Annotated in this window: 48 protein-coding genes and 4 tRNA genes (1 of these 52 cut by a window edge); 24 read left to right on the top strand and 28 right to left on the bottom strand. The window is 69.3% G+C overall.

Translation table 11 applies throughout. From position 1 onward, the window contains the following. From IFT89_RS04250 to IFT89_RS04235, 4 genes are all read right to left on the bottom strand, one after another. Positions 1-465 carry the 5' portion of a hypothetical protein gene (locus IFT89_RS04250; protein ID WP_202938327.1) on the bottom strand. The gene continues 75 nt to the left of window position 1, outside the view, so only the first 465 of its 540 coding nucleotides appear in the window; the start codon lies at positions 463-465; its stop codon lies off the left edge, out of view. 139 nt (positions 466-604) lie between these two features. Next, positions 605-679 (bottom strand) — tRNA-Val (locus IFT89_RS04245). Positions 680-737: 58 nt separating this feature from the next. Then, positions 738-808 (bottom strand) — tRNA-Cys (locus IFT89_RS04240). Between the two features lie 60 nt (positions 809-868). After that, positions 869-940 (bottom strand) — tRNA-Gly (locus tag IFT89_RS04235). A gap of 168 nt (positions 941-1,108) precedes the next feature. Here IFT89_RS04235 and IFT89_RS04230 point away from each other — a divergent pair. Beyond that, positions 1,109-1,181, top strand: a tRNA-Val gene (locus tag IFT89_RS04230). 46 nt (positions 1,182-1,227) lie between these two features. Here IFT89_RS04230 and IFT89_RS04225 read toward each other — a convergent pair. Beyond that, positions 1,228-2,880: an MFS transporter gene (locus IFT89_RS04225; RefSeq protein ID WP_202938326.1), complete on the bottom strand. Its 1,653-nt coding sequence runs from the start codon at positions 2,878-2,880 to the stop codon at positions 1,228-1,230. 163 nt (positions 2,881-3,043) lie between these two features. Between IFT89_RS04225 and IFT89_RS04220 the strand changes: the two genes are divergently transcribed. Then, positions 3,044-3,784, top strand: coding sequence for a histidine phosphatase family protein (locus tag IFT89_RS04220; RefSeq protein ID WP_202938325.1), 741 nt, complete (start codon positions 3,044-3,046; stop codon positions 3,782-3,784). 36 nt (positions 3,785-3,820) lie between these two features. Here the strand turns inward: IFT89_RS04220 and IFT89_RS04215 are convergent, their stop codons facing one another. Beyond that, entirely contained in the window at positions 3,821-4,879 is a 1,059-nt protein-coding gene (locus tag IFT89_RS04215; RefSeq protein WP_213014164.1) for a hypothetical protein, read from the bottom strand. A gap of 133 nt (positions 4,880-5,012) precedes the next feature. Here IFT89_RS04215 and IFT89_RS04210 point away from each other — a divergent pair, with 133 nt between their 5' ends. The 4 genes from IFT89_RS04210 to IFT89_RS04195 are packed head-to-tail and all read left to right on the top strand — an operon-like array spanning position 5,013 to position 9,197. Further along, on the top strand, positions 5,013-6,149 hold the full coding sequence (locus IFT89_RS04210; protein ID WP_202938324.1) for a glycosyltransferase: 1,137 nt from the start codon (positions 5,013-5,015) through the stop codon (positions 6,147-6,149). Continuing rightward, a complete protein-coding gene (locus IFT89_RS04205) occupies positions 6,146-7,288 on the top strand; it encodes a glycosyltransferase (protein ID WP_202938323.1) in 1,143 nt (380 codons plus the stop codon). Before IFT89_RS04210 ends, IFT89_RS04205 begins: the two co-directional genes overlap by 4 nt. Before the next feature lie 44 nt (positions 7,289-7,332). After that, the gene (locus IFT89_RS04200; RefSeq protein ID WP_307783426.1) at positions 7,333-8,319 is read left to right on the top strand and encodes a glycosyltransferase; all 987 of its coding nucleotides are present in this window, start codon (positions 7,333-7,335) and stop codon (positions 8,317-8,319) included. After that, entirely contained in the window at positions 8,316-9,197 is an 882-nt protein-coding gene (locus IFT89_RS04195) for a glycosyltransferase family 2 protein (RefSeq protein WP_119863543.1), read from the top strand. Before IFT89_RS04200 ends, IFT89_RS04195 begins: the two co-directional genes overlap by 4 nt. Positions 9,198-9,248: 51 nt before the next feature. On the opposite strand, the gene IFT89_RS04190 is transcribed toward IFT89_RS04195, so the two are convergent. Further along, positions 9,249-10,049: a glycosyltransferase family A protein gene (locus IFT89_RS04190; RefSeq protein WP_202938321.1), complete on the bottom strand. Its 801-nt coding sequence runs from the start codon at positions 10,047-10,049 to the stop codon at positions 9,249-9,251. Then, a complete protein-coding gene (locus IFT89_RS04185; RefSeq protein ID WP_086473784.1) occupies positions 10,046-10,726 on the bottom strand; it encodes an esterase/lipase family protein in 681 nt (226 codons plus the stop codon). The genes IFT89_RS04190 and IFT89_RS04185 overlap by 4 nt, the downstream gene beginning before the upstream one ends. 248 nt (positions 10,727-10,974) lie before the next feature. On the opposite strand from IFT89_RS04185, the gene IFT89_RS04180 reads away from it, so the two are divergent. The 4 genes from IFT89_RS04180 to IFT89_RS04165 all read left to right on the top strand — a co-directional run bounded on the left by IFT89_RS04180 (position 10,975) and on the right by IFT89_RS04165 (position 17,544). Next, positions 10,975-12,522 carry a DUF3375 domain-containing protein gene (locus IFT89_RS04180; protein ID WP_202938320.1) on the top strand — a complete coding sequence of 516 codons (1,548 nt, stop codon included), beginning with the start codon at positions 10,975-10,977 and terminating at the stop codon, positions 12,520-12,522. A 1-nt stretch (position 12,523) separates the two neighbouring features. Further along, complete coding sequence (locus IFT89_RS04175; RefSeq protein ID WP_202938319.1) at positions 12,524-13,369, top strand: DUF4194 domain-containing protein; 846 nt, start codon at positions 12,524-12,526, stop codon at positions 13,367-13,369. Beyond that, positions 13,366-16,746, top strand: a complete 3,381-nt coding sequence (locus IFT89_RS04170) for an ATP-binding protein (protein WP_202938318.1) — start codon at positions 13,366-13,368, stop codon at positions 16,744-16,746. Before IFT89_RS04175 ends, IFT89_RS04170 begins: the two co-directional genes overlap by 4 nt. 75 nt (positions 16,747-16,821) lie before the next feature. Beyond that, positions 16,822-17,544 (top strand): HAD family hydrolase, encoded by a 723-nt coding sequence (locus IFT89_RS04165; RefSeq protein ID WP_202938317.1) that lies wholly within the window; start codon positions 16,822-16,824, stop codon positions 17,542-17,544. Between the two features lie 33 nt (positions 17,545-17,577). On the opposite strand, the gene IFT89_RS04160 is transcribed toward IFT89_RS04165, so the two are convergent. Beyond that, on the bottom strand, positions 17,578-18,789 hold the full coding sequence (locus IFT89_RS04160; RefSeq protein ID WP_202938316.1) for an MFS transporter: 1,212 nt from the start codon (positions 18,787-18,789) through the stop codon (positions 17,578-17,580). A gap of 203 nt (positions 18,790-18,992) precedes the next feature. On the opposite strand from IFT89_RS04160, the gene IFT89_RS04155 reads away from it, so the two are divergent. After that, entirely contained in the window at positions 18,993-19,316 is a 324-nt protein-coding gene (locus tag IFT89_RS04155) for a hypothetical protein (RefSeq protein WP_086473317.1), read from the top strand. A gap of 19 nt (positions 19,317-19,335) precedes the next feature. On the opposite strand, the gene IFT89_RS04150 is transcribed toward IFT89_RS04155, so the two are convergent. The 3 genes from IFT89_RS04150 to zapE form a co-directional block, all read right to left on the bottom strand. Continuing rightward, a complete protein-coding gene (locus IFT89_RS04150; RefSeq protein WP_229938858.1) occupies positions 19,336-19,881 on the bottom strand; it encodes a type II toxin-antitoxin system PemK/MazF family toxin in 546 nt (181 codons plus the stop codon). A 98-nt stretch (positions 19,882-19,979) separates the two neighbouring features. Next, positions 19,980-21,209 carry an ammonium transporter gene (locus tag IFT89_RS04145; RefSeq protein ID WP_085510852.1) on the bottom strand — a complete coding sequence of 410 codons (1,230 nt, stop codon included), beginning with the start codon at positions 21,207-21,209 and terminating at the stop codon, positions 19,980-19,982. A 198-nt stretch (positions 21,210-21,407) separates the two neighbouring features. After that, complete coding sequence (zapE, locus tag IFT89_RS04140; protein WP_138947040.1) at positions 21,408-22,469, bottom strand: cell division protein ZapE; 1,062 nt, start codon at positions 22,467-22,469, stop codon at positions 21,408-21,410. A 136-nt stretch (positions 22,470-22,605) separates the two neighbouring features. Between zapE and IFT89_RS04135 the strand changes: the two genes are divergently transcribed. Then, positions 22,606-23,508 carry a sulfurtransferase gene (locus IFT89_RS04135; RefSeq protein ID WP_202938315.1) on the top strand — a complete coding sequence of 301 codons (903 nt, stop codon included), beginning with the start codon at positions 22,606-22,608 and terminating at the stop codon, positions 23,506-23,508. A gap of 83 nt (positions 23,509-23,591) precedes the next feature. Next, positions 23,592-24,026, top strand: a complete 435-nt coding sequence (locus IFT89_RS04130) for a SufE family protein (protein ID WP_194600744.1) — start codon at positions 23,592-23,594, stop codon at positions 24,024-24,026. 16 nt (positions 24,027-24,042) lie between these two features. Here the strand turns inward: IFT89_RS04130 and IFT89_RS04125 are convergent, their stop codons facing one another. Continuing rightward, on the bottom strand, positions 24,043-25,299 hold the full coding sequence (locus tag IFT89_RS04125; RefSeq protein WP_079705892.1) for an alpha/beta hydrolase family protein: 1,257 nt from the start codon (positions 25,297-25,299) through the stop codon (positions 24,043-24,045). A 25-nt stretch (positions 25,300-25,324) separates the two neighbouring features. Between IFT89_RS04125 and IFT89_RS04120 the strand changes: the two genes are divergently transcribed. The 4 genes from IFT89_RS04120 (at position 25,325) to IFT89_RS04105 (ending at position 30,583) form a co-directional block, all read left to right on the top strand. Next, entirely contained in the window at positions 25,325-25,921 is a 597-nt protein-coding gene (locus tag IFT89_RS04120; protein WP_079002473.1) for a DUF3000 domain-containing protein, read from the top strand. Beyond that, on the top strand, positions 25,914-27,161 hold the full coding sequence (locus tag IFT89_RS04115; protein ID WP_192017970.1) for an HRDC domain-containing protein: 1,248 nt from the start codon (positions 25,914-25,916) through the stop codon (positions 27,159-27,161). The genes IFT89_RS04120 and IFT89_RS04115 overlap by 8 nt, the downstream gene beginning before the upstream one ends. A 74-nt stretch (positions 27,162-27,235) precedes the next feature. Further along, positions 27,236-28,441, top strand: coding sequence for a thiolase family protein (locus tag IFT89_RS04110; RefSeq protein ID WP_202938314.1), 1,206 nt, complete (start codon positions 27,236-27,238; stop codon positions 28,439-28,441). After that, a complete protein-coding gene (locus tag IFT89_RS04105; protein WP_202938313.1) occupies positions 28,442-30,583 on the top strand; it encodes a 3-hydroxyacyl-CoA dehydrogenase NAD-binding domain-containing protein in 2,142 nt (713 codons plus the stop codon). A 105-nt stretch (positions 30,584-30,688) separates the two neighbouring features. Here the strand turns inward: IFT89_RS04105 and IFT89_RS04100 are convergent, their stop codons facing one another. The 7 genes from IFT89_RS04100 to dut form a co-directional block, all read right to left on the bottom strand. Next, the gene (locus IFT89_RS04100; protein ID WP_124769310.1) at positions 30,689-31,666 is read right to left on the bottom strand and encodes an aldo/keto reductase; all 978 of its coding nucleotides are present in this window, start codon (positions 31,664-31,666) and stop codon (positions 30,689-30,691) included. Continuing rightward, positions 31,663-32,046, bottom strand: coding sequence for a MerR family transcriptional regulator (locus tag IFT89_RS04095; protein WP_191941081.1), 384 nt, complete (start codon positions 32,044-32,046; stop codon positions 31,663-31,665). The genes IFT89_RS04100 and IFT89_RS04095 overlap by 4 nt, the downstream gene beginning before the upstream one ends. A gap of 55 nt (positions 32,047-32,101) precedes the next feature. After that, positions 32,102-34,066 carry a 1-deoxy-D-xylulose-5-phosphate synthase gene (gene dxs, locus IFT89_RS04090; RefSeq protein ID WP_202938312.1) on the bottom strand — a complete coding sequence of 655 codons (1,965 nt, stop codon included), beginning with the start codon at positions 34,064-34,066 and terminating at the stop codon, positions 32,102-32,104. A gap of 143 nt (positions 34,067-34,209) precedes the next feature. Beyond that, a complete protein-coding gene (locus IFT89_RS04085; RefSeq protein ID WP_202938311.1) occupies positions 34,210-37,029 on the bottom strand; it encodes an aconitate hydratase in 2,820 nt (939 codons plus the stop codon). 246 nt (positions 37,030-37,275) lie between these two features. Next, a complete protein-coding gene (locus tag IFT89_RS04080; RefSeq protein ID WP_244650587.1) occupies positions 37,276-38,067 on the bottom strand; it encodes a DUF3159 domain-containing protein in 792 nt (263 codons plus the stop codon). A gap of 3 nt (positions 38,068-38,070) precedes the next feature. After that, complete coding sequence (locus IFT89_RS04075; RefSeq protein WP_086473327.1) at positions 38,071-38,691, bottom strand: DUF3710 domain-containing protein; 621 nt, start codon at positions 38,689-38,691, stop codon at positions 38,071-38,073. Then, entirely contained in the window at positions 38,688-39,197 is a 510-nt protein-coding gene (gene dut / locus IFT89_RS04070; protein WP_137241710.1) for a dUTP diphosphatase, read from the bottom strand. Before dut ends, IFT89_RS04075 begins: the two co-directional genes overlap by 4 nt. 38 nt (positions 39,198-39,235) lie before the next feature. On the opposite strand from dut, the gene IFT89_RS04065 reads away from it, so the two are divergent. Further along, positions 39,236-39,682, top strand: coding sequence for a DUF3093 domain-containing protein (locus tag IFT89_RS04065; RefSeq protein WP_079705884.1), 447 nt, complete (start codon positions 39,236-39,238; stop codon positions 39,680-39,682). A gap of 87 nt (positions 39,683-39,769) precedes the next feature. Here the strand turns inward: IFT89_RS04065 and IFT89_RS04060 are convergent, their stop codons facing one another. Beyond that, entirely contained in the window at positions 39,770-40,063 is a 294-nt protein-coding gene (locus IFT89_RS04060) for a DUF4193 domain-containing protein (RefSeq protein ID WP_056005937.1), read from the bottom strand. A gap of 199 nt (positions 40,064-40,262) precedes the next feature. Between IFT89_RS04060 and sepH the strand changes: the two genes are divergently transcribed. Beyond that, entirely contained in the window at positions 40,263-41,378 is a 1,116-nt protein-coding gene (gene sepH, locus IFT89_RS04055) for a septation protein SepH (protein WP_137241711.1), read from the top strand. Positions 41,379-41,398: 20 nt separating this feature from the next. Here sepH and IFT89_RS04050 read toward each other — a convergent pair whose 3' ends face one another. Continuing rightward, positions 41,399-42,541: an alkaline phosphatase family protein gene (locus tag IFT89_RS04050; protein ID WP_244650586.1), complete on the bottom strand. Its 1,143-nt coding sequence runs from the start codon at positions 42,539-42,541 to the stop codon at positions 41,399-41,401. A gap of 87 nt (positions 42,542-42,628) precedes the next feature. Between IFT89_RS04050 and IFT89_RS04045 the strand changes: the two genes are divergently transcribed. Continuing rightward, complete coding sequence (locus IFT89_RS04045; protein ID WP_137241712.1) at positions 42,629-45,136, top strand: DNA gyrase/topoisomerase IV subunit A; 2,508 nt, start codon at positions 42,629-42,631, stop codon at positions 45,134-45,136. Positions 45,137-45,228: 92 nt separating this feature from the next. On the opposite strand, the gene IFT89_RS04040 is transcribed toward IFT89_RS04045, so the two are convergent. Continuing rightward, on the bottom strand, positions 45,229-47,307 hold the full coding sequence (locus tag IFT89_RS04040) for a DNA gyrase/topoisomerase IV subunit B (RefSeq protein WP_229938850.1): 2,079 nt from the start codon (positions 47,305-47,307) through the stop codon (positions 45,229-45,231). A gap of 231 nt (positions 47,308-47,538) precedes the next feature. Here IFT89_RS04040 and IFT89_RS04035 point away from each other — a divergent pair, with 231 nt between their 5' ends. After that, positions 47,539-47,769 (top strand): DUF7455 domain-containing protein, encoded by a 231-nt coding sequence (locus IFT89_RS04035; RefSeq protein ID WP_056011197.1) that lies wholly within the window; start codon positions 47,539-47,541, stop codon positions 47,767-47,769. Positions 47,770-47,860: 91 nt separating this feature from the next. On the opposite strand, the gene IFT89_RS04030 is transcribed toward IFT89_RS04035, so the two are convergent. The 5 genes from IFT89_RS04030 to IFT89_RS04010 form a co-directional block, all read right to left on the bottom strand. Then, a complete protein-coding gene (locus IFT89_RS04030) occupies positions 47,861-48,610 on the bottom strand; it encodes a hypothetical protein (protein ID WP_202938310.1) in 750 nt (249 codons plus the stop codon). Continuing rightward, on the bottom strand, positions 48,607-49,869 hold the full coding sequence (locus IFT89_RS04025) for a MurT ligase domain-containing protein (protein WP_194644579.1): 1,263 nt from the start codon (positions 49,867-49,869) through the stop codon (positions 48,607-48,609). Before IFT89_RS04025 ends, IFT89_RS04030 begins: the two co-directional genes overlap by 4 nt. A gap of 4 nt (positions 49,870-49,873) precedes the next feature. Further along, a complete protein-coding gene (locus tag IFT89_RS04020; protein ID WP_202938309.1) occupies positions 49,874-51,196 on the bottom strand; it encodes an RNA polymerase sigma factor in 1,323 nt (440 codons plus the stop codon). 185 nt (positions 51,197-51,381) lie between these two features. Further along, positions 51,382-52,689, bottom strand: a complete 1,308-nt coding sequence (locus IFT89_RS04015; RefSeq protein ID WP_192017978.1) for an MFS transporter — start codon at positions 52,687-52,689, stop codon at positions 51,382-51,384. A gap of 9 nt (positions 52,690-52,698) precedes the next feature. Next, entirely contained in the window at positions 52,699-53,622 is a 924-nt protein-coding gene (locus IFT89_RS04010) for a proteasome assembly chaperone family protein (protein ID WP_079705876.1), read from the bottom strand. 120 nt (positions 53,623-53,742) lie between these two features. Here IFT89_RS04010 and IFT89_RS04005 point away from each other — a divergent pair, with 120 nt between their 5' ends. The 3 genes from IFT89_RS04005 to IFT89_RS03995 all read left to right on the top strand — a co-directional run. Further along, entirely contained in the window at positions 53,743-55,245 is a 1,503-nt protein-coding gene (locus IFT89_RS04005; protein WP_202938308.1) for a leucyl aminopeptidase, read from the top strand. 95 nt (positions 55,246-55,340) lie between these two features. Continuing rightward, complete coding sequence (gene lpdA, locus IFT89_RS04000; RefSeq protein WP_064293772.1) at positions 55,341-56,714, top strand: dihydrolipoyl dehydrogenase; 1,374 nt, start codon at positions 55,341-55,343, stop codon at positions 56,712-56,714. A 61-nt stretch (positions 56,715-56,775) separates the two neighbouring features. Beyond that, a partial coding sequence (locus IFT89_RS03995) for a biotin/lipoyl-containing protein (RefSeq protein WP_307783421.1) occupies positions 56,776-57,100 on the top strand: 325 nt, incomplete at its 3' end.

The following is a 57,100-nucleotide window of genomic DNA, read 5'->3' as shown; positions in this document are numbered from 1 at the left end:
CTCCACCTCCCAGACGTCGTCGTCCCAGGTGCGCTGGCCGTCGCCGTCAGGGTGGTACTCCGGGTAATCGCGGAGCCGTTCCTCTGCGTTCGAGACCGCGATGGCCTGCCGCGTGTGTTCCGAGAGTGGGCGGATCGCCCCGGCGTCCGCGAGCCACTGCACTACGGAGTCCATCACCGCCGGCATCGCCCCCATGCCCCTCGAGTCGTCCATCAGGGAGGAGTGCGTCCGACCGGGCATGATGAGCCAACCGTTGGTGTCGGGCGTGTCACCGCGGCTGGCGACCTGCCGTCCCCACGCTCTGGCCTCGACGATCTCACGGAGGAGGTACTGCTCGCACTGGGCGAACGCCACCCGGTCCGACCGGCTGAGCGCCGGGTACGGGACGGCGGCGTGGCCCGGGTCCGTGGGATGCCGTCGCGGTTTCGCGTTGCTCGACCGCCACCAATCGCCGATGCGGCTCATGCCACACGTCCGTCGCGCGATGGCGACGAGCGCCGCTGCGGCCCGGTGGTCTCCGCCATGACTCGCTGAAGCATGGTCCCCCTGCGTTGCCTGCATGTGCTCGAACGACGAAAGCCCCCGGGGGTCCGGGGGCTTTCTGTGGTGGGCGATACTGGGATCGAACCAGTGACCTCTTCCGTGTCAGGGAAGCGCGCTACCGCTGCGCCAATCGCCCGGGTGGCGTGTGAGACACGACGCCGGGATGTTGCTGGTGGAACTGTGTTGCTGAGGTGAGGTGGCGACGGGATTCGAACCCGTGTGGACGGCTTTGCAGGCCGCTGCCTAGCCTCTCGGCCACGCCACCATGTGTGACCGAACACACTGCCGAGTAGGGTTCCTGCCGGAACAACACTACTGACACTCGAGCGGATGACGAGATTCGAACTCGCGACCCTCACCTTGGCAAGGTGATGCGCTACCACTGCGCCACATCCGCATTGCCCGCATCACTGCGTGCTCGAACGACTCTAGCCGAAACCGGGACCGATGTTCAAACCGGCGCGCGTACTGGGTCGACAGCGTTGCGGATGTGCGTTCGTCCCCCGGCATCGGCTAGTATCGTGACTCGCGGCTGTTCGGCACCTCTCCGGTGCGGACGACCTGCGGGCGATTGGCGCAGTTGGTAGCGCGCTTCCTTCACACGGAAGAGGTCATCGGTTCGAGTCCGGTATCGCCCACATCACTTGCTCGTCGCCCGATGAGCTCCCTCTCCACGGTGGCGACTCACTCCGCGCGATCAGGCCGTTCCGGCCTGGCGGACCCGGTCCGGTGCGACGACTCCGGGGCATCGCTCGGGAAGAAGTGGCGTTCGACGGGTGCACCGTCCGCGTGGGCCAGCGCTGCAGCGCGGATATCGCGGTCGCGACCGGTCAGACGCTGCGTCTCCTGTCGTCGGAACTCGCCCCATGACGGCACCATGAAGGTCTCCAACTGCACGTCGGACTCTTCGCCACTCCGGTAGAGGGCCCATCTCGAGGCACCGGTCCGGCGACGAGAGGACTCGACACGACCCATGGCTGTCTGGAACGCGGCGAGCGAGTCGGGATGGACCGTGTAGGAGATCTGCACGAGGACCGGCCCGTCGGTCGGCTGCGGCTCGAACACCAGCGTGGGTGTGGGCCAGGACATGGAGATGCTGCGGTCGACGGTTCCGGTTCCGGGGAGCAGGGGCAGCACCCGAACACTGGCCGCCACCAGCAGGAGCAGGACGGCCGAAGCGCTGTACGCGAGCGGCGTGCCGAGTCCCTGCGCCGCCACGCCCCAGCCGATCGAGCCGATGGCCATCGCGCCCATGAAGACGAGGATGTAGATCGAGGCTCCGCGGGACCGCACCCACTGCGGCAGGGTGAGCTGCAGCGCGGCGTTCAGCACCGTGAGGGTGCCGATCCAGGCCAGCCCCGCGAACACGAGCAGCAGCAGGGTCGGCGCGAAGGGCAGAAACGCCGCTGCGAGCGACCCGGCGGCGAAGAGCACCGCACTCCCGGCGATGACGGTGTTGTCGGAGAACCGACGCCGAGCGAGCGGCAGGGCGAAGATGCCCAGCACGGCACCGACACCGAGAGCACCGAGTAGGAGACCGTATCCGCTCGAGTCGAGGTGGAGGCGCTTCGCCGTGAGGGGCAGCAGCGCCCAGAGGGCACTGGCAGGCAGCGCGAAGAGTGCGGAACGCAGCAGGATCCGGCGGACGAGGTGCGCGGAGACGACGTACCGGACCCCCGCTCGCAACGCTGCCCCGAACGGCTCGCGGTCGTCGAGACCGGTCTGCGAGGGTCGCTTCCACCAGACGAGGGCGATCACGGCCACGACGAAGCTCAGCGCGTTGACACCGAACACGACGGGAGCACCGAAGGCCGACAGGACGACACCGGCCAGGGCCGGACCGACCGCACGGGCTCCGTTCACGGTGACACCGCCGAGCGCCGATGACGCCGCGATCAGGTTGCGGGGCACGAGCTCCGGCTGGATCGCCTGCCATGCGGGTGAGGTCAGGGTCGAGGTGATGCCCAGCAGGAAGGTGAAGGCCAGGATCGTCCACGGCGTCAGCGCGCCGACCGCCGCCACGACGGTGAGCGCGGCTGCGAGGACCGCACTCGCCGCCGATCCCCAGATGAGCAGCCGTCGCCGGTCGAGTGAGTCCGCGAGGACGCCTGCTGGCAGGGCGACCAGGATGGCGGGCGCGAGGCTCGCGGTCTGCACGAGGGCGATGAGCGCCGCACCGGCCGCGGCCTCGACCAGGACCCACTGGGCTCCCACGGTCTGCATCCAGGTGCCGATGTTGCTCCCCAGCTGGGCGAACCACAGCACCCTGAAGGCGGTGATCGCCATGGGCGCCCATGCTGACGGTTGCGGCGATCGAACTGCGGTGGGTGACGACATGGTCGAACGATAGGACTCCGTCACGGCCCGGGCATCGTCGGTTTGTCGCAATCATCGAGCTGTGCCACCACCGGCGAGCGGTCGGCGGCCGGCGTCGCTTCATGGAGGATCATCGACTCGTCAAGGTCTGCGGCCGCCGAATCGTGCTGGCTACCGTGGATCCATGGCCATCACGGAACTGATCCTCGTCCGCCACGGTGAGAGCGCCGGGAACGTCGCCGCACTCGAAGCCGATCGCTCGGAATCCCACCGCATCGCCGTTCCGAGCCGTGACGCCGACGTCCCGCTCTCAGCACTCGGGCTCGAGCAGGCGGCTGCGGTGGGGAGACGTCTCGCGGCCCTCACGCCCGCCGACCGGCCGGACATCGTGTTCAGTTCGCCCTATCGGCGAGCGCACGAGACGGCCGTGGTCGCCCTTCGAGCCACAGCGCTCGACGCCGATGAGCTTCGTCCTGTCGTCGACGAGCGGCTGCGTGATCGCGAACTCGGTATCCTCGACACCTTCACCTCGATCGGCGTCGACGCCGAGTTCCCGGAAGAGGCCGCTCGACGACGGTTCCTCGGCAAGTTCTACTATCGACCGCCAGGAGGTGAGGCCTGGACGGACGTGGCCCTCCGCCTCCGCTCGTTCATCGGCGACCTGGACCGGCACACCGACCGCACGCGGGCCCTGGTGGTCTGTCACGACGCCGTCATATCGCTCTTCCGCTACATCTGCGAGGGGTGGGACGAGCGTCGCGTCCTGGAGGAGGCCGCTCTCCGTCCGACGCCGAACGCGTCCTTCACCCACCTCGTCCACGACGGACGGGCGTGGAAGGCGCGAGCGGCGAATGCGACCGCACACCTGCAGCAGGCGCAGGTCCCGGTCACCGAGCACTCGGGGGCGACCGATGTCCGAAGCTGACCCCACCACCGCGGTGCCCGATCGGCACGGCGAGCGTCATTGTCCGGACCACCAGTCGAGGTACGCGCTCGCGGTGTCCGGCAGCGCCGGGCGGAGGCTGCGACCGGCGGGCAGGCGCGTCCGCGAGGGGTCCAGCCAGGCCGCGGCCAACTCGGCGTGCAGCGTCGACGGGTCGTACCGGACCATCGTCTCCGGGCGCAGTTGCTCCATCTCCGCTGCATAGCGCGAGTCGACGACGAGCGGCCGGCGGCCTGCCTCGACCCAGTCGAGCATCGAGCGTGACGCGGAGACATGACCGTGAGCGGCGAGCGGGATGCCAGGAAGCGAGATCTGCGCGGCGAACGCCGCATCGTCGAGATACCCGGTGACTTCGAACGAGACACCGACGGCGCGCGCTTCCGTTTCGAGGGCGAGCACGTCCGCTTCATGCCCGGCCGAGGGGCCACCGATGGCTCGGACGACGACGTCGGCGACCTGGTGACCGGCGGCACGGAGATCCTCCGCCGCACGCGAAGCCGCCTGGATAGCCGACGAATGACCTTTACCTGGGTAGATGAATCCGGCGATGAGGACGGTGAGTGGGCGGGCCGTTCCCGTCAGCGATGCATCGTCGGCCGTGACCGCCGCCGTCCCGATCCGGGAGCCGAGCGGAATGGCGTGCAGAACGGTCGCGGCACTGACGCCGAGGAACTCTTCAGCGAGCGCCTGCTCGTGCCGGCTGTTGACGGCCGTCGCGTGGGCGGCTGCGATGAACCGGGCGTAGGCGGCGATGCGGCGGTCCAGCATCCTGCCGTCCGAGGTCTGCGGGATGTCGTGGAGGGTGACCGTCAACTCGGTGACGTCTGCGAGGCGCTCGACGGCGTCCGCCGCCTCCTCGGGCGACCGGCCGAAGAGGCGGTCGGTGACGTGGACGTGTGCACGGTCCACGCCGTCGAGCAGGTGCACGGCGTCGGACGGGGTCGGGGCGTACACCCGTTCCGCGCGAGGGTCCGTGGCGACCACGGCGTCGGCGACGTCGATCGCGTACTGGACGACGCCGTGGTGCTGTGGGCCGACCATGAGGAGACGGGGTGGGGCTGCGATCACCTGCGTCATGGTGGTGCAGCGGAGGGCCCGCGTCAAGGGTCGCGGGCACTCTCGTCATCGGACCTATGTTCGGAGGACGGCGCCCGTATCGTGCCGACCCGTCCGCGCCTCTCGCGCCCGCATCCGTACAGGGGATCCCGCCATGCAGTCGACCGTGATGTCGCACGCCACCGATCGAGCTGCCGACCCGGCATCTCGTCCGATCCGCGTCGTCTCGATCCCGGCCGCGCACCCCTACGTCGGCCGCATCACCGCCTCGCCCGACATCGACGTGCTGAGCGATCCGCCGGTCGACGGAGCGCCGTCGGGCGTCTGGTGGCCGCCCGCCGCCCTCGATCCGGACTGGATCCACGTCCACGCCGTCGATGCCGACGTGCTGCACATCCACTTCGGGACGGAGTCGTTCCCACCCGGACACGTGACCGCGTGCATCGAGGCAGCGCACCAGGTCGGCTGGTCGGTCGTGTACACGGTGCACGACCTCGAACACCCGCAGCTCGACAACCAGGCCGCCTACGACCGGCAGCTCGACGAGCTCGTCCGTGGAGCAGACGCCCTGATCACCCTGACCCCCGGCGCCGCCGCCGGCATCCGGGAACGTTGGGGCCGCGACGCCGTCGTCATCCCGCACCCGTCGCTCCTGTCGGATGACGTCACGGTTCCGCTCGTCTTGCCGTCGGCGGAGACGCGGGTCGGCGTCCACCTGAAGGACCTGCGCCCCAATGTCGACGCGGTCGGTGCCGTCACCACCCTCATCGACGCGGTCGAACGCCTCCGCCGCCGTGGAGCGGACGTCGTCGCGGAGGTGCGGATGCACCACGTGGTCCGCGATCCGGAGGCCCGCGACGCCGTCCGACGGCTTGTCGGCAGATCGGAAGCGGCGCTCCTCATCGAGCACGAGCGTCTCGACGACCTCGGACTCTCCATCGCACTCAGCCGCCTGGACGTCTGCTTGCTCCCCTACCGGCACGGCACCCACTCGGGTTGGCTCGAACTCTGCTGGGATCTCGGCGTGTCCGTCGCCGTCCCGTCCGGGATCGGTGCGTACCTCGAGCAGCATCCCGACGACACGGTCTCCGCGTACGACCTCGGGGACGGAGCCTCACTCGAGCGTGCCGTCGGCGAGCTCCTCGCAGCGGATGGCGCGACCCGAGCCGGTTCCGCCGATCGGAGCGCTACCGTCGCCGAGCGCCGCGCCCGTCGCGTCGTCGACGACGCCGTCGGTGCAGTAGCCCACGCCGAGCTGTACCGCCGAGTCATCGCCGAGCGCGCCTCGTGACGGCCGGTCCACGACTGCGCGTCGTCGTCATCGCCCCGCTGCGCTTCCCCATCCGTCGTCCACACGCCGGCGGGCTCGAATCCGCCGTGTGGTCGGAGGTCACCGCGCTTCGCGCACGAGGCCACGAGGTGACGTTCATCGGCGTCCGCGGGTCCGACTTCGTCGAGCGCGGCAGCGTCTTCGAACTGCCGGAGTTGCGGTGGCCACGCTGGTCCTCCCCTGATGACGAGCGGTATCCCCCGGACCACGCGACCCGGTCCGTCCCGGCATTGCGTCGCGCTCTCGAAGCGATCGCCGCTCGTCCTGGGCGGTATGACGTCGTGTCGAACCACTGCCTGGACGCGCTCCCGGTGGAACTGGCACCTGAGCTGGGCGTCCCCATGATCACCACCCTGCACACACCGGTCGACGAGGCCGTCGCCGCAGCAGCGAACCGGGCCGGTTCCGACGGCAGCCGGTTCCTGGCGGTGAGCGAGTTCACGAAGCGCACGTGGGCGACGGCCGGTGTCGAGTCCGAGGTGCTCCTGAACGGCATCGATCCGGATGCCTGGCGGGCAGGCCGAGGCGGTGACGACCTCGTGTGGTTCGGACGGGTCGTCGCGGAGAAGGCCCCGCATCTCGCGGTCGACGTCGCCCGCCGACTGGGGCGCCGACTCGTCATCGCCGGTCGCGTGGGCGATCCGGTGTACGCCGAGCGCGTGCTGTCGCCGCTGCTGGGACGTGACGTCCGACATGTCGGGCCGCTCGACCCGACGCGGCTCGCCACGCTCGTGGGGCGGAGCGCGGCAGCGGTCTCGACGCCGGCATGGGCCGAGCCGTTCGGTCTCGTCGCGCCGGAAGCGCTGATGACCGGGACCCCGGTGGTCAGCTTCGCCGTCGGCGGCGTGCCCGAGATCGCCCAGGCGAGCGTCGGGATGCAGGTCGTCGCACCAGGAGACCTGGCGGCCATGGCGGACCGCGTGGACGGGTTGATCCGGCAGTCGGAGCTGGACCGAGGGTTCCGCGCCTCGATCCGGGCATCCGCTCTAGCCCGCTTCTCGCTCGACGCCAGGGTGGGTCGGCTCGAGGAGCACTTCGCCGCGCTCCTCGGCGACTCGCCCGTGCTCGGCTCCGGTCGCGTCGACGAGTTCAGCTCGTGAGGCCCCGCATCGGTTGGTACGTGCATCACCACGGACGGGGACACGTGACGCGTCTGCTCGCCGTCGCACCCCACCTCGACGCCGACATCGTCTGCTTCAGCTCGTTCCCGGCGCCGATGGGACTCCCCTCGAACTGTTCCTGGGTGGTGCTCGACCGGGATGACGACGTGCCGGACGGTGCGTCTCCCCCGGACGACTGCGATCCGACCGCGGAGGGGCTGCTGCACTGGGCGCCGCTCGGTCACGCCGGTCACCGTGCTCGTCTTGCGACCATCGCCGCCGCCCTCGCGCAGCAGCGGATGGACGCGATGGTGGTGGACGTCTCCGTTGAGGTGGTGCTCCTTGCACGCCTGCTCGGCGTTCCCACCGTCGTCATGGCACAGCCTGGCCGTCGCGACGACGAACCGCACGCCCTCGCCTTCCGTGCGGCGTCGACGATCATCGCTCCGTGGCCGCACGGGGTCCTGGACCTCGAGCACCTCCGTCCCGTGCGGGACAAGGTGGTGCACACCGGCGGCATCAGTCGCTTCGAGGGACGCGAGCGGACGGCCGCGGAAGCCGGGCGCAGCGGAGTGCTCCTCCTCGCCGGTGCCGGGGGTTCCGCGGTGTCGCAGGAAGCCGTGGAGGAGGCCGCCTACGCCAGCGGTCGCGACTGGACCTCGCTCGGCACCGGTGCCGGGTCCGTCTGGACCGACGACCCGTGGGACGCCCTCTGCCGGGCGGAGGTGGTGGTGTCGTGGGCCGGTCAGAACGCGGTCGCCGATCTCGCCGCGGCCGGCGTCACGGCCGTCGTGGTCCCACAGGAGCGCCCGTTCGACGAGCAGGTGTCCACCGCCCGTGCCCTCGAAGCGGGCGAGCTGGCGGTCGTGCGGTCGTCCTGGCCCGACGCCGCGGACTGGACGGGCATCCTCGACCGGGCCTCGGAGTTCCACCCCGACTGGTCTCGTTGGCAGGTGGCGGGCGCCGCCCGACGAGCTGCGGAGGCGATCGAGGCGGTCGCGGCCGGCGATCCTGCAGGGGGTGGGCGATGAGGACCTCGATCGTGACCCTGTGCTCGCGCCCACGACTCGGGCACCTCGAACGGCAGCTCGAGGCCGTCGGGGCGTTCATGCCGACGTCGGGCGACGTGGTGGAGCGACTCGTCGTGTGGATCGGTGACGACGCACCACCGGCTCTCGATGCGGAACTGACGGTCCACCTTCCACCGGGGTCCGACGGACTCCGTCTCGCGGCAGGCCGGAACGCCGGTGCAGCGCTCGCCATCGACCGCGGTGCCGACCTCATCGTGTTCCTCGACGCGGACTGCGTCCCCGGGCCGGCCCTGCTCGACCGATACCGTGAGGCGTCCGATCGCCACCCGCGCGCCGTCCTCTGCGGCCCGGTGACCTACCTGCCGCCCGGCGTGGACGTCACCGACCGCCGCGCATTGGCGGCGGCGACGGCACCGCATGCGGCGAGACCGAACCCGGACGACGGCTCGGAGCGCGTCGCCACCGAGGACGAGTACCCGCTGTTCTGGTCGTTGTCGTTCGCGACGAGTGCGTCGACGTGGTCCCGGACCGGAGGCTTCGACGAGGGCTACGAGGGCTACGGCGGCGAGGACACCGACTTCGCGTTCGCCCTGAACGCGGCGGGGACGCCACTCGTGTGGGTCGGAGGCGCCCACGCCTACCACCAGCACCACGAGACGCAGCGCCCGCCCTGGCAGCACTTCGACGACATCCTCCGCAACGGCGCGCGGTTCGCCGACCGGTGGGGAACCTGGCCGATGACCGGTTGGCTGGAGGCGTTCGCTGAGGCCGGCGCCGTGCGGCGGGCGGGTGACGACTGGGTCCGCGTTCAGTCGACCACCCCGAGCCGTCTGTCGATCGCGACCACCAGCGTGGTGGCGACGGGGTCCGGCGCGTAACGGTCGACCGGGCAGTGCCGTCTCGTCGGCCGCCGCCCGGGGCATCACTCGTCAGCGACGAAGCGAGCCCGGTGAACCGGTGCGCAGTCGTGTGCCGCGCTGGAGCCACCGGACGGCGGGCAGCTCCTCCGGCCAGTGCACACGCAGGGTGGTCCAGCCCCGACGCATCCGGAGTGCGAGTGAACCGGCATCGGTGAACGGGCGCATCGAGATCCCCATCCCGAGCGACCGGTCGTAGCGCACGCGTCGGTGGAGACCCAGATGGGCCGAGACGTCCAGATCGTCGTGCAGTTCCGCATCCTCGCGGTGCACCGCCTCGGCGATCTGGTCCCACGTCGTGCGCCGGATCGCACAGTTGGATCCGAAGATCGGGACCTGGGCGAGGGCGGCTCCGACGAAGAGCCGGTACGCCCCGAGGTAGAGGCCGGCGAGCGGTGCACGGAGCAGGCGCGGACCGTCGATGAAGACGGCGGGGCCGGTGAGTGCCGCAAGCTCCGGATCCGTCGCGAACGCCTCGGCGATCCTGGTCACCCAGTCCGGTGGCGGCACGCAGTCCGCGTCGAGTCTCGCCACGACCGTCGCGGTCGCGTGGTCGAAGCCCGCTGCGTTCGCCGCGGGGATGCCGGGCATCGGCTCATCGATGAGGACCGCGTCGTACCGCTCGGCGATGGCCGCGACCTCGGCGCGATCGCGGCTGCCGTTGTCGACGACGATGATGGATGCGGGTCCGGTGTGCTGCGCGCGCAGCGAGCGCAGACAGCGTCGGAGGAGTGCGGCGTCGTCCTTCACCGGAACGACCACGTCCACGGTCGTGAGCGGGTGGGCCGCGGTCTCGAGCGTCTCGACCGTCATGCGTCCCGTCCGTCCGCCAGCAGCTGCGCCTCCGCGAACACCCGCGGGTGGGCGAGGATCCGGAAGTGTCCGCCGGTGTCGAGTTCCACGTTCTTGGCGCCGTCGAGTCGGCTGCCGCCCGGGATGTGCGGATCGAAGCGCCCGTAGACGGAGACGATCCTCGGATTGACGGTCGCCTCTCGGGAGAGCGCGAGGATCGTCGGGTCGTCGGGGGTGAAGATGCGCAGGCTCGGGAGGAGCATGAGCCTCGCGTACCGCGATCCGGCGAACGGCGCCGCGACGGCGAGCATCCCGGAGATCCGGGCTCCGCCGCCGCCGAGCGACATGACGTACTTGCCGACGAGCCCGCCCTTGCTGTGCGCGAGGAGGACGACGTCGCCGAGCCCATTCGCCTCGAGGTAGTCGGCGACGAGTCGTGCCGCCACCGGGACCGAGCGGTCGTTGCGTCCGAGCGGGTCGATCACGTGTACCGGGTGTCCGTCGTCGTGGAGTCGGCGGATGAGCGGCTCGAGGAACCGCCAGGTCTCGTAGACGCCCGGGAGGACGACGATCGGTGACCGGTCGCCGGACAGGAAGTCGTGCGGGTCGGTCCGGCTGACGAAGGCCCGGACCTGCCAGACGAGTGCGTAGGCGTAGTCGCGCGCCCACCAACCGAGCGTCCGCAGCGCCGAACGGATCACCGGCGATCACCGTTCGCGCGGCTCAACCGTCTCCCCGCAGGACCTCGGGGCATCGCTCTGTTCCCATGTCCTCACCGTAACCGGACCACCCGGCCTGACCCTGGACCTTGACAGCGGCCGGACCGGGCCCGGGCGGATCGGGACCGTCGACGCCCGGCGTGGCTCACCACGGGTGCGGTGCGCTGATAATCTGGCAGCTGCGGTGGCCTCGGGGTGTTCGTGTGCCCGGACGATCGAGGAGTGCAGTGGGAGAGATCGACGGAGAGTTCGGCCGCGTCCGGGACGCGCTGGAGCGTCCTGCGATCCGGCTGCTGAGCCGGCCGACGGCACCCGCGGTGGTCGCGATCTTCCGCACCACGTTCGGCCGCGACGTCCAGTTCGTCGCAGCGGACCGCTTCCATCTGCAGGTCGAGGAGTACCTCGGCGAACTCGCGGCACGCGGTGCGCGGATCCCGGCCGGCGGTGATGAACGCGGCGGCGGACGGACGCTCTGCCGGGAGTGGGTCCACGACCAGTGGCTCGTCCGGACCAGCACCGACGACGGCGAGGAGCAGTACTCGCTCACCTCGCACGCGCTTGAAGCGGTCTCGCTAGTCGACGGCCTCGCACACGACCGTGCCCTCATCAGTGAGTCACGCCTGACCATGATCCTCGACTCGGTGCGCCGATGGGCGCTGCAGGCCGACCCGGACCGTGACGAGCATCTGCGTCGCATCGACGCGCAGCTCGCCGATCTCCAGGCGGAACGCGAACGGGTCGCGGCCGGCGGCATCGTCGTGGCGGCGAGCGACGACCGGATGCAGGACGGCTACGCGAACATCGCCGACCTCATCCGTCAGCTCCCGAGCGACTTCCGCCGGGTCGAGGAGTCGGTCATCGCGATGCACCGGCGGATCGTCGAGGACTTCCGGAACGACACCCGTCCGATCGGCGAGATCCTCGACGACTACCTCCGGCGCACCGACGAGCTGATGACGGCGACGGCCGAGGGTCGGGCCTTCGAGGGCGCTTTCGAACTCCTCCGCAACGACGATCTGCTGCAGGACCTCAAGCGCGACCTCTCCACGATCCTCGACCACCCCTTCTCGGCCAGGCTCGGGCCCGCGGAGCTCCGTGGCTTCCGGGGTGCCGTCGGCATCATCCGACAGGGGATCGACGACGTCCTCGCGCAGCGTCGGCGGCTCACCGCGACGCTCCGCGACCACATCGTGCATCACGACGTCGTGCAGGACCGCGAACTCGACACGACCCTGCGAGCACTGAACCAGCGCCTCGGCATCTGGATGCGGACCGCCGGACCACGCGCGACCGTCGACCTGCCGCTCCTCCCCGAGACCATCGACATCGAGCACCTGCGCGAGCGGTTCTACGATCCGGACGTCGAGGTCGCTCCGCCGCCGATCGCGACGTCCGTCGAACGGACCGACGGCGCGGCGATGTCGCTCGACACCCTCCGGTCGCAGGGCGGTCCGCTGCTCGACGAGCTCCGGGTCGGACTCCTCGATGCGGTGACCTCCGGTGCCGAGGACGCCCATGCGGCGTTCTCCGGGCTCGATCCGGAACTCCGACGTCCGGTGGAGCTCTTCGGCCTCGTCCACCTCATGACCCAGCTGGGCACGTATGACGAGCAGGCACCACGCCGTCGCTACGAGACGGTCCGTCCGGACGGGACGACCACCGCGTTCGAACTCCCGGCCTTCCCGCTCGGTGAGGCCGGTGTCGCGGCGCTGATGCGGGCCACGACGACCACGACCACTGCTCCGGCCGACCAGGCCCGGCGCGGAACGGAATGACATGACCTCCGAGACGGATCCCACCGTGACGGCGACGACCGACCCGATGTCGGACGACCTGACGACGGACGGCCTCGACGCCGTCGCACCCGCCGAGGCGCCGGTCGCCGGCCCGGATGACGACTCCTTCGCCCTCTTCGAAGGGGACGAGGGACGTCTCGATGCCGCTCAACGTCGTGCGCTGGTCGCTCTGCTGAAGCACCGCTACGTCAGCCCCGCGCTCCAGCCTGCCGAGTGGCGGACGGTCCTCGAGTCCGAGTCGCTGCTCCGGTCCCGCCTCAACGAGCTGTTCCTGGAGCTCGAGGTGGACCGCTCGGCCGAGGTCGCCTTCAAGCGCCAGGCGGGCTCGGAGAGCGGGCGGCGTCCCTTCCCTACCCTGCTGCACGACACCAGCTACAGCCGCGAGGAGACGATCCTGCTCGTCTACCTGCGGACGCGTCTCCGGACCGAACTGGCCAACGGTGCACGGGCCGCGATCGTCGAACACGACGAGCTCCTCGGCTTCGTCGCGAGCTTCCGGCCCGAGCACGCCACCGACCGCGCCCGCGACGACGGACGCGTCGAGCGCGCGATCGACAAGCTGCTGACCGCGCGCGTCCTGCTGCGGACCAAGGACGCCCGCCGCCACCGGATCGCGTCGGTGGTGGAGACGCTGCTCCCCCTCGAGCGCCTCCAGGAACTCCTGGAGTGGCTCGAAACGCAGACCGCAGCGGTCGATCCGGCGTCCGAACAGCCGCGAACCGATGCCGACGCGGACTCGGACGACGAGCCCGACGGCACCGCAGTCGAGTCGCAGGACTCCCCCGACGACCAGACCCAGCCACCAGCAGCAGAGGACGACCGATGAGCCGCTCCACGGACACCGACACCCTGCTGGACCTCGTCGAGCAGTGGCGCATCGAACGGATGCAGGTCATCAACTGGGGTGGGTTCGACGGGTACCGATCGGTCGACTTCGCCTCCCGCGCGACGCTCATCTCCGGCGCCTCCGGAACCGGGAAGAGCTCGCTCATGGACGCGTATCTCGCGGTCATGATGCCGTCGGACGTGCCGTTCAACGGAGCCTCCAACGACGCGGCGGTCGGACGGGCGCGGAATCCCGACCAGCGCAACCTGCTCACGTATCTCCGCGGCAAGGTCGACTCGGCACGGGACCCGCAGACCGGGGCGATGCGCGACATCAACCTGCGCGGCACGGATCAGCTCACCTGGGGTGCCGTGGCGGTGACGTTCCTCAACGACGACGACCGTCGCTTCACCGTCGTGCGCGCCTACCTCGTCCCCCGACGTGCGCTGCGCACCGGTGACCTGTCGATGACCATGGCGACCGTCGACGGGCCGTTCGAGCTCACGGATCTCGAGGCGTTCGTGCCGAAGCGGTTCGACGCCGGTGAGCTCCAGGGTCGCATCCCCGGATTCGTCGTCCGCGACACCTACGCGGAGCTGTCCTACACGCTGCACACCCGTCTCGGCATCGGTGCCGGTGGCGACGGTGGTCGGGCGATGCGTCTGCTGGCCCGGATCCAGGCGGGCCAGCACCTGCCGACGGTCGACGGCCTGTACAAGTCGATGGTGCTGGAGCGTCCGAGCACGTACGACGCGGCCGACCGGGCGCTGTCGCACTTCGAAGCGCTCGACGAGGCGTACCTCGCGATGGAGACCGAGAGCCGCAAGGCTCGAGTGCTCGAGCGGCTCGGTGAGCTGCGTCGCGAGTACGAGGACGGGCACCGGGCGGCGGCCGACCTCGAGCGCCTCGGCTTCACCGAGGACGGCACGACCCCGTTCACCGTCTGGCGCAGTCGCGCACACGAGGCTCTGCTCGATGAAGCGGTCTCCCGGAATCGGCGGGAGAAGCTCGAGGCCGGGGCCACGTTGGAGGCGGCGCGGGCACGAGCCGCTGCGGCGGGTGTCCGCGTCCGTGAACTCGAGCGGCAGGTGTCGGAGCAGGGCGGGAGCGCGCTGCGGCGTGCCGAGGAACGCCGTGAGGCCGCGGAGGCGACGCACGCCGAGGTGGCACGAGCCAGGTCGCTGTTCGACGAGCGCACCGAGGTCCTCGACGATCCGATCGAGGACGAAGACTCGTTCCGGCGTGCGCTCGGCCGCAGCGAGGACTTCCTCGCCGACGACGACACCGCGCTCGACGCCATCGAGACCGATCGCGCCCAGCTGCATCGCGAAGCGTTCCCTCTCGAGGAGCGCAACACCGAGCTCCGCCGTGAGCTGCAATCGCTTCGCGGCCGTGACGGCGCGGTCCCCGATCGACTCCACCGGGCGAGGCTCGCCCTCGCCGAGGCGGCCGGACTCGACCCGGAACAGCTGCCGTTCGTGGCCGAGCTCATCGACGTCGCTCCCGCGTATGCCGCCTGGCGTCCCGCGATCGAGGTCACCCTGCACGGTCTCGCGAGGACCGTCCTCGTCGACGAGGAACACCTCGACGCGTTCGGCCGCGCGATCGACGCCGTCCGGATCCCGGTCCGCCTGCAGTTCGAAGGTGTTCCGCTGCATGAGCCGTCCTCCCCGGAAGCGGGTGACCCCGCGTTCATCTCCGGCCGCGTCACATACCGCACCTCCCCGTTCAGCACGTGGATCGAGCAGCGCGTCACCTCGGACCGGATCGACGCGCGGTGTGTGGAGACACCGTCGGAACTCTCGGGTGGCGGGCGCCGCGTGACCGTGAACGGCCAGCTGCGTGACGGCCGCCGCGGCTCCCACGGCGACACGGGCGGCGCACCGATCCTCGGCTTCACCAATGAGGCACGCATCGCGTCGATCGAGGCGGAGACGGCCGAGATCCGTGGGCGCCTCGAGCTCATCGCCGGTCGACAGGCCGGCATCCAGCAGCGGCTGTCGCGTCGTGAGGCCGAGCGGGCCGCCCACCGGTACCGACTCGACACCGAGTGGGCCAGGATCGACGTCGCCGGAGCTGCGGCGCATCGTGACGCCGCCGCGGCCGAGCTGGAGCGTCTGCTCGACGCCAGTGACGTCCTGCAGGAGCTCCAGGGCTCGGTGGCGGCCGCCCAACGTGAACTCGACGCCGCCAACGCCGAGCGGTTCCCGGCCGAGGATCGTGTCAGACGCCTCGACGAAGAGCACGGGGTGCTCGTCGATCAGCAGGACGCGGCGACGACGGTCATCGACCGCTTCGAGCGCTCCGAGGTGGAGGAGGTCTCCCCCGCCGACGTCGACCGGATCGAAGCCGCCCTCGCAGCGGTGGGCGGCGTGCCGTCACTCGGCGGGTTCGGCGATGCGATGAAGCGGCTCCGCACCCGGCTCGGTGACGAGTTGTCCTCGGCCGTCCGCCAAGCGGAGCAGGCCGCGCTCGCACAGGTGCACGTGTTCGAGCAGTACCAGTCGATCTGGCACGACCCCAACCTCGGCACGACGCTCGATTCCTACGGCGACTACCGGGCGATCCTTGACGGCATCCTCGGTACCGGTCTCCCCGAGCGCCGTCAGGAGTGGCGCCGTCGGTTGTCCCAGTGGAGCGGCGAGGACCTGGTCCCCCTCAGCAGCGCGTTCGACAGCGCCGTCGAGGAGATCGAGGACCGCCTGGTCCCGGTCAACGACATCCTGCGCGACCTGCCGTTCGGACCAGCGCACGATCGTCTGAAGATCGTCCTCCGCCGGGTGCATCGCGAGGAGGCCTCCGCCTTCCGGCGCGAGCTTCGGGCGCTGTCGAGCGAAGTCACCGCGAACCTCGACGACGACGAGTTGGAGGCCCGCTTCCAGCGGCTCCGCCGGTTCATGGAGTCGATGCGCGACACGGGTGCCGGGTCCCAGTCGACCCGCGACCAGGTGCTCGACGTGCGCCGTCACGTCGAGATCACCGCCGTGCGCTACGACACGTCTGGGCAGGACGTCAGCGTCTACTCCTCGCTCGGCGACAAGAGCGGTGGCGAGACCCAGGAGCTCGTCGCGTTCATCGTCGGCGCTGCCCTGCGCTACCAGCTCGGCGACGAGGACCGCCCGCGTCCGAGGTTCGCACCGGTGCTGCTCGACGAGGGCTTCATCAAGGCGGACTCGGAGTTCGCCGGCCGTGCGGTGGTCGCCTGGCTGCGGCTCGGCTTCCAGCTCGTGATCGGGGCCCCACTCGACAAGGTGACGGCGCTCGAGCCCTACATGGACCGTCTCCTGTCGATCCGGAAGGATCCGGAGACCCGACACGCCTGGGTCGCCGAGATCGAGCGGTCGGCTCCGGTCGAGCCGCTCGAACGCGTCGGATAGGCAGGAGACCCGCCGACCCGCCACCATGCGCGGTGACCGATCCCTCCGGGTGCGGCGCTGAGCTAGGTTGCTGGGATGAGCGACGACAACGGTGGTGGAGCTTCCGGTCAGCCTGTGCGCGCGACGGGGCAGGCTGAGGCGCGACCGTCGCACCAGTCGGGTGTGCGCCCGAGCGCGGTGCTCCTCGACTTCCACAACACGTTGGCGGTCGTCCGGTCGGTGGACGAGTGGATCGACGAAGCGAGCGACCTGCTCGCGAGTGGGCCTGCACCGGGGGCGATCCCACGTGAGCGGATCCGAAACGTGTGGGTTGAAGCCAGGCGGCTGTTCCCGGCTCTGGACTGGGACCTCGACCCCACCGCGCATCGGCACGCCTTCGTCTCGACCCTGAGCCATGACGACGCGATACCGATCGACGTCGCCGAAGCGCTGTACGCGGTGATGCCGAACCAATGGGTGTTGAACGCAGGCGCATCCGACTTCATCGCCCGAGCATCAGCAGCGGGGACGCGTCTCGGGATCGTCTCGAACATCGCGCTGGACATCCGCCCCGCGCTCGAACGATGGGGTATCGCCACTGCATTCGACGCGGTGATCCTGTCCTACGAGGTCGGCTATGTGAAACCCGATCCGCGGATCTTCCGACTGGCCGCGGACGCCCTCGGCGTCGATCCGACGGACTGCCTCATGATCGGCGACTCAGCGCACGACGATGTCGGCGTTGCCGCCTTGGGGATGCCGTGCCTGATCGTGCCCCCGGACGGGACGTGGCGAGCGTTCGCCCTGGCGAGCCCGTAGCGAACGGCCCAGGCGAGCGCTGACACGGACGCGCTACGACGGCTCTTTCGACTTCGGTAGCGCGCACACCGCCGCGAGAACGCAGAGCAGTGCGATGACCGGCATGCCGAACGTCAGCGCCGTGGCGAGCCCTGCGCTGGTCGCGACAACGCCGATTGCGACGGCACCGACAGCTTGAGCGATGTAGACCGTCAGGTACATCGTCGACAGAGCACCTGCCCGCTGTTTCTCCGGAGCTGCTGCCGAGACGAGTGAGAATCCTGCGGAGACGAGTGAGAATCCTGCGGAGAACATCAGCCCGTATCCGAATCCGCTCACCACGCTGGCCAGTAGGAAGATCGGGAACGAGTGGTGCGCAGCCGCCGGGAGCAGGAGGACGGACCCGACAGCGGCCGCCGCGCCACCGATCAGACTCGCCGTTCGAACCCGTATCCGGTTCGCGACGAACGCGGCCGGAACCCCTGCAAGTGGCCAACTCGCGAGCGCCAGACTCGTGACGAACGCGTTCTGTGAGCCGACGAGTTCCTTCGCGATCTGGGCCCCGAGCGCCAAGAAGACACCGCCCATCACGAACGCGCTCAGCACTGTTCCAGTGCCGATGACGAAGGAGCGTCTACCCGCCACGGGGACATGGGGCCGCGTGGGCCGCCACGGTGCACGGACCGTCTCGCGTTCGGGCAGGAACCAGAGCAGCACCAGCGTCACGATGACGACGACGAGCAGTAGCGCGAAGGGCGCCCGCGCCGGGGCTGCACTGAATTGCACGAGTGCGCCACCCGCCATGATCGCCACCGTGGCACCGATCGATGTCGCGGCGGTGTTGACCGCACTCGCTCTGGCGGGACGCGCGGACACGTTGAAGTCGGTCAGGGCCGCGGCGGCCGCGCTCAGTCCGATACCCACACCGATGCCCTGTGCAGCACGGCCGACGAACAGCCACGGCAGCTCTCCCGCGATGAGGAACACGAGCGTGCCGAGGGCTACGACGCTCATACCGCCCAGGAGGACGCTTCGTCGTCCAAGCGCATCGGAGAGGGTGCCGCCGACCGTGAGAGCCAAGACGAGCGCAAGCGGGTACGTGGCGAAGAGGGCGGTCGTCAGCGCGGGGGTAGCGCCCCACTCGTCGACGTAGATCGGATAGACCATCGCGGGCGACCCACTCCCCCACAAGGACAGGCCGAGGACCGCCGCGACCACGATGAACGCTGTCCGGCTCGACAGACGGGCCGGTTCTCGTGACGACATGCAGCCAGCTTGCTGGGTGACAGGGGTATCGGCCTAGGAATTCTGCCGAACAGCGATAATGCACGAGCTCGGATCTCGTCCCTGAGCCGAGTACCGGTCCATTTCCACCCGCCTGGTGAGACAGCACTGCGGCGATTGTCCTGTCACATCGTCATCATCGGTGTCGCCTTGACATCCCCCAGAATCGAACATATGTTCGAATCATGTCCGATCGCCCCGCTGCCCCGCCGATCCGCATCGGCGAGGCCGAGTGGATCGTGATGCGGGAGGTGCCCGACCGGCCGGCCGGTCTCGTGAAGTACTTCGCTCCGAGCGGCGCACCGGCCTACTTCCGCTGCGTCACCTGGGCTCCGCGTTCAGAGGACCGCCGATTGATCGGTCGGTTCGCGACGCTCGCCGAGGCGGAGCGTGCCGTGCCGGGTGGACGCCGGTCCGCTGCACCGGCCACCCCGAGCTCCGCGGACGCCTGGGAGCACGGGCAGGTGCCGTGGGACGCCGCGCCGCGACGGAGCGACCGGTACGCCTGAGCGACCGGTCGCAGGTCGGTCAGCGCCACCCGTACCGCGAACGGAGCCCAGTGGCGACCCGGGCGAAGCGATCACGCGGGACCTGAGCCGCCTCCCGCCGCATCCCGTCGGGGTGCACGCGGAAGACGCGGTCGAGGTTCGCCCAACTCGGACGGCCGGCACTGTCCCATCCGCCGGTGCCGAGCGGCACGAACTCACCGTCCTGCGAATGATCCTTGCTCGTCAGCTGCACCGCCAGCACCCAGCCTCCGGTCGAGCGCGCCACGATGAGCACCGGACGGTCCTTGCCACGTCCGTCGCGCTCCTCGTACGGCACCCAGGTCCAGACGATCTCGCCGGGATCGGGATCGCCGTCGACGGCCGGGGCGTAGTCGATGGACACGGCGCCGACCGCCCGCGGATCGACCTCGACCGTCGCCGTCCGGCCTGAGCGTCCGGGTGAAGCGGCGGTGGTGGTCGGTGGCGTCGCGAGGCCGGCGGTGCGCACCGCACTGGAGGCGGCGCGAGTGGAGGGGCCCAGGAGTGCGTTCGCGACGCGGCGGATGATCGAGGTGAAGGTTGACACGCCGTCACCCTATCGTCCGCGGCGCCCACCGCAGGGAACGCCGAACGGGCGCCGTCCTGGTGGACGACGCCCGTTCGGCGAAGCAGAGGCGATCGAGGTCAGTCGACGAGGGCGTACCCCTCTTCGCCGTGCACGGAGGTGTCGACGCCGGCGATCTCGTCCTCGTTCTTGACGCGGAAGCCGATCGTCTTCTCGATCGCGAAGCCGATGACGAAGGCCACGATGAAGGAGTAGATGAGGACGGCGAAGGCGGCGATGGCCTGGACCGCGAGCTGCTCGATGCCGCCGCCGACGAAGAGGCCGGTCTCGGTCGCGAAGAAGCCGAGGTACAGGGTGCCGATGAGGCCACCGACGAGGTGGATGCCCACGACGTCGAGGGAGTCGTCGAAGCCGAGCTTGAACTTCAGCTCGACGGCGATGGCGCAGACGGCGCCGGCCACGATGCCGAGGAGCAGCGCCCAACCCGGGGTCAGGTTCGCGCACGCCGGGGTGATGGCGACGAGACCAGCGACGGCACCGGAGGCGGCGCCCACCGAGGTCGCCTTGCCGTCCTTGAACTTCTCGACGACGATCCAGCCGATGATGGCGGCCGCGGTGGCCCCGACGGTGTTGACGACGATGAGTCCGACGTTCGCGAGCTCGTTCAGCCACTCGGCGCCGGCGTTGAAGCCGAACCAGCCGAACCACAGGATGGCGGCTCCGAGGAGGGTGAGCGGCACGTTGTGCGGCTTCGTGATGCCCTTCTGGAAACCGATGCGCTTTCCGAGGACCAGGGCGAGGGCGAGGGCTGCGGCTCCGGCGTTGATGTGCACCGCGGTTCCACCCGCGTAGTCGATGACGCCGATGCCTGCATCCTCACCGAAGAGCGTGGTGCCGAGGTTCATGATCCAGCCGCCGCCCCAGACCCATGCGGCGATCGGGAAGTACGCGATGGTCGCGAAAAGGCCGGCGAAGATCATCCAGGAGCCGAACTTCGCGCGGTCGGCGATGGCGCCGGAGATCAGCGCGATCGTGATGATCGCGAAGGTGGCGCCATAGGTCGCTCCCACGAGGTCGGTGTTCGCGGTCTCGCCGCTCGCGAGTGCGGTCATCCCGAAGTCGGAGAACGGGTTGCCCGCGAACTCCAGCGGGCTGCCGACGGCCGACATGTTGAAGCCGTAGAGGATCCACAGCACGCTGATGAGGCCCAGTGCGCCGAAGCTCATCATCATCATGCTGACGACGCTCTTCGCCTTCACGAGGCCGCCGTAGAAGAATGCGACGCCGGGGGTCATGAACAGCACCAGAGCGGTTGCCGTGACTCCCCAAGCGATACTGCCTGTATCCATTGGATCTTCCTCACACATCGTGGTCTTGCAACGGGTGCCCGAGATGGTGAGGACTGGCTGAGCTCGGCCTCGCCGTCCGACTCGGTACAGCGACCAGTCTGGGGAACGGAGGTTTCCGCACGACTGTCAGCGTGTTTCCGACGTGTTACGCGAGTGCCGCTCAGGTAAACAGCGTGTTTCGTGACCAGGTGGGGCCGATCAGTCCATCGAGGTGAGGGCGATCATGCGCGACATCGCGCGCAGGTACTTCTTGCGGTATCCACCGTTGAGCATGTCGCCACCGAACACCTCGTCGAGGGCCGTGCCGGTCGTGACCACGGGGATCTGTGCGTCGTACACCCGGTCGATGAACGCGACGAGCCGGAGCGCCTGGCCCTGGTCGGTCAACTCGTGGACGTCGCGGAGCGCGATCAGGTCGACGCCGTCGAGCAGTCCGATGAATCGTGAGGGGTGGACGGCGGCGAGGTGGGTGATGAGACCGTCGAAGGTGTCGACCGTGACGTCACGGTCGGCGGCCGCCGCCTCCGCGGTGCGGGCGTCGAACCGCTCCTCGGAGCTCACCACGGCGTGTCCCTCGATGCTGCGGCGGCGGTAGTCGGTGCCGTCGATGCGGAGGGTCTCGAAGTTGGCGCTCATGGCCTGGATCTCGCGGAGGAAGTCGGCTGCGGCGAAGCGGCCCTCCCCCAGGGCGTTCGGCGGCGTGTTGGAGGTCGCCGCGATCCTCGTCCCAGTCGCGACGAGTTCCCCGAGCAGTCGGGTCATGACCATCGTGTCGCCCGGGTCGTCGAGCTCGAACTCGTCGATGCAGATGAGCGTCGCGCCCGTCAGCTGCGCGACCGCCGCCGCGTAGCCGAGCGCACCGACGAGGGCCGTGTACTCGATGAAGGTGCCGAAGTACTTCTTCCGACCGGGAGCGTCGTGCCAGAGCGCGGCCAGGAGGTGGGTCTTGCCGACGCCGAAGCCACCGTCCAGGTAGATGCCCGGCTTGGCCGCCGGCGCCTTGGACTTCCGCCGGCCGAAGAAGCCGCCGCCGCCGCCGGCCTGAGGCGCGAAGAAGCCGCGGAGCTTCTCGACCGCGGCCGCCTGGCCCGGGAAGTCGGGATCCGGACGGTACGAGTCGAAGCTCGCCTGCTCGAACTGCCGGGGCGGCGTCAGGCTCGCGACGATCTCGGCGCCACTGACCGTGGGGACACGGTCGGTGAGGCTGCGGAATCCGGTCGGGACGGAAGGCGTGGTCACGGCAAACCTCTGGCTCTGCATGGGTGCTGGGTTACGGCGTCTGACGCATCGGTGCGGTTCGGTGGTGCGGACGGCGTACTGTCGAAGGGACAGGCTTCCAGCCTAGATGCACGACACCCGAGCCCCACCGCAGCCAGCTGCACGACCGGAGGTACCCATGACCGTCGACGCCGATTCGACCTCGACCAAGTTCACCGCCTACGCCCACCCCGAGCGCCTCGTCACGGCGGAGTGGCTTGAAGCGCACCTGGGTGAACCCGGTCTCGTCGTCGTCGAGTCCGATGAGGACGTCCTCCTCTACGAGACCGGCCACATCCCCGGCTCGGTGAAGGTCGACTGGCACACCGACCTCAACGACCCGGTCGAGCGCGACTACATCGACGGAGCCGCGTTCGCCGCGCTGCTCGGGTCCAAGGGGATCTCGCGAGACGACACCGTCGTCATCTACGGCGACAAGAACAACTGGTGGGCCGCCTACGCCCTGTGGGTCTTCAGCCTCTTCGGACACGAGGACGTCCGGCTGCTCGACGGTGGACGCGACAAGTGGATCGCGGACGGCCGGGCGATCACCCGCGAAGCCACGGAGCGCGACGCCGTCGAGTACCCCGTGGTGGAGCGCGACGACACGGCCCTCCGCGCCTACAAGGACGACGTGCTCGCCCACCTCGGCAAGCCGCTCATCGACGTCCGCTCCCCCGAGGAGTACAGCGGTGAACGCACCACGGCGCCCGCCTACCCCGAAGAGGGTGCGCTCCGCGCCGGTCACATCCCGAGTGCACAGAGCGTCCCGTGGGGTAAGGCGGTCGCCGAGGACGGCACCTTCCGGCCGGCCGAGGAGCTGGACGCGATCTACCGCGACGGCGCGGGCCTCGCCGAGGGAGACGAGGTGATCGCCTACTGCCGCATCGGCGAGCGGTCGAGTCACACGTGGTTCGTCCTGCAGCACCTGCTCGGGTTCGACAACGTCCGCAACTACGACGGGTCCTGGACGGAATGGGGCAGCGCCGTGCGCGTGCCGATCGTCCAGGGCGCCGAGCCGGGCGAAGCACCGACGCGCTGAGCTCATCCACCCACCGCCCTTCCGCACGGCTGCACTGTGCGGGAGGGCGGTCCGCTGTTCCCGGCTGCGATACTGGAGTGACCATGACCGATTCCCTCCTCGCCCCGAACCTCGCCGAGATCCGAGATGAGTTCCTCGCCGTCGAGGAACGCTCACGGCTGCAGCTGCTCCTCGAATTCAGCGACGAGCTGCCGGACCTCCCGGAGCGCTACCGCGACCACCCCGATCTCATGGAGCGGGTGCTCGAGTGCCAGGCGCCCGTGTTCTTCTTCGTCGAGATCGACGAGGACGGCATCGTGCACCTGTTCGCCACGGCTCCCGAGGAAGCGCCGACCACTCGTGGGTTCGCGAGCATCCTCGTCCAGGGGCTCGCCGGACTCACCGTCGACGAGGTGCTCGCCGTCCCCGACGACTTCCCGCAGATGATCGGACTCTCCCGGGCGGTGTCGCCACTGCGGCTGCGTGGGATGTCGGCGCTGCTCGGCCGGACGAAGCGCCGCCTCCGCGAACTCGCCTGAGTCGTCGGCCCGTCGGTCAGTGCCCGGGCGGTAGCGGCACGAGCTCGTCGAGCCAGTCCGAGACCGCGGCGGTCCAACGCTCCGGGTCGTAGTTCCAGAGCTTCGTGTGACGGGCGACGGTGAACGGGACGAACGTCACGATGTCCGGTCGTGCGAGGGCGAGCGCCCGCGACGGCCCCGCCGGGACGTAACCGTCGTCGTCACTGTGCATCAGCAGGATCGGCAAGGCGAGGTCGGCGGCGTTGGCGACGTAGTCGAGCCGACCGAGATCGATGCTCGTCGCCTGCCCGGTCAGGAGGCGTCCCCACCGGCGGCTGATGGCGAGCAGGGCGACCCGACCGACCACGCTGGGGATCCGGTTCTCGCGGGCCTGGTGCTGCAGGACGTCCACCCAGTCGATGACCGGCGAATCGAGCGCGACGGCGCGGAGGAGTTCGGGGTGCGTCGTCCGCCGTGAGGCCTGGAGCACGATCGCTCCGCCCATGGACCAGCCCATGAGCACGACGTCGGCGGCGCCCTGTTCACGCACCCAGCCGATCGCGGCGTCCACGTCGCGCCACTCCTCGTCGCCGAGCGCGTAGCGGAAGTCCAGCGCGGGCGGAGCGTCGCCGTCGTTGCGGTAGGAGACGAGCAGGCACGAGTACCCGGCGTTGCGGAAGCTCGGCACCGCTCGGAGCGCTTCGGATCGCGTGGTCCCCCGGCCGTGCACCAGGACGGCCCAGCGGGTGGACGGTCCGTCCTCCGGGTGGATCGCCCACGCCGGCGCCGGCCCGAGCGGGGTCGGTACGAGCACGTCCTCGTGCGCGAGGCCCAGCTCCTCCGGGCGGCGGAAGAACCACCCGCTGAACTCGGCCTCCTGGCCGACGCGGAGTGCGTCGACGTCGCCGCCGAGGAGCGTCCGGACCACGGTGTGCTGCCGCACCTCGAGGATGTCGCCCAGCTGCACGTAGGCGGCCCGTCTCGTCACCCAGCTGCCGTAGCGGCCGGGGACGATTGTGTCCGGGGACGCGACGAGTTCGACCGTCCCGCCGGCACGGTCCAACCCGACGATGCGAGCCTCACTCGGGCGGTCCCGAGCCGGGACCACCACCTTGCGGGCGATGGTCGCGACGACGGCGAGCCCGAGGGCGCCGACGGCGGCAGCGGCTCCGCCGGCGATGACGATCGCATCCGTCGCCGAACCCCGCCGTCGGATGCCGGTGCTCGCCGCTCCTCGACCGCCTGCCTGCGACCCGGGTCCGCGTCTCCGCCCGGCGTGCCTCTGCCCATTCATCGGGATGTAACTCTAGTCTTCAGTCGTGGTAGAGAGTCCGACGACGGCAAAGGTTCCCGAAGAGTTCGCCCGAGCGGTGGACGCTGTTCGCGCTGCAGCCGTCCGGCCCGATCTGAGAGTCACGGAGATCCCCGCGCCGAGCAATCTCGCGCCGTTCGCCATCGCCCTCGCGGCCGACGTCTCACCGAGTCGCCACGATGCCGACTCCGACCTCGGTACGGGGCGGTTCGTCCTCCTCTACGACCCGGACGGCTCTGACGCCTGGGGTGGACGCTTCCGCGTCGTCTGCTTCGCCCAGGCGCCCCTGGAGACCGAGATCGGACTCGACCCGTTCCTGGCCGAGGTCGCCTGGTCCTGGCTCGTGGACGCCCTCGACACCCGTGGCGCCTCCTACCAGGCGGCGTCCGGCACCGCGACGAAGATCATCTCGAGTGGTTTCGGGGAGCTCGCCCGGCAGGGCGACGGCGCACAGATCGAGCTCCGAGCGTCCTGGACACCGCTGGAGAGCGACGTCGCGGCGCACGTGGAAGGATGGGGAGAGCTGCTGTGCATGCTCGCCGGCTTGCCTCCGACCACCGAAGGGGTCTCCCTGTTGTCCGTCAAACGAGCTCACCGTGAGTGACGCGGCGCCCGAATCAGCACCGCTCCTCCCCCCGCCCGCGCCCACCGCACCACGGGTCGTCACCGACACCCGCGAGGCCTACCTCGCCTCACTCGAGGTGCTCGCCGCGGGTCACGGACCGTTCGCGCTCGACGCCGAACGCGCGTCGGGCTACCGGTACTCCCAGCGGGCCTACCTCATCCAGGTCTACCGTCGCGGTGCCGGGGTCTTCCTCTACGACCCGCCCGCCATCGGCTCCATGGCCGAACTCGGTGCCCTGATCCAGGGTGAGCGGTCGATCCTGCACGCGGCCAGCCAGGACCTCGCCTGTCTCCGCGAAGTGGGCATCGATCCGAGCGAGCTCTTCGACACCGAGCTGGGGGCCCGTCTGCTCGGGCTGCCGCGTGTCGGGCTCGGCGCCGTGGTCGAGGAACTGTTGGGCATCCATCTGGCGAAGGAGCACTCCGCCGCCGACTGGTCGACCCGGCCGCTCCCCGCCTCCTGGCTCGAATACGCGGCGCTCGACGTCGAACTGCTCGTCGACGCCGCGGAGGAGCTGGCAGCCCGCATCGAGGATGCCGGGAAGAGCGACATCGCGCGCCAGGAGTTCCAGGCGACGCTGGCCCGGGAGGCGAAGGCACCCCGCGCCGAGCCCTGGCGCCGCCTCTCCGGACTCCACGCCGTGCGCGGACAACGCAACCTCGCCGTCGCTCGCGAGCTCTGGGTCGCGCGTGACGAACTCGCGCAGCGCCGCGACACCGCCCCCGGGCGGCTCATCCCCGACGCCTCGATCACCGCGGCCGCGAAGGCCAACCCCAGCTCGAAGCGCGACCTCGCAGCGCTCTCGGACTTCCGTGGGCGCGCGAGCCGCACCGAACTCGACCTCTGGTGGAACGCGATCCACACCGGCCAGACCACCGAGGACCTCCCCGGTGCCCGACCAGCGAGCGACACGCTGCCACCCCCGCGCAGCTGGTCCGACAAGAATCCGGACGCGCACGCCAGGTACACCGCGGCACGGACGAAGATCCTCGCGACGGCGGAGTTCCTGACGATGCCGGTCGAGAACCTGCTCACGCCGGAGACGCTGCGCCGACTGGCCTGGACGCCGCCCGAACCACTCACCGTCGAGACGGTCGCCGCGGCACTCGCCGAGCACGAGGCACGCCCCTGGCAGATCGACGCGACCGCCCGGGCGATCACCGACGCCTTTGTCGAGTCGGCCCAATCCCCGGTGGAGCCTGACCCGGACGCTTCGTAGGAAGCGCTGCACCCGGGTGTCCACCCGTGTCTGCCGCCTAGGATCGGGGCGTACCCCGAGAATGAGGAGGCAACGTGGCCGAACAAGCCGACGTCGTATTCGTTGATGGAGTCCGGACACCGTTCGGACGAGCCGGCGAAAAGGGCATGTATTGGAACACCCGGGCTGACGACCTGATCGTCAAGGCGATCATCGGACTGCTCGAACGTCATCCCGGGCTGCCGCTCGACCGCATCGACGAGGTCGCCATCGCGGCGACGACCCAGCAGGGCGACCAGGGGCTCACGCTCGGCCGCACCGCCGCGCTGCTCGCCGGCCTCCCGAAGTCCGTCCCCGGATTCGCGATCGACCGCATGTGCGCCGGAGCGATGACCTCGGTCACGACGCTCGGCAGCGGCATCGCATTCGGTGCCTACGACCTCGTCCTCGCCGGTGGCGTCGAGCACATGGGGCGTCACCCCATGGGGCTGGACGCCGACCCGAACCCGCGGTTCCTCGCCGAGCGCCTCGTCAGTGAGGACGCGCTGAACATGGGCAAGACGGCCGAGCGCATCCACGACCGGTTCCCGCAGCTCACGAAGGAACGCTCCGACCGCTTCGGCATGCGTAGTCAGCAGAAGGTCGCGGCCGCCTACGAAGCCGGACGGATCCAGCCCGACCTCGTCCCGGTCGCGCTCCGGAGCGACAGCGGATGGGGACTCGCCACCGGCGACGAAGGGCTCCGTCCCGAGACCACGATGGAGGGGCTCGCCGGACTGAAGACGCCGTTCCGGCCCCACGGCCGTGTCACCGCAGGCAACGCCTCGCCGCTGACCGACGGCGCCACGGTGAGTCTGCTCGCCAGTGCCTCGACGGCGAAGGAACTCGGCCTCACGCCGAAGATGCGCCTCGTCAGCTTCGCGTTCGCGGGCGTCGAGCCCGAGATCATGGGCATCGGTCCCGTGCCGTCCACGGAGAAGGCGCTGCGGAAGGCCGGTCTGTCGATCGAGGACATCGGTCTGTTCGAACTGAACGAGGCGTTCGCCGTCCAGGTGCTCTCCTTCCTCGACCACTTCGGCATCGACGACGACGACCCGCGGGTGAACCCGTGGGGTGGCGCGATCGCGGTCGGGCACCCGCTCGCGGCATCCGGCGTCCGCCTCATTATCCAGCTCGCGGCGCAGTTCGCCGAGCACCCCGAAGTGCGCTACGGCCTCACGGCGATGTGTGTCGGCCTCGGCCAGGGCGGCACCGTGATCTGGGAGAACCCGTACTTCACCGGCAAGAAGGGACGCAAGTAGATGACCGACTACACGACCATCGACTTCTCGGAGCTCGTCGCGATCAGCGGCGACGACGAGGTCGTGACGCGCTCCTTCGTGAAGGACGTCACCGTGGCGAGCGGACGCACGATCGCGCTCATCACCCTCGATAACGGACGCGACCACACGAGGCCGAACACGCTCGGCCCGGTCACGCTGCTCGAGCTCGACGGCGTCCTCGAGGCGCAACGGACCCGTGCCGCATCCGGCGAGATCGACGGCGTCGCCATCACGGGCAAGCCGTTCATCCTGGCGGCCGGCGCCGATCTGAGCAAGGTCGGCGACATCCCGTCCCGTGAGGTCGCGACCAAGCTCGCGCAGCTCGGCCACCACGTCTTCGGCAAGCTCGAGGACCTCGGCGTACCGACCTTCGTCTTCATCAACGGACTCGCGCTCGGTGGCGGACTCGAGATCGGCCTCAATGCGAACTACCGGACCGTCGACGCCTCGGCGCCCGCGATCGCGCTCCCCGAGGTGTTCCTCGGACTCATCCCGGGCTGGGGCGGCGCCTACCTGCTCCCGAACCTGATCGGCATCGAGAACGCACTCAACGTCGTCATCTCGAACCCGCTCAAGAACAACCGGATGCTCAAGGCGCAGGACGCGCTCGCCTACGGCATCGCGGACGTCATGTTCCCGTCCGCCAACTTCCTCGAGGACTCCTTGCGGTGGGCCGACGGGGTGCTCGGTGGCACGGTGACCGTGCAGCGCAAGAACGTGCCGGGCAAGGTGGAGCGGACGATCAAGTGGCCGCTCGCCATCAGCACCGCCCGCAAGATGCTCGAGAGTAAGATCGGCACGGTCGCGAAGTCGCCCTACGCGGCCCTCGACCTGCTCGAGGCCGCCCGCAGCGGCACGAAGGCACAGGGGTTCGAGCGAGAGGACCGGGCGCTGTCCGAGCTCATCGTCGGCGACCAGTTCCAGGCGAGCATGTACGCGTTCGACCTCGTGCAGAAGCGCGCCAAGCGCCCGGCAGGAGCGCCCGACAAGCAGCTCGCCCGGCGTGTCACGAAGGTCGGCATCATCGGTGCCGGGCTCATGGCGAGCCAGTTCGCGCTGCTCTTCCTCCGGCGACTCCAGGTGCCGGTGGTCCTCACCGACCTCGACCAGGGCCACGTCGACGCCGGCGTCGCCCGGATCCACGGCGAGATCGACACCCTCCGTGGGAAGGGGCGCATCTCCCCCGACGAGTCGAACCGCCTGAAGGCGCTCCTGTCCGGCACCACGGACAAGGCCGACTTCGCGGCCTGCGACTGGGTCATCGAGGCCGTCTTCGAAGAGGTCGGCGTCAAGCAGAGCGTGTTCGCCGAGGTCGAGCAGTACGTCTCGGAGCAGGCGGTCCTCGCAACGAACACCTCCTCGCTCTCCGTCGAGGAGATCGGGGCGAAGCTCGCGCACCCCGAGCGGCTCGTCGGCTTCCACTTCTTCAACCCGGTCGCCGTCATGCCGTTGCTCGAGGTCGTCCGCACACCCCAGACGGACGACGAGACGCTCGCGACGGCCTTCGCCACCGCGGCGAAGCTGAAGAAGAGCGCCATCCTCACCGCCGACGCTCCCGGCTTCATCGTCAACCGACTCCTGGCGAAGGTCATGGGTGAGGCGGCGCACGCCCTGGACGCCGGCACCCCGCTGCTGACGGTCGAACGTGCCTTCGCGCCCATCGGCCTGCCGATGACGCCCTTCCAGCTCATCGACCTCGTCGGTTGGAAGGTCGCCGCGCACGTGCAGGACACGATGGTCGGGAAGTTCCCCGACCGGTTCTTCGCGTCGGAGAACCTCCACCGGCTCGCCGGCCTGGACTCGGTCGTCGAGAAGGACAAGGGCGGCAAGGTGACCGGCTTCACGAAGCAGGCCCAGAAGGTGCTCGTCACGGGCGACAGCCCGCTCAGCGAGGACGAGATCCTGCGACGGGTCGAGGACGGCCTCGCGTCGGAGATCAAGCTCATGTTGGACGAGGGCGTCGTCTCAGCCGCCCAGGACATCGACCTCGGGCTCATCCTCGGTGCGGGTTGGCCGTTCCAGGACGGCGGAGCGACGCCGTACCTGGACCGCGTAGGTGCGAGCGAGCGTGCCTTCGGCGACACCTTCCACCACCCGCCCATCCGGGGCGTCCAGGCGTAGTCCGCGCGGTGTCGCGAGAGCGGGGTGTCCTCCACCATCGGTGGACGGCACCCCGCTCTCATGATTGAGCCTCGAGCGACGCCGGCCCTCAGCGCCTGCCGGAGCTCAGCGGTTGACGGTGCTCATGTCCGGATACCGGTCGCCGGCAGGGAGACGGAGTGCGTCGAGTCGAGCGAGCGCGTCGGCCGACAGGGAGAGCTCGTCGGCGCCGAGGTTCTCCTCGAGGTACGGGATCCGCTTCGTGCCGGGGATCGGCGCGATGTCGTCACCCTGGGCCAGCAACCAGGCGAGCGCCACCTGGGCCGGTGTCGCATCGAGCGACGCGGCGATCCGGTCGACCTCTTCGACAATCGCGATGTTCGCAGCGAGGTTGTCCCCCGTGAAGCGCGGGTTGGCGCGACGGAAGTCGGTCTCGTCGAGCACGTCGAGCGATCGGATCGTACCGGTGAGGAACCCGCGACCGAGCGGCGAGTACGGGACGAAGCCGATGCCCAACTCACGGACGGTCGGCAGGATCTCCGCCTCGGGGTCGCGGCTCCAGAGCGAGTACTCCGTCTGCAGAGCCGTGATCGGGTGCACGGCGTGTGCACGCCGGATCGTGTCCGGAGCCGCCTCCGACAGACCGATGTACCGGATCTTGCCCTCGGTGACGAGCTCCGAGAGTGCGCCCACCGTCTCCTCGATGGGAACACCCGGATCCACGCGGTGGAGGTAGTAGAGGTCCACGACGTCGGTCCCGAGCCGGCGCAGCGATCCCTCGATCGATAGGCGCACGTTCGCGGCGCTGCCATCTGCGCCGAACTGTCCGTCACTGGAATTGCGGATCGTCCCGAACTTGGTCGCGAGGGTAACCTCGTCCCTGCGTGACCCGAGTGCAGCGCCGAGCAGTTCCTCGTTGAGGTAGGGACCGTACATCTCAGCGGTGTCGAAGAAGGTGACGCCGAGGTCCAGGGCGCGGTGGATCGTCGCGGTGGATGCCGCATCGTCGAGGGCGGCACCGGTGTAGAACGCCGACATCCCCATGCAGCCGAGGCCGATCCGGGCGATGTCTGGTCCGGCTGTGCCGAGTGTGATGTGCTTCATCGTGTTGCCACCTGTTCTGTGTAGAGTTCGATCTTGCGATCGATGACCTCCAGCGACTGCTGCATCTCCTCGAGGCGGGCCAGGAACGAGATCCGATGCCGCAGCAGCAGCTCGAGCCTCGCCTCGGCGGTGTCGTCACCGCGCTGAGCCAACACCGTGTACTCGCGGAGCGTCGCGATCGGCATGCCCGTCGATCGGAGCCTCGTCAGGAACACGACCCAGGACACGTCGCCCTCGCTGTAGCGGCGGTGCGTCGATGAGCTGCGGCCGATCGGACGTGGCATGAGCCCTGCGCGCTCGTAGTACCGGAGCGTGTGGACGCTCAGTCCGGTCTGTTCGGCGACGTCGGAGATGGCGTAGCCCTCGTGGAGAGTGGTCATGTCCACACGATACGACTTCGAGTGCACTCGAAGTCAAGCGCGCCACAGCCCGCGGTCAGGCGCCGTGCGGCCTCGTCGTGCTCCGCTCCGAAGACGTGTCCTGCTCGACGCGGTCGTCAGGCAGTGGGCGGGCCACGGGGATCCGGCTGCCGAGGACCTGTGCCACGACGTCGCGGGCGATCTGCTGCGCCGTGAGGCCCGCATCCTCGAGGATCTGCTCGCGGGACGCGTGGTCGATGAACTCGTCCGGCACGCCGAGCTCGTCCACGGCCGTGTCGACGCCGGCCTCGCGGAGGGTCTGCCTGATGCGGGTGCCGATACCTCCGACGCGGATGCCGTCCTCGATGGTGATCACGAGCCGGTGCGCCGCGGCGAGCTCGACGAGCGATTCGGCGACGGGGACCACCCAGCGGGGGTCGACGACGGTCGCGCCGATGCCCTGCTGGGCGAGTCGGTCCGCCACGTCGATCGCGATGGGCGCCATCGGGCCGACGGCGACGATGAGGACGTCCGGCTGCTCGGTCGTCCGGAGGACGTCGACACCGTCGTGGAGACGCTCGACGGCCGGGAGCTCGGCGGGGGCGCTGCCCTTCGGGAACCGGATGACGGTCGGGGCGTCGTCGATCGACACGGCTTCGCGCAGTTCCTCGCGCAGCCGCTCGCCATCACGCGGTGCCGCGATCCGGATACCCGGGACGACCTGCAGGATCGCGAGGTCCCAGATGCCGTGGTGGCTCGGTCCGTCGGGGCCGGTCACTCCGGCGCGGTCGAGGACGACCGTGACCCCCGCACGGTGCAGCGCGACGTCCATGAGCAGTTGGTCGAAGGCACGGTTCACGAACGTCGCGTACACGGCCACCACCGGGTGCAGTCCACCGAAGGCGAGCCCGGCCGCCGAGGTGAAGGCGTGCTGCTCGGCGATACCGACGTCGTGCACGCGCTCGGGGAAGCGTTCGGCGAAGGCGTGGAGCCCGACCGGTCGCAGCATGGCGGCCGTGATGGCCACGACGCGGTCGTCGGCCTCGGCCACCGCGAGCATCTCCTCGCTGAACACGGCCGTCCAGGACGGGCGGGCGGCCGCCCCGACGGGCTCCCCGGTCTCGGGGTCGATCACCCCGACGGCATGGAACTGATCGGCGTCGTCGTCCCGTGCCGGCTGGAACCCACGACCCTTCTCGGTGATCGCGTGGACGATCACCGGTGCGCCGTAGTGCTTCGCCTGGGTCAGGGCCTCCTCCATCGCGTGGATGTCGTGTCCGTCGACCGGCCCGATGTACTCGATGTCGAGGTTGGAGTAGAGCGCCTCGTTGTTCGTGAGGCGGGACAGGAACCCGTGGGCACCTCCGCGGACGCCCCGATAGAGCGCGCGTCCCGGACCGCCGAGGAGGTTGAAGGCCCGCTGGCTGCGCTCGCGCAGATCGCGATAGCTCCGGCGGGTCCGCACACCGCTCAGGAACCGCGCCATACCGCCGATGGTCGGCGCGTAGGACCGGCCGTTGTCGTTGACGATGATGACGAGCCGGCGGGTGTTGTCGTCGCTGATGTTGTTGAGCGCCTCCCAGGTCATGCCGCCCGTCAGCGCGCCGTCGCCGACGACCGCCACCACATGGCGCTCGTCCTGCCCGGTCATCTGGAAGGCGCGGGAGATACCGTCCGCCCAGCTGAGCGAGCTCGAGGCGTGCGAGCTCTCGACGATGTCGTGCTCGGATTCGGAACGCTGCGGGTAGCCGGCGAGACCGCCGCGGGTCCGGAGTCCGGAGAACTCCTGACGGCCGGTCAGGAGTTTGTGGACGTAGGACTGGTGACCGGTGTCGAACACCATCGGGTCCGTCGGGGAGTCGAACACCCGGTGCATCGCGATCGTGAGCTCGACGACGCCGAGGTTCGGACCGAGGTGTCCGCCGGTCTTCGAGACGTTCGCGATGAGGAAGGCGCGGATGTCACCGGCGAGTTCGACGAGTTCCGCCTCGGAGAGGCCGTCGAGGTCCCGGGGTCCGTTCACCTGATCGAGCACTGTCACGCTGTCGTCCCTCCACCGTGGGCCGACCGATCGCTCGGAGCCCGTCTTTCGAGTGTACGCGTCGTGGGCGGGGTGGGCGGCGAACGCCGCAGGCCGGCCCTGACGGTTGCTGTCGGGACCGGCCTGGTGGTAGAGCCTCGTCGTCAGACGAGACTGCGGAGCACGTACTGCAGGATGCCGCCGTTGCGGTAGTAGTCGGCTTCACCTGGCGTGTCGATGCGGACGACCGCGTCGAACTCGACCGGCTCCTTGCCGGGGGCCGAGTGCTCGCTCGGGACGGCGCTCACGCGGACCGTCTTCGGCGTGGTGCCGTTGTTGAGCTCCTCGAGACCGGCGATCGACACGATCTCCGTGCCGTCGAGTCCGAGGGAGGCCCAGCTCTCGCCTTCCGGGAACTGCAGCGGGACGACGCCCATGCCGATGAGGTTCGAGCGGTGGATGCGCTCGAAGCTCTCGGTGATGACCGCCTTGACACCGAGGAGGCTCGTGCCCTTGGCCGCCCAGTCTCGAGAGGAACCGGAGCCGTACTCCTTGCCACCGAAGATGACGAGGGGCGTGCCCTCGGCCTGGTAGTTCTGCGACGCGTCGTAGATGAAGGACTGCGGTGCATCGGGCTGCGTGAAGTCGCGGGTGTAGCCGCCCTCCACGCCGTCGAGCAGCTGGTTCTTCAGGCGGATGTTCGCGAACGTGCCGCGGATCATGACCTCGTGGTTGCCGCGGCGCGAGCCGTAGGAGTTGTAGTCCTTACGACCGACGCCGTGCTCCTCGAGGTACCGGCCTGCGGGCGAGTCGGCCTTGATGTTGCCGGCCGGGCTGATGTGGTCGGTCGTGACCGAGTCGCCGAGCTTCGCGAGGACGCGGGCACCGACGATGTCGGAGACGGGGGTCGTCTCCATGGTCATGCCGTCGAAGTACGGGGGCTTCCGCACGTACGTCGACTCCTCGTCCCACTCGAAGGTCGAGCCCTCGGGGGTCTGGAGCGAACGCCAGCGCTCGTCGCCGTCGAAGACGCCGCTGTACTCGTGGTCGAACATCTCCTTGTTGATGGAGGTGTCGATCGTGTCCTGGACCTCTGCCGCGTCGGGCCAGATGTCCTTCAGGAAGATGTCGTTGCCGTCGGCGTCGACACCCAGGGCGTCGACCTCGAAGTCGAAGTTCATCGACCCCGCGAGGGCGTAGGCGATGACGAGCGGCGGGCTCGCCAGGTAGTTCATCTTGACGTCCGGGTTGATCCGGCCCTCGAAGTTGCGGTTGCCCGAGAGGACGGCGGTGACGGCGAGGTCGTTGTCCTGGACGGCGGTCGAGATCTCGTCGAGCAGCGGACCGGAGTTGCCGATGCAGGTCGTGCAGCCGTAGCCGACCGTGTAGAAGCCGAGGTCCTCGAGGTACTCGGTGAGACCGGCCTTCGCGTAGTAGTCGGTGACGACCTTGGAACCCGGAGCGAGCGTGGTCTTGACCCACGGCTTCGCCTTCAGGCCCTTCTTGCTGGCGTTCCGGGCCAGGAGGCCTGCGGCCAGCATGACCGACGGGTTCGAGGTGTTGGTGCACGAGGTGATCGCGGCGATCGCGACGGCACCGTGGTCGAGGGTGAAGTCGACCCCGTTCTCCTCGAGGGTGACCTGGGTCGGCTTCGAGAGGGACGCCGGAGCGTGGCTGCGGTGCGTGTGGTGGTGGTGGTTGTTCTCGTCCTCGTCCTGCGGCGTGGTGCCGGCCGGGTCGGAGGCGGGGAAGGAACCGGCGCCGACGAGGTCGACGATGTCGTGCTCGACCGTGGCGTAGTCGACGAGGTCGCGCTCGAACTGAGCCTTCGCGTCCGTCAGCTCGATGCGGTCCTGCGGACGCTTCGGGCCGGCGATCGACGGGACGACGGTGGCGAGGTCGAGTTCGAGGTACTCGCTGAAGACCGGCTCCTGGTCGGCGTCGTGCCACAGCTTCTGGGTCTTGGCGTAGGCCTCGACCAGCGCGATCTGCTCGTCGCTGCGACCGGTGAGGCGCAGGTAGTCGAGCGTGACGTCGTCGATCGGGAACATGGCGGCCGTCGAGCCGAACTCGGGGCTCATGTTGCCGATGGTGGCGCGGTTCGCGAGCGGCACCTCGGCGACGCCTGCTCCGTAGAACTCGACGAACTTGCCGACGACGCCGTGCTTGCGGAGCATCTGGGTGATGGTGAGGACGACGTCCGTCGCGGTGACGCCCGTCGGGATGGAGCCGTTCAGCTTGAAGCCGACGACCTTCGGGATGAGCATCGACACGGGCTGGCCGAGCATGGCAGCCTCAGCCTCGATACCGCCGACGCCCCAGCCGAGCACGCCCAGGCCGTTGACCATGGTCGTGTGCGAGTCGGTGCCGACACAGGTGTCGGGGTAGGCGCGCAGGACGCCGCCGACCTCGCGCGTCATGGTGACGCGGGCGAGGTACTCGATGTTGACCTGGTGCACGATGCCGGTTCCCGGCGGGACGACCTTGAAGTCGTCGAACGCCGTCTGGCCCCAGCGGAGGAACTGGTACCGCTCGCCGTTCCGCTCGTACTCGAGCTCGACGTTGCGCTCGAGCGCGTTCTCACTGCCGAAGAGATCGGCGATGACCGAGTGGTCGATGACCATCTCGGCCGGGGCGAGCGGGTTGATCTTGTCGGCGGAGCCGCCGAGTGCCTCGACCGCTTCGCGCATGGTGGCGAGGTCGACGATGCACGGCACGCCGGTGAAGTCCTGCATGACGACGCGAGCCGGGGTGAACTGGATCTCGGTGTCGGGGTCCGCGGTCGGAACCCAGTCGCCGATCGCGCGGATGTGCGCCTCGGTGATGTTGGCACCGTCCTCGGTGCGCAGCAGGTTCTCGAGGAGCACCTTGAGGCTGAACGGCAGCTTCTCGTGACCCTCCACCGTGTCGATGCGATAGATCTCGTAGTCGGTCGTCCCGACAGTCAGGGTGTCTTTCGCCCCGAAGCTGTTCACGGTGGACATATCGTCTTCTCCTTCGTTGGCGGCGGCGAGTGCTCACTCACGTGCGTTCCGACCAATCTTGCTGCTGGCGGGTGCTCCGCGGCTAGCAAGGCTTGCCTAACTACAGGCTGGGGCGCGTCGTGTCATCTCGGCATCGCTCATCTATCTTGATGTCGAGACAATTCTAGCATCGAGGATCGGGTCCTCCCGACATGACGAGAGCCCGGCCCGAGACACGCTGACGCGTCGGGCCGGGCTCTCGGCGGATCACTCGGTGGATGCCTGCGGCGCCTTCGGGAACACGGCGCGGACGACGAGCCAGCTGAGGACGAGCAGTGGCGCGTAGAGCGGGATGCCCATGAGGAGCCGGAGTGTGCCGAGGAGTTCGACGTTCCCACTGAAGTAGAGGGGCAGCTGCACGAGGAGTCGTGCGGCGAACATGGCAACCCACACCAGCGTCAGCCACCGCATGGCGCGTCGTTGTCCGGGGTGGGAGCGCCAGCTCGTGCCGCTGCCCATGAGGTAGCCGGCCACGAGTCCGACGACGGGCCATCCGACGAGCACCGAGACGAGGAGGGCCACGGCATAGGCGCCGTTGGTCCAGAACCCGACGACGTAGAAGTCCTCAGCGCGCCCGGACAGCAGAGCCAGAGCCGCTGAGAGTGCGATGCCGAGGAGGCCGCCGACGGCCTGCGTGACCGGCTGCCGTTGCACGAGGCGTGCCACGGAGAAGAGGACCCCGAGGGCGACCGGAGCGATGATCGACGGGAGCAGGTCGAGGGTCAGCGTGTAGACGACGAGGAACAGGAGTCCGGGCAGGATCGCCTCGACGATGCCGCGCACGCCGCCCATGGCGAGCAGCAGTGCCTTGCCGGTGGGGGCGTCGCCCTCGGCTATCGCGCCCAGACCGGACTTGCGTGCGGCGGCACCGAACGCCGCGGACATCGATTCACCGAGCCGCTGCCGATCCGCATCACCCGTGGCATCAGGGGAACCCGACGCGTCACGGCGCTCGACCGGGTCGACTCCGCGGGGCTCCGGTTCTCGTGCGTCCGTCATCGACTACGCGCTCGTGGCCGTCGGCATACGCAGCGGGATGAGGTCGCGTGGCGGCATGGGCGAGTTGCCCCGGACGACGACGAGGCTGCGGAAGAGGTCGTCCACGAGCGCGGCGGCGTCCGGCTTCGACGCACCCTCCCCCGCGACGACGCCACGGAGGAACCAGCGCGGACCGTCGACGCCGATGAAGCGTGCCAGGTGGGTCGCATCGGTGCCTGCGGCGCCACCGGTCGGCACCTCGGCGACGAGCTCCGGGCCGAACTCGCCCTCGCGCTCGGTCACGGTGCCACCCTGCTGGGCGATCTGCTCGGCGATCTGCGAGCGGGTCTCGTTCCACAGACCGGTCGACCGCGGGGCGGCGAACGGCTGGACCTGCAGGGTGGAACCGGCGTAGTCGAGGCCGACCGCGACGACGCGCTTCGTCGCCTCCTCCACCTCGAGGCGGAGGTTCAGCCCTTCCCGAGGCAGCACCTTGACGCCACCGAGGTCGATGTAGGGACGGACGGGGTTCGCCTCGCTCTCGTCGAACGGGCCGGCGGTCTCACGGTCCTCAGGTGCGGACTTCGCGTCGTCGGGCAGCTCCGCGTCGAGGTCGAGGTCTGGGAGGTCTTCGAGTTCGCTCATGCGAGGGTTCCTGTCTGCGCGGCACCGTCGGTGCTGATGGTTGGGTCGGTGGCGGCCGGTGTCGTGGAGAGCGAGCCGACGCCGGTCGAACCGAAGCCTCCGGCTCCTCGTGCACTGCCTGGCAATCGCTCCACCGGGATGAAGTTGGCGCGGGACACCGGCATCACGATGAGCTGGGCGATGCGGTCGCCCGGCTCGACGGTGAAGGAGGCGTGACGGTCGGTGTTGAGGAGCGTGACCTTGATCTCGCCGCGATACCCGGCGTCGACCGTGCCCGGCGAGTTGACGACGGTGATGCCGTGTTTCGCCGCGAGACCGCTTCGTGGGACGACGAACGCGGCATGGCCGTCGGGCAGGGCGATCGAGACGCCGGTGCCGACGAGGGCGCGCTCACCCGGTTCGAGCACGACGTGCTCGGCGGACACGAGATCCGCACCCGCATCGCCGGGGTGTGCATAGCCGGGCAGATCCGGCGCGATAATGAGTACGTCAACGCTTTCGGTCACGAATCGAGGGTAGTGCAGTTCTCTGAGACAAGGCAGACATGCAGCCGTACCGTGAAACCCTCTGGCCCAGCCCCTGGGTCATCATCGCCCTCGCCCTCGTGGTGCCGGCGACCATGCTCGTCCTCGCGCCCGTTTCGCTCGCGGCGGGGATCGTCGGGGCGGTGGTGCTGTACGGCGGGTGCCTTGCGCTGGCGTTCGGGACGGCGCCGAGGATCCAGGTCTCCGAGTCGAGCCTGTCGGTCGGGAAGGCGTCGATCCCGCTCGGGTTCATCGGTGAGGTCGTGGTGTACACCGGGACCGACGCGACCGCTCAGCTCCGCACCAAGCTCGATGCACGCGCCTGGCTCATGATCCGCGGGTGGGTGCACAGCCTCGTGAAGGTGGAGATCGTCGACCCCGCCGACCCGACGCCGTACTGGCTGCTGTCGTCCCGTCGGCCGCAGGCCCTGGCGGATGCGATCGCCGCGGCACGCACGCACGCCTGAGGCGGCCACCGCTCGAAGCCGCAACGACAGAACCCCTCCGGATCGTGATCCGGAGGGGTTCTGTGTGCCGCTCGCGCGGCGGTGCTGTCAGGCTGCGCACTCCGCGCAGATCGGGCCGAACTTACCCTCGTGGTCGAGCTGCGAGCGGTGCTTCACGAGGAAGCACTCCATGCAGGTGAACTCGTCCGCCTGGGGCGGGAGCACGACGACGTCGAGGTCGAGGTCGGAGAGGTCGGATCCACCCAGGTTGTAGTCACCCGGGTTGTCAGCGTCTTCGGAGTCGACGACTCCGGACAGCTTGTCTGGAACGCGCTCCTTCAGGGCCTCGATCGACTCGGAATCGTCGTCGGTCTTGCGGGGAGCGTCGTAATCAGTTGCCATGCCTATCCACTTCTCGATGCCGTCGGAACAAAATCGGCGGGCACAGTTTGCATCAGTTCCGCATGAATTGCAAACCGTGTTCGGGAGGGTGTGCGGAACCTTCCCGTGCAACTGACGGCACGCCCGGCGTATTCCCCGAATACGCCCGTGATCCGTGAGAACGTGGGTCAATCACGTGGCACGCTGAGAGGCATTCATCATGCAGGAATTGAAGGTAGTCGGAGCGGAGCTCGGCGCTCTGATCGTTGCAGATCGGAACGAGGAGGAATACCGCCTCATCGTCGACGATTCGTTCCACGTCCACCTGCGGCGGGCGAAGCCGGCCGGTGCGCCGATCGGTGGGAACACCAAGATCTCTCCGAGGGAAGTGCAGGCGCACATCCGCAGCGGGCTTTCCGCCGAGGACGTCGCAGCGGTCACCGGTGCCTCACTGGAGTACGTGCAGCGGTTCGAGGGTCCGGTGATGGCGGAGCGCGAGCACATCGTCGGCACCGCCCTCGGCGTCGCCGTCCTGCCGACGACCGACACGTCGGCCGACGACATCGAGGCCACCTTCGGGAACGTCATCCGGGCTCGACTCGAGAAGCTCGGCGCGACCGACGAACGGTGGACGAGCTGGAAGGAACCCGAGGGCGGCTGGATCGTCAAGCTGTCCTTCACGGCCGACCAGGTCGACCACGACGCCCGCTGGGCGTTCGAGCCGAAGAAGCTCGCCCTCACGCCCATCGGCAGTGAGGCCACGACCCTCTCGCGTCAGGGCGACCTGCCGGCCGCGCTGATCCCCCGCTTGCGTGCGGTCGACACCGACGACTCCCCCGACACCTCACGCTTCGACAGCGGCGCGTTCTCCCTGGACCGCGTGTCGACGCCGCAGACCGAGACCGACCGTCCCGCCGAGACGCGTCCGATCGAGCCGTTGCCGTTCGCGGCCGACACGGGCTTCGGCCGTGCACCGTCCTCGAAGGCTGCGACGCAGGCCGCGATCAACCGTGAGGCGTCGAGCCCCGAGCAGCACAACCAGACCGCGGACCTGTTGGAGGCGCTCCGCAAGCGCCGTGGCGAGCGGGAGGCCGCTCCCAGCGAACCCGAACCTGCCGAGCGCCCCAGTGCGCCGCACGCCGTCCCGGATCAGCAGACGCCGCTGGCGGTGTTCGACACCGGTGAGTTCGAGGCGGCGCAGCAACGACGCGCGGGCGATTCCGAGTCCTCCGATGGCGGCACGCCGTCCGGGGCCAAGGCGCGCCGCGGCCGGGCGTCGATGCCGTCCTGGGACGAGATCGTGTTCGGTGCGAAGTCCGACGACGACCCGGTCTGATCGGTCAGGGCTTCAGGGCTTCAGGGCTCGTAACGACCGAGGCCGAGGAGCGGTATCCGGCGTTCGTCGTCGGTGAGCGATCCGTGCTGTCCGATCATGCCCCTCGCGCTCTGATCGGCGGGACGTGAATCGTAGTAGGCGATGCGCTTCCGGGCGGCGACGATGACGTCGCCGATCCGTGGCAGCACCTCAGGGTCGACCTCGCCGTACCAGCCGTGGTCGATTGCCTGCTCGCGTGTCGCGATCCAGGCGCGGCCTCCCTCTTCGGCTCGCCAGGCCTCAGCCAGGCGCTCCCGATCCGCTGGGCCTGCATCGGTGTCGAGATAGAGGTGAAGGCATCGCGGCTCGCCGCCGATGTGGCGGACACCGGCGACCAGCTCGGGGACCTGGTCGAAGAGCACGTGCTGGTGCTGTGCAACGTCGATCACCCCGTGGTCGGCGGTGATGAGCGCGCCGGTCGACGCGGGCAAACGTGACGACCACCGCTTGAGATCGCCGTCGAGCTCCTCGAGGAGCGCCGTCCAGCGGCCCGACTCCCACCCGTACTCGTGCGCCGCCTGATCGAGCTCGGGGACGTACACGTAGCTGAGTGTGGGGCCGGCGGTCGTGGACGCGATCTCTCGGGCCGCGTCGAGGCGGTCCGCCATCGAGCGTCCGGCCCGGTAGTCCGCCCCTCGGAGCACGGCTCGGGTGAAGCCCGAATTGCGGTATCGCTCCTGACCGATCACCGTCGTGGTGACGCCCTCGGCTCTCGCTCGCTCGAACACGGTCGGGAGGCGCTGCCAGGTCTCGGGCACCATGCCGGCGTCCCAGCCGCTGAGTTGGTTCACGACCCGGTCCCCCGTCACGTCCCGTGCTCGGTAGCTGACGAGGCCGTGCCGGCCCGGCAACGAGCCGGTGGTCAGCGTCGCGATCCCGGCCGCGGTCGTCGACGGGAACGCCGACGTCGTGGTGGAGCGCGGACCGAGGCGCGGCGCGAGGAACCGAGCGTGGGCGGCTGCTCCACGGAGGTTCGCGGCGCCGAGGCCGTCGACGAGGACGACGACGGCATGGTCGGCCCGGGGCAGCGATCCACCGCCCACCGTCAGGGATGCGAGGCAATCCGGGAGGACACCGGCAAGGCTGCGTGACTCCGGATCGACCGTCGGTAGCATGGTGGTCATCGGGCTCAGTCTCGCACACCGCGCTGACGACCACGCCCCGCCATCCTCGCCGAGCACCGGCTCGACTCCCCTCAGCAGAGACACGGAATGACCCGCCAACAGCAGACCCCGCCGACGGAGACCAGTGGCGAGCGCATCGAGGACATCGATGTCTCGTCGGAGATGCAGACCTCCTTCCTGGAGTACGCCTATTCGGTCATCTACGCCCGCGCCCTCCCCGACGCGCGCGACGGCCTGAAGCCGGTCCAGCGCCGCATCCTCTACCAGATGACCGAGATGGGCCTGCGCCCGGATCGTGGCCACGTGAAGTCGGCCCGCGTCGTCGGCGAAGTGATGGGGAAGCTGCACCCGCACGGCGACACGGCGATCTACGACGCACTCGTCCGCCTCGCACAGCCCTTCACGCTCCGCGTCCCGCTCATCGACGGGCATGGGAACTTCGGTTCCCTCGACGACGGGCCCGCCGCGCCGCGGTACACGGAGGCCCGGCTCGACGCCGCTGCACTCGCCCTGACGGCCGACCTCGACGAGGACGTCGTCGACTTCGTCCCGAACTACGACAACCAGTTCATGCAGCCCGAGGTCCTCCCGGCCGCGTTCCCGAACCTCCTCGTGAACGGTGCCAGCGGCATCGCGGTCGGCATGGCCACCAACATGGCGCCGCACAACCTCGTCGAGGTGATCGGTGCGGCACGGCACCTCATCGCGCACCCCCAGGCCACCCTCGAGGACCTGATGGAGTTCGTGCCGGGTCCCGACCTCCCCTCGGGCGGCACGATCGTCGGTCTGGACGGCATCAAGGACGCCTACGCCACCGGGCGCGGCTCATTCAAGACCCGCGCGAAGGTCTCCGTCGAGCCGGTCACCGCGCGGAAGACCGGTCTGGTCATCACCGAACTGCCCTACCTGGTCGGTCCGGAGAAGATCATCGAGAAGATCAAGGACGGTGTCAGCTCCAAGAAGCTCAACGGCATCTCCGACGTCACCGACCTGACGGACCGCATCCACGGGCTCCGCCTCGTGATCGGGATCAAGACCGGCTTCTCCCCCGAGGCCGTTCTGGAGCAGCTCTACCGCTACACGCCGCTCGAGGACTCCTTCAGCATCAACAACGTCGCGCTCGTCGACGGCGGCCCGCAGACGCTCGGCCTCCGGGAACTGCTGCAGGTGTACGTCGACCACCGCATCAGCGTGGTCACCCGCCGGAGCCGGTTCCGGTTGGCGAGACGCAAGGAACGCCTCCACCTCGTGGAGGGGCTCCTCATCGCCATCCTTGACATCGACGAGGTCATCCAGGTCATCCGCGCGAGCGACGACTCCGAACAGGCCCGCGCGAGGCTCATCGAGGTCTTCGACCTCTCGCAGCTGCAGGCCGAGTACATCCTCGAACTCCGTCTCCGACGACTCACCAAGTTCTCGCGGATCGAGCTCGAGGCCGAGCGCGACAAGCTGCTGGCCGAGATCGCCGAACTCGAGCGGTTGCTCGGGAGCCAACGACTCATCCGGGCCGCGGTCTCCGCAGAGCTCGCCGCTGCGGCCGAGCAGTTCGGCACGCCGCGCCGGACCATGCTGACGAATGCCAAGCCGAGCGTCGCGACGACCGGCCGAGGGAAGAGCGCCCCGGTGCTCGAGCTCGCCGACACCCCGTGCCGCGTCTACCTCAGCGCGACCGGACGGGCGCTCCGCGTCGACCTCGAGCAGGACGCACCCGCACCACGACCCGGTCGGCGGAGCAAGCACGATGCGATCCTGAGCGTCGTCGAGACCACGAGCCGCACCGAACTCGGTGCGGTCACGAGCCTCGGTCGTGTCATCCGGTTCACCCCGCTCGACCTTCCCGCGGTGCCGGCGGCCTCCATCCAGCTCGCGGCCGGCGTCCGGATGGGCGAATACCTGTCGCTCCCGAACCGTGACGAGCGCGTGCTGGCGATCGTCTCGCTGACCTCGGAGCAGCCGATCGTGCTGGGAACCGAGACCGGCGTCGTCAAGCGGGTCATCCCCGGCGACCTGCCGAACAAGCCGGACTTCGAGGTCATCACGCTCAAGCCGCGCGACCACGTCGTCGGGGCCACCCAGGTCGGCGACGACGCGGAACTCGTCTTCGTCGCCTCCGATGCACAACTGCTCCGTTTCGCCGCGACGTCCGTCCGTCCGCAGGGGCGGGCAGCGGGTGGCATGGCCGGCATCAACCTGGCGGCCGGTGCGAAGGTCATCTCGTTCACTGCTGTCCTGCCCACCGACGACGTCGTCGTCGTGACCGTCGCGACCAATTCGCTGACGCTCGCCGGAACGGACACCGGGAGCGCGAAGGTCTCGGAGTTCTCCGAGTTCCCCGCCAAGGGTCGTGCGACCGGCGGTGTCCGGTCGCAGCGCTTCCTGAAGGGCGAGGACCAGCTGGCCGTCGCGTGGGTCGGCGCCGCTCCGGCGCACGCCGTCGGGACGGACGGGACACCGCGGACGCTCCCGGAGGTCGGCGCGAAGCGGGATGCCTCAGGGGTGCCGCTCGACGCCCCCGTCGGGTTCATCGGCGGCGCGATCACCGCACCGGCAGCACCGGTGACGGACGAGGCGGCAGCGAGCGACGAATCGTCCTGATCGGAGCTGCACACTGACGAAGGCCCGGATCGAGCGCACTGCTCGATCCGGGCCTTCGTCGTCGGTCCTGCTTCTCGGTGGACGACCGACGATCAGACGTCGATGCTCTCCCGTGACAGCCGGTCGGAGCTGTCGACGATGAACTCCTTGCGGGGGGCGACGTCGTTGCCCATGAGGAGTTCGAAGATCCGTCCGGCCGACTCCGCATCCTCCACTCGGACACGGCGCAGCGTCCGGTGACGGCGGTCCATGGTGGTCGTGGCCAGCTGGTCGGCGTCCATCTCCCCCAGGCCCTTGTAGCGCTGGATCGGTTCCTGGTGCTTCTTGCCGGTGCGCTTGAGGTCGCTGAGCACCGCGTGCAGTTCGGCTTCGGAGTAGGTGTAAATCGTCTCGTTCGGCTTGGAGCCGGGGTTGATGACGATGACGCGGTGGAGCGGCGGTACCGCGGCGAACACGCGACCCGCTTCGATCAGCGGCCGCATGTACCGGAAGAAGAGCGTGAGCAGGAGCGTCCGGATGTGGGCGCCGTCGACGTCGGCGTCGCTCATGAGGATGATCTTGCCGTAGCGGGCGGCGTCGAGATCGAACGATCGTCCGGAGCCCGCGCCGATGACCTGGATGATGGACGCGCACTCCGCGTTCGACAGCATGTCGGAGACGGAGGCCTTCTGCACGTTGAGGATCTTGCCTCGGATCGGGAGCAGCGCCTGGTAGGAGCTGTCTCGGGCGAGCTTCGCCGTGCCCAGTGCCGAGTCGCCCTCGACGATGAAGAGTTCGCTGGACTCGAGGTTGCCCGAGCGGCAGTCGACCAGCTTGGCCGGGAGCGACGAGTTCTCGAGCGCGTTCTTGCGGCGTTGCGTCTCCTTGTGGGTCCGCGCGGAGATCCGGGACTTCATCTCCGACACGATCTTCTCGAGCACGAGCGCGGTCTGCGCCTTGTCGTCGCGCTTGGTCGAGGCGAACCGCTCCTTGAGCTCCTTCGTGACGACGTTGGCGACGATGGCGCGGACGGCCGGCGTGCCGAGGATCTCCTTCGTCTGGCCCTCGAACTGCGGCTCCGCGAGGCGCACCGTCAGCACCGCTGTGAGGCCGGCGAGGACGTCGTCCTTCTCGAGCTTGTCCGTGCCGACCTTGAGTCGACGGGCGTTCTGCTCGACCTGGGCGCGGAGGAACTTCAGGAGGCCCTGATCGAATCCGAGTTGGTGCGTGCCGCCCTTCGGCGTGGCGATGATGTTGACGAAGCTGCGCATGACCGTCTCGTACCCGGTACCCCACCGCAGCGCGATGTCGACCTCTGCCTCGCGCTCCACCTCGGTGGCGACCATGGTGCCCGACGGCGACAGCACCGGGACGGTCTCGGTGAACGTGCCGCTGCCGGTGAGGCGCCAGGTGTCGGTGAGTGCGGTGTCGCCCGCGAGATAGTCGACGAACTCGGAGATGCCGCCCTCGTAGCGGAACATCGCCTCGGTCGGCTCCTCGACGGTCTCGTCGCGGATGTGGATGCCGAGCCCCTTGATGAGGAAAGCGGTCTGGCGCGCGCGGCCGAGGAGCTCCTCGGCCTGGAACTGGGCGCCCTTCGTGAAGATCTGGCGGTCGGCCCAGTAGCGGATTCGGGTGCCGGTCACGCCGCGCTTCGTCTTGCCGATGACGCGGAGCTCGCTCTGCTTCTCGAACGGCGTGAAGGGTGCGTCCGGGGTCGGCTCCCCCGTGTCGGCGAAGATCCCCGGCTCACCGCGGTGGAAGGACATGGCGTAGGTCTTGCCGCCGCGATCGACCTCGACGTCGAGTCGCTCGGACAGGGCGTTGACGACGGATGCGCCGACGCCGTGCAGCCCGCCGGACGCGGCGTACGAGCCGCCGCCGAACTTCCCGCCGGCGTGGAGCTTGGTGAAGACGACCTCGACACCGGAGAGGCCGGTCTTCGGCTCGATGTCCACCGGGATGCCACGCGCGTGGTCGCGCACCTCGACGCTCTGATCGGCGTGGAGGACGATCTCGATCTGATCGCCGTACCCGCCGAGGGCCTCGTCGACGGAGTTGTCGATGATCTCCCAGAGGCAGTGCATGAGGCCGCGCGAGTCGGTGGAACCGATGTACATGCCCGGTCGCTTGCGCACCGCCTCGAGGCCTTCGAGGACGGAGAGATGCCTGGCGGAGTAGTCGCTGCTCACGCTTCCCAGCGTAGTCGTCGCCGCCGACACGCCGAGGGAGACACTCGGCGTGCGATCGTCCGGACCCGCTCGACGGCGCGTTGTCGCGGGCCGTCGACCCATCCGGCTGCGCGGTTGATCCGAATCATCTACGCGCACAGCGAAAAGAACACGGAATGGGACCCCGTTGTGACAATCGCGTGCTTTCATGAGTACTACGAGTTTCGTAGCCGCCCGAGTCAGGAGGAGCACATGTCACAGACTGCTACCGAGAGCACGCCGAGTGACCTCGACGCCCAGCAACTGACTGCCGCCGATCGTTGCGATCTGTGCGGAGCACAGGCCTACATCCGCGTGCAGATGAACAGCGGTGAGCTGCTGTTCTGCGCGCACCACGGCAAGAAGTACCAGGAGAAGCTGACGCAGGTCGCGACCGACTGGCACGACGAGTCCGCGCGACTCTTCACCGAGCAGCGCGCCTAGTCCACCGGCATCACGACGAAGGGCCCCGGATCCGAGATCCGGGGCCCTTCGTCATGTCATCGAGGAAGCGCGGAGTCGAGAACGCGCGTACTCAGGCGAGCGCCGAGACGATCTGCGCTCTGGCGTTGGCGGCGATCTCGTCGAGTGCGTGGAGTTCCGGTGATTCGTCGAGCATCGAGGTGCCCCCGGCGACCGTGATCGCCAGACGGAGCAGCCGATCGGCCAGTTCCGGGTTCTTGGCGAGGACCGGACCGTGCAGGTGGGTTCCGACGAACGGTCCGACCAGCGCACCCTCCGTGCCGTCGCCGTTGCCTCGTCCGTGCTGCACGGTGCCGATCGACTCGACGCCCGTCCCGGCTCGGAAGTCCCGCCCGTGGTTCTCGTACCCGACGAGTACCGGGGCGTCGAGCTCGAGGCCGCCGCTCGGCACGACGACGAGGTCGTCACTCGCCCGCGTGCGCCGCAACGGGGCGTCGCCCTCGATGATGGCGAGGCCCTCGACCCAGTTCCCCGGCACCAGCTCGAGCCGGCGCGTGAGGAGCTTCCACCCGTTGGCGACCGCGAGGACTGGCACGCCGGCCTCCACCCAGGCGATGAACGCGTCGCGGAACGGCCGGAGCGCCTCGAGCACCTGTGGCGCCGACGGGTCGTCGCACGACCCGAGGACGACGGCGTGGACCGTGCTCGGGAGCTCGGCGACCGATTCCACCGGGACGAGCTCGACGGCGAGGCCACGCGCGCGTGCCCGGCGAGCGAGGACCGCGCCGTTCTCGGCGTCGCCGTTCACATTGCAGCTCGCGGGCAGGAGGACGGCGATGGTGATCGTCGGCTCGGTCGTCATGCGTCGTCCTGATCGTTCGAGGCGAGGCCGAGGTGCGCGCGGGTACGGCGCATCGAGTCAGCGGTGAAGATCACGGTCTTCCGACCGTGCGCGGGCGCAGGGAGTGCGAGGAACGCGTCCAACGCCGTGCCGAGGTCCGGTTCGATCCGGTCGATCTCGACGCCGTCGTAGCCCAGCTGCAGCGCGGCCTCCCAGGCCTTGGACCCCGACACGAGCGCCACACGACCGAGCCTGGACGTGTCGACCGGCCAGAGGTACGAGGGATCGCGGACGTCGCTCCCGACGGCGACCAGGATCTGCTCCGTGTCGGCCGCGAGGCTGTCGACGTTGAGCTGGAAGCTCGCGGGGTTCTGGACGAGGACGAACTCGACCTCGACACCGCGGACGGTCGTCACCTCACCGCGGCCGAACACCGGCGTGAGCGCGCGGAACGACTCAGCCGCGGTGGTGAGCTGGAACTCGGGGCCGAGGATCGCGGCGGCGCCGGAGAGGGCTGCAGCCGCATCCACGGCGTAGTGCACGCCGCGAGCCGGCAGACGGAACCGGACGGTCTCGCCGCGGTGGGTGATGGACACCAGGTCGCCGTCGAGGGCCTCGACGACGGTTCCGGACCCGGGATCGACCCGATCGGACGAGGTCGCGCTGTACCCGAGGCCGCGTGCGCTGGCGCCGAGCACGGCCGTCGAGACGCCGTACCGCCACCGCGTCGCGTCGCTGCCTGGCGCGACGGCGTCGACGAGCGCGTCATCGCCGTTCAGGACGAGCGACGTGCTCGATCGGGCAGCGATCGCGTCGAGCATGCGCGCCACCATGGCAGCGTCGTGGAAGCGGTCGATCTGGTCGACGGACACGTTGGTCAGGATGACGTGGGCGGGCGCGAGTCGCGGCGCGATGAGCGCGCCGTGTCCTTCATCCATCTCGAGCACCCCGAGCTCGGCGTCGATCCGGCCGCGGAGGTCGGCTCGTTCGAGGAGAGCCGAGGTGAGGCCCTGGGAGATGTTCGCCGTGGACGGGTTCGTGAAGACCGACACGCCGTGGGCACGCAGGATGCCGACGAGCATCTTGGTCGTCGTCGACTTCCCGCTCGAGCCGCTCACGATCACGAGACCACGCGGGAAGGCGTTCAACGTGTCGGGGAGGAACCCGGGCGCGATGCGGTTGACCACGAGGCCGGGAACGGCCGATCCCCCGCCCGGCTTGCGCAGCCTGGCGAGGAATCGGACGGCACGACCGGCGAGGATGGCCGGGGCGTAGCGCATGCTCCTACTCGAGGTAGTCGCGGAGCGACTGGGATCGGCTCGGGTGACGCAGCTTCGCCATGGTCTTCGACTCGATCTGCCGGATGCGCTCACGGGTGACCCCGAAGGTGTCGCCGATCTGGTCGAGCGTCTTCGGCATGCCGTCGCCGAGGCCGAAGCGCATCCGGATGACGCCCGCTTCCCGCTCGGAGAGCGAGTCGAGGAGCGACTCCAGCTGCTTCTGCAGCATCGTGAAGCTGACGGCGTCGGCCGGCACGACCGCCTCGGTGTCCTCGATGAGGTCGCCGAACTCGCTGTCGCCGTCTTCGCCGAGGGGCGTGTGCAGCGAGATGGGCTCGCGGCCGTACTTCTGGACCTCGATGACCTTCTCAGGCGTCATGTCGAGTTCGCGGCTGAGCTCCTCGGGCGTGGGCTCGCGGCCCAGGTCCTGGAGCATCTGCCGCTGGACGCGGGCGAGCTTGTTGATGACCTCGACCATGTGCACCGGGATGCGGATGGTGCGCGCCTGATCGGCCATGGCGCGCGTGATGGCCTGACGGATCCACCAGGTCGCGTAGGTGGAGAACTTGAAGCCCTTGGTGTAGTCGAACTTCTCGACCGCACGGATGAGGCCCAGGTTGCCCTCCTGGATGAGGTCGAGGAACTGCATGCCGCGGCCCGTGTACCGCTTGGCGAGGCTCACGACGAGTCGGAGGTTCGCCCCGAGGAGGTGGCTCTTGGCACGGGCGCCGTCCTTCGCGACCCACTGGAGCTCACGGCCGACCCGCGAGCGCTTCTCGAGGTCGGAGAGCTGGGCGAGCTTGTCCTCGGCGAAGAGGCCCGCCTCGATGCGCATCGCGAGTTCGACCTCTTCGGCCGCGTTGAGGAGCGCGACCTTACCGATCTGCTTGAGGTAGTCCTTGACCGGGTCGGCGGTGGCGCCGGTGATCGCGGCCGAGTACACCGGGATCTCGTCGTCGTCGCTGTTGGAGAGCACGAGTGCGTCGGTGGGGAGGGTGATCTCCGGCACGGACTTGTCGTCCTCCTCCTCGACCGCCTCGGTGGCGTCGCCTGCGGGCGCGTCGACCACGGCGTCGTCGGCGACGACCTCGACGACGACGTCCTCGTCGTCCGTGCCCTCATCGGGCTCCGTGCTGGACTTCGTGCCCGCCTTGGCGCGGGTGGCCTTCTTGGGAGCAGCCTTCGCTCGGGTCGTGGTGGCCTTGGTGGTCCGAGCCTTCGCTGCGGGAGCCTCCGTGGCCTCGTCTGCTGGCGCTGCTTCGTCTGCGCAAGCCGTCTTGGTGGCCATAGCTGCACCTTCCTGTTCGGACCCGGCATGGACAGTCATCGCCGGATCGTCCGTGATTTCGGACATTACGAGGACCCATGTCAAGTCTTGGTGCAGTGCAACCCGAAAAGGGCCGCCGACATTCCGAGAGGTGAACGGGTCCGTGTTCCATTATAGCGCGCGGCGGAAGACCTCAGAGCCACAGGCCGTTTGTCAAGGGTGGGATCGGTGGACGAAGCGAACGCTCAGCGACGGCGACCGAGCCTGGCACGGACAGCGATCCACAGCGGACCGACGGCGATGCCCTCGTCCTCGGCGAAGCGTCTCCGCGTGCGGGACCGGGCGACGAGCAGCATCGCGACCCCGAATCCGACCACCAGGTACTGCACGGAGAAGGCGATCCGGAAGCTGTCCATGGAGTAGTCGGCACGGGATCCCCCGCTGACCGCGTCGATGATGAGACCGATGAGGAACATCATGACGAAGCTGGCGAGGAACCCTCCGACGTTCACGATGCCGTTCGCCCCGCCGAGCGCGCGGATGGGGTTGAAGGTGCGGGCGAAGTCGAACCCGATGAGTGAACCGGGGCCGCCGACTCCGACCACGACGAACAGGACGATCACGAGCCACATCGGTGGGACGCCCGGCCAGAGGAGGAGTGCGGCCCAGGCGACGCCCATGACCGTGACGATCCCGAGCACGAGGTTGCTCCGCCGGTAGGGGAACCGGGCGGTGAGCACCCCGAGGACGGGTCCGGCGATCATGCCCGAGACCACGATGACGATGAGCAACGATGCGGCGAGGGGCTGCGGGTAGCCGAGGGCGTAGACCATGAACGGGAAGCCCCAGAGGAGCGTGAGGACCGTACCGGAGGACTGGGTGACGAAGTGCGACCAGAACCCGAGACGCGTCCCTGGCCGACGCAGACTGATGACGACCTCGCGGACGACGTGGCCCCACGTCTCGGGGCGCGGCGCCTCGTCGGAACCGGACGGCCGGTCGCGGACGACGATCACCACCCCGACGAGCGCCAGGAGGACGAGTCCGGCCGCACTGAGGAACGCCGGCGACCAGCCGAAGGCGTGCAGGACGAAGGAGAACGGCACCGCCGAGAGGATCTGTCCGATCTGCCCGATGTTGCCGACCCATTGCGAGACGATCGGCACCCGACGGGTCGGGAACCAGGAGTTCACGAGCCGCAACACGGAAGTGAACACCGCGGCGTCGCCGAGGCCGACCAGCATCCGCCCGACGATCGCGCCGCCGAGTTCGGTCGTGAGACCCAGCCAGACCTGGCCCGCCATGACGACCGTCAGCCCAGCGATGATCAGAACGCGAGGTCCGAGGCGGTCGATGAGCACCCCGACCGGGACCTGCATCGCGGCGTACACGATCAGCTGTGCGACGGCGAGGGTCGACAGCGCTGCGGCGTCGATCTGGAACCGCTCGGTGGCGTCGACCGCCGCCACGCCGAGCGTGGACCGCTGCATGACGGTGATGAGGTAGGCGAACACCCCGACGCCGAACACCCACCAGACGCGTCGAGATCCCACCGATCCAGCTTAGGTGGTCGAGCGGTCCTCGTCGCCGTGGCGCCGGCTGGCGAGGAACTTCTCGAGCTCCGCGGCGATCTCGTCGGCCGTCGGGAGCGCCCCGTCGATGTCGGTGAGCGGCGATTTCGGCGAGTTGTCGGCCATGTAGGCGTCGTACCGCTCCTCGAGCGTCGTGACCAGCTGGCCCAGCTCGTGGTTGGTCCCGACCTGCTCGTCGATCTTGACGAGGAAGTCGCGGCTGTCCTCGCGGAGGCGGTCCGTGGGGAAGATGAGGCCGGTCGCCGCGCTGAGGCTCTCGATCGCCGTGATCGCCGCGGCCGGGAACTCCGTGTCGGCGAGGTAATGCGGCACGAGGAGCACGAACGCCGCGATGCTGTCGCCGCGCTCGTAGAGGCGGTACTCGAGGAGGTGGAGCACGTTGGACGGCACCTGGGTGCGGGGGCGCCAGACCGAGAGCGACTCGATGAGGTCGAACCGGTTGCCGCTGACGGTGACGCCGATCGGCCTGGTGTGCGGGACCGGCATCGGGATGGCGTGCACCCACGTGGTGTCGCTGACCCGGAAGCGGTCGACGAGCTCGAGCACAGCCGCGACGAAGCGGTCCCAGAGGAAGTCGGGCTCGAAACCGGTGAGCAGGAGGAACGGCGACCCGAGCTCGTCGTGGGCGAGCGACAGGGTCAGCCGAGGTGGCCGGTACTCCGTCAGGTGGTCCTGGTCGAACGAGATGATCGGCCGGCGGGCCCGGTAGTCGAGCAGGACGTCGGCGTCGAACTCGGCGATGACCGTCGTGTCGAGGACGTCGTCGAGGTAGGCGTTCAACTGCCCGACCGCGCCGCCGGCGTCGGAGAACCCGGTGAGCCCCGCGACGAGGTGGAGGCCGGCGGGGATGTCGATCTCCGGGTGCACCTCGTAGAGGTCGTCAGGCGTAGGCATGGTTCAACTCTAAACGGGGGTGTCGCAGCGCCCTTCCCCTCCGAGCGTCGGCGGTACCGCCGAGAGCGAACACCGGCGGCCCCGCCTCGGACCGGAACGGCACGTGCCTACGATGTAGGCATGACGATCCCCGTGCTCTCCGTGTTGTCCGCCGCCGCCGAGGGAGTCGAGGCCGAGCTGCTCGTCCTCGCGGTGAGGAAGGGCGATGACGGACCGGAGCTCCTGGCGCCCGATGTCTACGCACCGCTCGCGGACGAGCTGCGCGCCTCCGGTGTCACGGGATCCGAAGACCAGGTGCGACGCCTCCCGGACCGGTTCGGCGCGGCGTCCGGTCTCGTGCTGGTCGGCCTCGGTCCGGATGCGGACGACGCGGCCTTCCGACGAGCCGCGGGTGCAGTGACCAGGACGATCGACGGCCAGGCCTCGATCGCGTTCGCGTTGGCGGAGGAGACGGCCGCCGCCGCCGAAGCCGTCCTCGAGGGGGCGGCCATCGGCGCCTACCGTTACACCGCGTCGCGCGGTGTCGGATCCGCGCCGGCACCGACACCGCTCGGGCAGATCACCGTCGTCGTCCCGTCGACCGTGGACGCACCGGATGCCGGGCTCGCGGAGCACGCCACCGCGGTCGCCGAGGCCATCGCGCTCGTGAAGGACCTGGTCAACACGCCGCCGAACGAGCTCTACCCGGCGACCTTCGCCGACGCGGCCCGAGCAGCGGTCGACGGCCTCGACGTCGAGGTCGAGGAATGGGACGAGACCCGCTTGGCCGAGGACGGCTTCGGCGGCATCCTCGGTGTCGGGCAGGGTTCCTCTCGGCCTCCGCGACTCGTCAAGCTGAGCTACCACCCTGAGGCGGCCCGGAGCCACCTGGCCCTCGTCGGGAAGGGCATCACCTTCGACAGCGGCGGCCTCTCCCTGAAGCCGCCGGTCTCGATGGTCGGCATGAAGTACGACATGACCGGCGCGGCGACCGTGCTCGCCGTCCTGGCCGCGGCCGCGCGTCTCGGGGTGCCCACCCGGCTGACCGCGTGGCTCTGCCTCGCCGAGAACCTCCCGTCGGGCACGGCGATCCGGCCGAACGACGTCCTCACCATCCGGGGCGGACTCACGGTCGAGGTCACCAACACCGACGCCGAGGGCCGGCTGGTCCTCGCCGACGGACTCGTCGCCGCAGGCGAGGAGGGCCCGGACGCCATCATCGACGTGGCGACCCTGACGGGAGCCGCCGTGGTCGCGCTCGGCAACCGCTACACGGGCGTCATGGGCGACGCTTCGTTCGTCACCGACCTCATCGCGACCGGGTCCGGTGTGGACGAACTGTTCTGGCCGATGCCGTTCCCCGCGGAGCTGCGCAAGGTCCTCGACTCCGACGTCGCCGACCTCGCCAACGCCAAGCCCGGGACCACCGCGGGCGGCATGCTCGTCGCAGGCACGTTCCTCCAGGAGTTCATCGCCGAGCGTACCGACGAGGAGGGCGGCACCACCCGCATCCCGTGGGCCCACCTGGACATCGCCGGGAGTGCGATGAACGGCGACGCCCCCTACGGCTTCACCGCCAAGGGCCCGACCGGCGTCGCGGTCCGCACCCTCCTCGCAATGGCCGAGGAGATTAGCCACCCGTAGTAAGGTCGGTGGGGGCGGTTCGACCCGCCTCGACGCCGCCGAACACACCACGACGGTTTCCGATCGACCACGAAGCACACACAAGGAGCAACGGAGTGTCCGAGCAGAATTTTGACCTGGTAGTCCTGGGAGGCGGAAGCGGCGGATACGCTGCGGCGTTGCGCGCTTCGCAGCTCGGCCTCACCGTCGGCATGATCGAGAAGGACAAGGTCGGCGGCACCTGCCTCCACCGCGGTTGCATCCCGACGAAGGCGCTGCTGCACTCCGCCGAGGTCGCGGACGCATCGCGCGAGTCGGAGAAGTACGGCGTCAAGTCCACCTTCGAAGGCATCGACATCGAGGGCGTCACGAAGTACCGCGAGGGCATCGTCGCGAAGAAGTACAAGGGACTCCAGGGCCTCGTGAAGGCCCGCGGCATCACCACCATCGAGGGTGAGGGCCGTCTGGTCTCCCCGACGAGCGTGCAGGTCGGCGACGACCTCATCACCGGCAAGAACGTGATCCTCGCGACGGGCTCCTACAGCCGCTCGCTCCCCGGTCTCGAGATCGGTGGCCGCGTCATCACGAGCGAGCAGGCGCTACAGCTCGACTTCGTGCCGAAGAAGGTCGCCGTCCTCGGCGGCGGTGTGATCGGCGTCGAGTTCGCGAGCGTCTGGAAGTCGTTCGGGACCGAGGTCACGATCATCGAGGCACTCCCCCACCTCGTCCCCAACGAGGACGAGTCGATCAGCAAGGCCCTCGAGCGCGCGTTCCGCAAGCGCGGCATCGAGTACTCGCTCGGCGTGCGGTTCCAGGGCGTCACCCAGGACGACTCGGGCGTGCACATCACGCTCGAGGACGGCAAGACGATCGACGCCGAGCTGCTGCTCGTCGCCGTCGGCCGTGGCCCGTCGACCGCCGGACTCGGCTTCGAGGAGGTCGGTGTCACCATCGACCGCGGCTTCGTCATCACCAACGACCGTCTCGAGACGAACATCCCCGGCCTCTACGCCGTTGGCGACATCGTCCCCGGCCTGCAGCTCGCGCACCGCGGCTTCCAGCAGGGCATCTTCGTGGCCGAGGAGATCGCCGGTCTCAAGCCGGTCATCATCGAGGACGTCAACATCCCGAAGGTCACCTACAGCGACCCCGAGATCGCGTCCGTCGGTCTCAGCGAGGCCAAGGCGGCCGAGCAGTACGGCGCCGACAACATCACGAGCTACGACTTCAACCTCGCCGGCAACGGCAAGAGCGAGATCATCGGCACGAGCGGCAACGTCAAGGTCATCCGCGTCAACGACGGCCCCGTCATCGGTGTGCACATGATCGGCGCCCGCGTCGGTGAGCTCATCGCCGAAGGCCAGCTCGCGGTCAACTGGGAGGCCTACCCCGAGGACATCGCGCCGCTGATCCACGCGCACCCCACGCAGAACGAGGCGCTCGGCGAAGCATTCCTCGCGCTCGCAGGCAAGCCCCTGCACGCGCTGTGACGCATTCCGAACACCCCAATAAGCTAGTGAACACACAACAGGTTTCAAAGGAGACAAGGTCATGAGCGAATCCGTCAGCCTCCCGGCACTCGGCGAGAGTGTCACCGAGGGTACGGTCACCCGCTGGCTGAAGAATGTCGGCGACACCGTGGAGGTCGACGAGCCGCTGCTCGAAGTGTCGACCGACAAGGTCGACACCGAGATCCCTTCGCCCGTCGCGGGTGTCATCGAAGCGATCCTCGTCCAGGAGGACGAGACCGTCGAGGTCGGCACCGCTCTCGTGACCATCGGTGATGGTTCGGGTGCGGCTGCGGCCGAGGAGCCCGCGCCCGCCGCGGAACCGGCTGCTGCCGAGCCCGCTCCGGCTGAGCCCGCTCCCGCGGCCG

The sequence above is a fragment of the Plantibacter sp. CFBP 13570 genome, from assembly GCF_014841395.1.
Lineage (GTDB): Bacteria > Actinomycetota > Actinomycetes > Actinomycetales > Microbacteriaceae > Plantibacter > Plantibacter auratus.
The sequence above is the reverse complement of the archived record's forward strand: the minus strand, read 5'-3'. Positions and strand labels throughout refer to the sequence as shown.

What these genes read in the sequence shown, in the direction of transcription:
- IFT89_RS04225 (WP_202938326.1), bottom strand. Translation starts at nt 2,880, where the DNA reads ATGTCGTCACCCACCGCAGTTCGATCGCCGCAACCGTCAGCATGGGCG.
- IFT89_RS04220 (WP_202938325.1), top strand. Translation starts at nt 3,044, where the DNA reads ATGGCCATCACGGAACTGATCCTCGTCCGCCACGGTGAGAGCGCCGGG.
- IFT89_RS04215 (WP_213014164.1), bottom strand. Translation starts at nt 4,879, where the DNA reads ATGACGCAGGTGATCGCAGCCCCACCCCGTCTCCTCATGGTCGGCCCA.
- IFT89_RS04210 (WP_202938324.1), top strand. Translation starts at nt 5,013, where the DNA reads ATGCAGTCGACCGTGATGTCGCACGCCACCGATCGAGCTGCCGACCCG.
- IFT89_RS04195 (WP_119863543.1), top strand. Translation starts at nt 8,316, where the DNA reads ATGAGGACCTCGATCGTGACCCTGTGCTCGCGCCCACGACTCGGGCAC.
- IFT89_RS04190 (WP_202938321.1), bottom strand. Translation starts at nt 10,049, where the DNA reads ATGACGGTCGAGACGCTCGAGACCGCGGCCCACCCGCTCACGACCGTG.
- IFT89_RS04175 (WP_202938319.1), top strand. Translation starts at nt 12,524, where the DNA reads ATGACCTCCGAGACGGATCCCACCGTGACGGCGACGACCGACCCGATG.
- IFT89_RS04170 (WP_202938318.1), top strand. Translation starts at nt 13,366, where the DNA reads ATGAGCCGCTCCACGGACACCGACACCCTGCTGGACCTCGTCGAGCAG.
- IFT89_RS04165 (WP_202938317.1), top strand. Translation starts at nt 16,822, where the DNA reads ATGAGCGACGACAACGGTGGTGGAGCTTCCGGTCAGCCTGTGCGCGCG.
- IFT89_RS04160 (WP_202938316.1), bottom strand. Translation starts at nt 18,789, where the DNA reads ATGTCGTCACGAGAACCGGCCCGTCTGTCGAGCCGGACAGCGTTCATC.
- IFT89_RS04155 (WP_086473317.1), top strand. Translation starts at nt 18,993, where the DNA reads ATGTCCGATCGCCCCGCTGCCCCGCCGATCCGCATCGGCGAGGCCGAG.
- IFT89_RS04145 (WP_085510852.1), bottom strand. Translation starts at nt 21,209, where the DNA reads ATGGATACAGGCAGTATCGCTTGGGGAGTCACGGCAACCGCTCTGGTG.
- zapE (WP_138947040.1), bottom strand. Translation starts at nt 22,469, where the DNA reads ATGCAGAGCCAGAGGTTTGCCGTGACCACGCCTTCCGTCCCGACCGGA.
- IFT89_RS04135 (WP_202938315.1), top strand. Translation starts at nt 22,606, where the DNA reads ATGACCGTCGACGCCGATTCGACCTCGACCAAGTTCACCGCCTACGCC.
- IFT89_RS04130 (WP_194600744.1), top strand. Translation starts at nt 23,592, where the DNA reads ATGACCGATTCCCTCCTCGCCCCGAACCTCGCCGAGATCCGAGATGAG.
- IFT89_RS04125 (WP_079705892.1), bottom strand. Translation starts at nt 25,299, where the DNA reads ATGAATGGGCAGAGGCACGCCGGGCGGAGACGCGGACCCGGGTCGCAG.
- IFT89_RS04105 (WP_202938313.1), top strand. Translation starts at nt 28,442, where the DNA reads ATGACCGACTACACGACCATCGACTTCTCGGAGCTCGTCGCGATCAGC.
- IFT89_RS04100 (WP_124769310.1), bottom strand. Translation starts at nt 31,666, where the DNA reads ATGAAGCACATCACACTCGGCACAGCCGGACCAGACATCGCCCGGATC.
- IFT89_RS04095 (WP_191941081.1), bottom strand. Translation starts at nt 32,046, where the DNA reads ATGACCACTCTCCACGAGGGCTACGCCATCTCCGACGTCGCCGAACAG.
- IFT89_RS04085 (WP_202938311.1), bottom strand. Translation starts at nt 37,029, where the DNA reads ATGTCCACCGTGAACAGCTTCGGGGCGAAAGACACCCTGACTGTCGGG.
- IFT89_RS04080 (WP_244650587.1), bottom strand. Translation starts at nt 38,067, where the DNA reads ATGACGGACGCACGAGAACCGGAGCCCCGCGGAGTCGACCCGGTCGAG.
- IFT89_RS04075 (WP_086473327.1), bottom strand. Translation starts at nt 38,691, where the DNA reads ATGAGCGAACTCGAAGACCTCCCAGACCTCGACCTCGACGCGGAGCTG.
- IFT89_RS04065 (WP_079705884.1), top strand. Translation starts at nt 39,236, where the DNA reads ATGCAGCCGTACCGTGAAACCCTCTGGCCCAGCCCCTGGGTCATCATC.
- IFT89_RS04060 (WP_056005937.1), bottom strand. Translation starts at nt 40,063, where the DNA reads ATGGCAACTGATTACGACGCTCCCCGCAAGACCGACGACGATTCCGAG.
- sepH (WP_137241711.1), top strand. Translation starts at nt 40,263, where the DNA reads ATGCAGGAATTGAAGGTAGTCGGAGCGGAGCTCGGCGCTCTGATCGTT.
- IFT89_RS04050 (WP_244650586.1), bottom strand. Translation starts at nt 42,541, where the DNA reads ATGACCACCATGCTACCGACGGTCGATCCGGAGTCACGCAGCCTTGCC.
- IFT89_RS04045 (WP_137241712.1), top strand. Translation starts at nt 42,629, where the DNA reads ATGACCCGCCAACAGCAGACCCCGCCGACGGAGACCAGTGGCGAGCGC.
- IFT89_RS04035 (WP_056011197.1), top strand. Translation starts at nt 47,539, where the DNA reads ATGTCACAGACTGCTACCGAGAGCACGCCGAGTGACCTCGACGCCCAG.
- IFT89_RS04030 (WP_202938310.1), bottom strand. Translation starts at nt 48,610, where the DNA reads ATGACGACCGAGCCGACGATCACCATCGCCGTCCTCCTGCCCGCGAGC.
- IFT89_RS04025 (WP_194644579.1), bottom strand. Translation starts at nt 49,869, where the DNA reads ATGCGCTACGCCCCGGCCATCCTCGCCGGTCGTGCCGTCCGATTCCTC.
- IFT89_RS04020 (WP_202938309.1), bottom strand. Translation starts at nt 51,196, where the DNA reads ATGACTGTCCATGCCGGGTCCGAACAGGAAGGTGCAGCTATGGCCACC.
- IFT89_RS04010 (WP_079705876.1), bottom strand. Translation starts at nt 53,622, where the DNA reads ATGCCTACGCCTGACGACCTCTACGAGGTGCACCCGGAGATCGACATC.
- IFT89_RS04005 (WP_202938308.1), top strand. Translation starts at nt 53,743, where the DNA reads ATGACGATCCCCGTGCTCTCCGTGTTGTCCGCCGCCGCCGAGGGAGTC.